Genomic DNA, 57671 nt, shown 5'->3' on the forward strand with positions numbered 1-57671 from the left:
AGGCCACCACATTCTGCATAAATAGGCATACCTTTTTCATTAGCTTCACGGATAGATTCCTTCATTGACTCGTTACTAGAAAGCTGGAACAAGAACATTTCAGGAAAACCACCACCAAATACTAGGCCATCTACATCTGGAACTTCAAAGTCATTAAGAGGGCTAAAGTATACGATTTCTGCACCCTTTTCCTCCAAGGCGGCTAAACTTGCTGGATAATAGAAGGAGAACGCCTCATCATAGGCTACACCAATTTTAACTCGTTTTTCTACGGATTTAGGATCTACTGCATCTGGTAATTCAATACTTGGCGCACTAGATGCAATGTCCAACAATTGATCGAGATTCACCATTTTCTCAACAGCTTCACGAATCGTGTTGATAGCCTCTGTTGGATCGACTTCAGTAACAGGTGTGAGTCCTAAATGACGCTCTGGAGAGTGCATACGGTCATCGCGATAAATAGCACCAATAACAGGTACACCAATTTTATCCATACCTTCACGAACCATGCGCTCGTGGTTGGCAGAACCTAAACGGTTTAAGATAACGCCGCCAAAGTTTACCTCTGGATCATAATCACGGAAACCTTTAGCAATAGCTGCCGCACTTTCACCCATGGCCTTGCAATCGATAACAAGCACCACCGGTGCATTCAATTGCTTAGCAATTTGAGCTGTAGAACTAACGCCTTCTCGACCCCCATCATAAAGGCCCATAACACCTTCAATAATAGCAAGGTCTACGCCATGCGCCATAGTAGCAAAGAAAGGATTTAATTTGTGAGGTGGCACGAGCCACGTATCTAAATTATAGCTGTCACGGCCGGATGCAATTTTATGAAAGCCCGGATCAATATAATCCGGGCCCACTTTAAAGGATTGCACCGTACGTCCACCATTTGCATAAGCAGCCAATAAGCCCGCTACGATTGTTGTTTTACCTACACCAGAGTTTGTGCCTGCAATGACAACACGTGGAATCTGTACTGTGTTCATAGATATTACCTCGTAATACGACGTGTTTGTTAACGGTCCTTACGTTTTGCAAGGATTGTAGATAAGTAGTTGAGTTTAGTATCTTTTGGCATATTGTCTAAACCAACATATACTTGCTCATCAGGCAAACCTACACGGCTAATCATAACCGCATCATCTGCCATGTTATGTTTAAGCAATGTTTCTTGTACTTCATCAAAGTTTTTATATACTTTCATGATTACCGCATCATCAGCTACAGCCAATACAGCATCAATTTTTTCTTTAGGTGCTGTAGCAGGAACGATAGCTAATACTTCTTCCTTCTCTACGATTGGATAGCCAAGGTGGGAACCAATAGCACAGAAAGCAGTAACGCCAGGAATTGTTTCAATTTCATGGCCTGTATTTTCAATCAAGCGATATACATACATGTATGTGCTGTAGAACATAGGATCACCCAATGTTAAGAAGACAACGCTTTTACCTTGATCTAAGTAGGACAAGATAATGCGTTTTGCTTCTTGCCAACCTTCCTCTTGTGTAGCATCATCCAATACCATTGGGAATACTACAGGAACGATTTCTGTATGTTCTTGAATGTATGGAGAAGCAATATTAAGTGCTACAGAACCATCTTTCTTTTCTGTTTTAGGTGTGATGATAATATCTGCTTCACCTACAATACGAGCAGCTTTTACAGTCATTAATTCAGAATCGCCAGGGCCTACGCCAATGCCATATAATTTACCTTTCATGGGGTTCTCCTATTCTTATAGTTACATTCTATTTATAATTACAATATCTTTTATTATAACTAATTTATGCAAGATATACAAAACTACTATTTAATATTTGGAATTGTTGGACGATGTGTACTACGTTTGCCATACAAATCATCAATACAATCTTGCACATGTTGACGGAAGATATCTTGTATTGCTTCATATTCACCAAGTGCGCTATGGATTGGTTTAACTGCATAACCATAATCGGCAAGTTCATTAATAACGCTATCTTCATCATCACCAAAGAGATCGTTTTGTGCATGATCTCCAAGAACTAATAATAATGGGTGCACATAAATTGTGTTTGGCCGTTTACCATCGAGCCATTCCCATGGCATAGCTACATCAGCCACATATGGAGCATTCTCTAAAACAGCGATACGTACATTTGTAAGGCCATCACGAATTAGTTTAAATTGTAGGTTGCCATATGATGAATTACCAGAACCGAGGCCACCATGACCAACCAATAGTAACCCGTCTTCTTTAGAAATGTTAAGCGATTTAATGAATCGGTCAATCAAAATTTGGTAATCATCTGGATGTTCCTCTTGGCTCATGTAGTATACGAGAGGTCTACCTACACGCAATACTTCTAGTTGCCCCTCTCCTTCATGAGCGAGGATATTATTTTTCAATTTATCAAACTCTTCCCCCCCAGTAAAATGTAGAGGTTGCACATATATATGTGTATATCCTTCTTGGATAAGTGTTTCTAATGCACCTTGCTCAGTAGGAATCTCAATCCCCCGTTCCCGTAATCGTTTAACGATAATACGAGAGGAAAATGCTAATTCCACAGTATAATCTGGATAAGATTTACGGATATGCTCCACAACGGAGTCAATATTATGTTCACGAGCACTGTCAACAGTGGACCCAAAAGCAACAACTAAAATAGCTTGTTTCATGGAAGTCTCCTTATTTAATTAATAATGTATCTTAATCATACCATAGACGACACCTTAGGGGCATACCATAGGACGTATAAAATGGATATTATAAATATTTTTCATAGTAAAAGTAAAAATCCTCCTCATTGGATTTCCAACAAGGAGGACTTTTACGTATATAAAGGAGTGTGGAGAGATGTATGTCTAATTATGTGAGAGATCAAACTACGAAATCATACCTTGTGCTTCCATACGAGAGTTTGTCATTACAGGTTTTACAGATTCACGAGGCATGGGACGCTTCCGATCAGACATGCGAATAGCTTGGCCTAAATGTTTCAAGAATAAATCTTGTACATAAGGATTTTCACCAAGACCTTCATTCCAAATATCTACATTGTACCCTTCTTCAGCGAGCAATGCATAAATGGAGTCAGAACGCTCACCGCCAAGGTAGTCCATTAAATGTGTAGAACCAATAAGAGCTAATGGTACTACTAATAAGTCTTTAAAACCCATACGATCTAATAATGTAAGAGCTTGTTTAAATGTAGGGAACCCATTTGTAGTAAATACTACTACATTTGGTGCTGCTCCATACATGGCTTTCAATTGTAATGTACTAAACTCTAATTGGTTTTGACCATTTGCCATGAGTACTACAGATTTATTAAGCGCCTTTGTATTAACATGACGCACGATGCTCTCTAATGTAGCTTCATAATCGTCAGCATAGTTTTTTACACCTAATGATGTAAGTAATGGTTTACCAATATTTACTTGATTAAAACCATATTCATTGCTATGTAAAAACTTCAATGCTTGTTTACGCATTTGTTGGTAACACTGATCTGCTACTAATGTTACGGGTTGAATGTATACCTCATCTATGCCAAGACGAGCAAAATCTTGCATAGCTTCTGTGAAAGAAGAAATCTTTTCATCATATTTCTCATTCCACTTTTCCACTAATGCATCAGATAAGAATACACGGCGTACCTCCATATCACTATACATGGAACGTACTTTTTTCTCTATACTGCCGATGGATTTCTCCACAGCATCTTGATAAATTGATCCAAAGGATGCAATAATTATGCCTTTCATATGTGACCTCCATATTGCTCATACATGATACAATCTCCATAACTGAAAATTGTTATCAACTACTATGTAATAATAGTACAAGATTAATGTATAGAAGTCAATGAGAAAAAATATCAAAATCAACCAAAATAATGTATAACCGATGCAACACCACATAAAAGAAGAAAAAATATAACAATAAACTTAATTCGACCTGTAAAGGTATCATACCTTCTCTTGTCGCCAGCTGTAATTTTGCCAGAGCGATTATGACGCCATAGACTAAAGACACAAGCAACACAAAGAATAATAATTAAAATATACTTCAAATCAATCATATAACTTGGTAAAGCAATATAATCACTAAACAATGAAAGTCCAAAGAAACAATTCCCTAAGATACCAATTACAATTTTAACTATTCGTTGCCTAGCTATAATGACGAGATAATTCACCATTAATAAGCCAAAGAGACCAATTAGAATATTCTCAAACATATCTACCCTACTAATTTAAAATCATAGTACTCTAATCTATTTAATATATACATTACACTATTACTTCAAGATACACAAAATGATGCTCTGTACTTGTGTAGCGACATCAGGAACGAGGAGCAAACAAGTATAGGGCATCATTTTTAATATATTTGTAGTAATGTTATGGGGTCCCATCAAAATATGCCTAAATAAAGATCAAATAAAATTACTCATGTATTCACATATTCATATCCATATAACCAAAAAGAATATAATTATAAAATCTACTACCATACTATATTCATCACATTAATTTCTTAAAACTCCTTATTTTTTCTTATACTTCTAGGGGTATAGGGTTTATTGACACCTCTTTTACCCTTTGTTACGATTGGCTTAAGGTTATATATATGCAATAAATCTACATTTTTCAATATATTAAAATTATGTAAATAATTGCATATCCCTGTAGTTTTAGTTTTGGATAGGAGTATAGAAATGAAAAAACAATTAGCTTTAGCATCCGCTATTCTAGGTCTTGCAGTATCCTTTGGTGCACCTGTTGTATCTAATGCTGCATATCAATTAAATGAAGAAGTAAAAGATCCTACACCTGCATTAAAAGAAGCATCTACTATTGGTGTTCGCACACATGAAACTAAAGAACTTCAAAATCTTCAAAACAAAGATGCTATCGTAGTTATGAGCTTTGGTACAACTTATAAAGAAACTCGTGCTAAAACAATTGATGCTACTGTAGATGCTATTCAAGCAGCTCACCCTAATACTAAAGTAGTAACAGCTTTCACAAGCCACATTATCCGTGACCGTATCCAACAAAAAGAAGGTATTACATACCCAACTCCTGAAGAAGCATTAGCCCAATTGAAATCTGAAGGTTACTCTCGCGTAGCTTTGACATCCTTGGATGTTATCCCTGGCATGGAATACAACTATGATGTAGCTGTTTATAACCTTTACAAAAATAACTTCAAAAAAATGACACTTGGCACTCCTCTTATGTACTGGATGGGTCAAGAAGGCCAAACTGATGAAGTTATTCAAACAATTAAGGCTGTACAATCTCAATTCCCTAAAGTAGGCAAAGAAGATGCTGTTCTTATCATGGCTCATGGTACTCCAGATCCTGCAAATGCTTACTATTCTGTAATTCAAGACCGCATCCATACTCTTGGCTTGAAAAATGTATTTGTCTACACTGTAGAAGGTACTCCAAATCTTGAACAAGTTATCCCTCAATTAAAATTACATGGTATTAAGCACGTTACATTGATGCCATTCATGATGGTTGCAGGCGACCATGCTAACAATGACATGGCTGGTGCTGAACCAGATTCCCATAAATCCATCCTTGAAAAAGAAGGCTTCAAAGTAGATACTTACCTTCATGGTTTAGGTGAAAACCAAAATATCCGTAACTTATTTGTTGAACGTGCAAACGAATCTTGGGGCGCTTTACAAAAATAATCAATCCATAATTTAACTAGTATCGTTATATAACGTACATAGGAGTACATCATGAAAAAACTACTACTTTGTAGTCTCGCTTTGGTCATGGTTGTACTAGCAATAGCTGGGTGTGGTAAAACCACATCCAGCTCTTCTGCTACTACGAAGGAATTGACCTTTAATGGTCAAACCTATACTGTACCAAAGGATCCACAAAAAATTGCTGTATTATCTAATTCTGTTTTATCTATGCTTTATGCTGTCGATGGTAAAGCCATTAGCCGTGCCAATACAACGGATAAATTACCCCCAGAATTAGAAGCTCTACCCGCTCTTGGTCAAACTGCAAATATCAACATGGAACAACTATTAGGCTTGAAGCCAGATGTGGTATTGGGTTTAGTAAATCAACATAAAAAATATGAATCCCAATTACAAGCTAATAATATTCCAACCGTACTTTTTGATTACGATGGTATTAAAGATAATGTACCAATGTTAACATTCCTTGGCGAGTTAACCAATCATCAAGACAAGGCTAAATCTGTTATTACTACCTATGAAAGCAATATCACCAAGGTAAAAGATGCAGTTAAAAATCAACAGCCTGCACGTGTTGCCGTATTACGTGCCACAGGGAAAGGTGTAACTGCCGAAACTGATGAAGCAGTGACTGCATCTATGGTAAAAGAACTAGGTATGACAAATGTTGTTGCCTCCCACCTAGAAGGTACAACCAAGGATAAAACTGTCCCTTACTCTCTTGAAACATTGACGGCAGATAATCCTGATATTATCTTTGTTGTTACAATGGGCAAAGAAGAAGAAATTACAAAAGCCATGAAACAAGCTATGACAGATAATCCTGCATGGGCTAATTTAAAAGCTGTACAAAATAACCGCGTAATATATTTACCATCTAAACTATTCCTATTAAACCCAGGTCTACAAACACCTGAAGCTATGGCACGTTTAGTTAAAGAAGCATACGGTATTAATGTTACATTCTAACATATTGCATCATGCTAAAGAGGGCATCCCCCAAATAGGGAATGCCCTCTTTTTCTATTAGTATCAAGCTACTCAACTAATCCTTTTACACGCACATATTTTTTATTATCAAATGTATCAAGTTGTACATCTACAGAGAAAACATCTCTAAACAACTCATCTGATATTATTTTATTTGTTTCTCCTGAGGTTACTAAATGGCCTTCTTTTATAACAGCCATATAATGTGAATATTGAACCGCCTGTGTTAGTTCGTGAAGTACCATGAGAACGGTTAAATTTTGTTCCTTATTTAAGCGTTTCAATAACTCCATAATTTCTAATTGGTGATTAATATCTAAATATGTTGTTGGTTCGTCTAATACTAATAATTTTGGTTGCTGTGCTAGCGCCATAGCAATCCAAACGCGTTGCCGTTCGCCACCAGATAGGGATGGGATTAATTGTTCTCTCAAATGATTCGTTTTTGTAATGTCTAATGCATAATCAACAATTTCACGATCTTCTTTAGCCGTGTTTTTCCACCACGTTTGGTATGGATACCGTCCACAATATACCAATTCTTCTACAGTCATATCCTTTGGCATATTCGGTACTTGTGGCAAAAATGCCATTTGACGAGCCAGTTTATTTTGTGAATAAGAGGATAATGGCTTATCAAAGATGGTTACACACTCACTAGGACTAGAAATATACCCGATCATAGATCGTAAAAGCGTACTTTTACCACAACCATTAGGCCCTATTAATGTCGTAATTTTACCGATAGGAACCGATACATTAATGTCATGTAGAATATGACGATTACCAAGAGTTACGGATAACTGTTTTACATCAATAGCGGTATTCATTAGTTATCCCTCCTCAACAGATACAAGAAGAACGGCGCTCCAAAAAATGCCATAATAATGCCCACTGGTACCTCTATAGGGCTCCACATAACACGTCCTATTGTATCACTGACAACAAGAACTAGTGCACCTAGTAATGCGGATCCAGGCAGTAAATATGCATAGTCGTTACCGATTATAAGACGTAACATATGGGGAATAACCAAACCTACAAATCCGATAAGCCCAGCTATACTTACAGCACCAGCCGCTAAAAGAGCAGCCACTGCAGTCATAATAAACCGTGTTTGTTCTACCTTAAGGCCTAATCCTTTTGCAGTTTCATCACCTAAACTTAAAATGGTAAGTCGTTTAGCTCCTAAACAGGCAAAAATAAGACCAATTACAGCATATGGAAACAGCACTTCTACCTGAGGCCAACTGCGTGCAGCGAGTCCCCCTACCATCCAAAGCAATGCCCCTTGTACACGATCACCGAAGAATACAAGTAGTGCTGAAATACCTGAGCCTAAAAAGGCTGCGACCGCAACACCAGCTAAGATAATACGACTAGGTCGCACTCCATTTTTCCATGCTAATGCATACACCATAAGTGCTGCAGCCATAGCACCTAAAAAGGCCACTAAAGGAACTATATGATCATACCCAGGAAATAAAATAAATATGATAACACCAGCTAGTCCTGCACCAGAGGATACCCCTACAATTTGTGGATCCGCTAGGGGATTTTTCATAACCGCTTGTAATATAGCCCCCGATACTGCAAGACAGGCCCCTACCAAAGCAGCCACAATATTACGGGGCAAACGAATATTCCAAATAATCTGTGAAGCCGTATCTGTTAATTCATCAGACCATAACGTTCTCCATATCTCTGCTAGCGATACAGGTGTAGAACCCCAGATAAGAGATATAATCATACAAGCTATCACTGCAATAAGTAAAACAATGATAACAGATAAACGAAAGGCCTTTCGTTCATTAATAGACTCCATACGAACCCCCTCTCCATATCTTCATATACAAAATAAGTCATTTTGAAAATTCTATATTTTAAACCTAGTAACAGCAATTTTACAGATACTACCAATTAAAAATATTTATTTTTAACTGGTAGTATCTAAGAAAAGAGCACACTATTGCTAGAAGAAATATTACTTTTAACTGGTAGTATCTAAAATATACAGTAAAACCCGAATCGCAGAACTACAAAAAATACGATTCGGGTTTTGTATTATTTAGATTCTTTACCTTCTACAAAAAGCATGTCATTGCGTTTTACATCTGTGTAAAGCAATGCATTACATACGGAAGCAGCAATTGGGCTACCACCTTTGTTACCTTTTACAGTGATATAAGGAACTGGGGATACTTCCATCAAATAATCTTTGGATTCTGCAGCGCCTACGAAGCCTACAGGGATACCGATGATAAGAGCTGGTTTAATACCTTCTTCAAGAGCTAAGCGCAATACTTCGTACAATGCAGTAGGAGCATTGCCAATAGCTACGATTTGGCCTTCTAATTGTTTGCCAAATGTACGCATAGCCGCGATAGAACGTGTTACACCCAATTCTTTAGCCATTTTAGCTACGTTTTCATCTTTAATCAAGCAGTGTACTTCGTTACCACGAATTTTAAGAGCTGGTTTGGAGATACCTGTGCGAACCATTTCTACGTCAGTGTAAATATTAGCACCATTCTCCAATGCTTCGATACCTTTTTGAACAGCATCAGGGCTCATTTTTACGAGTTGAGCGTATTCAACGTCACCAGAAGCATGTACAGTACGGGATACTACGCGTACTTCATCATCTGTTAAACCTAAATCTTTTACATAATCGTAAATGATTTGCATACTTTTATCTTCAATCGCTTTAGGATTTTTAACGTAATCCATTAGTGTCCTCCCATAATTCGAAAAATTCATCATTCGATGATACCACGTGGCTTTCAATCTTAACTCGTGGACGATCGATAACAATAACATGGATGCCAAGATCCATGGCTGCTTGTAATTTTGTATCAGCACCACCTACAAGGCCAGAGTTTTTCATAACTACAACGCTAGCCTTTGTATCGTGGAACATAATGCGGTTCATATCGTAAGAAAATGGACCTTGCACTGCAACGATGCGCTTTGGACTTACATTGAGGTCTTCCATCATTTGTAACACCTCTGCGGTAGGTAAAATACGTGTCCATACTTCACAGTCTTGTAAGGCTTCAGATTTAGCAAAGATGTGCATTGTCTTACTACCAGTAGTCAAATACACATGGTTATTATTTTCTTTTGCTAATTTGCCTGCTAGATTGGCTGCCTCTACTTCGTCCACTACGATATGTAATTTATCATAGTCTGGTAATGGCACTTCTTTACGTTCGAAACGAACAAAAGGAATACCTTCAGCTTTTGCTGCATCTTGAGCCGTAGCTGTAACAATAGCAGCATACGGATGGCTTGCATCGATTAAAAGGCGCACATTGTGCTCTTTAATCAAGTTTTGCATCGCCTCTTGGTCAAGACGGCCCGTATGTACGGTAATACCTTTATGAGCAGCAAGCTCTGCACCATATTGACTAACAACCGTAACAAGCACATCTTCACCAGTTCGTTTTTGGATTTCTACCGCTAAGGTGCGACCATCCAAAGTGCCGGCAATGACCCAAATCATAATTTGTAGCCTCGAGGTGTAATCATGCGACCATTTTCAACATAGGTTTGGCTGTTACCGATGATAACAAGTGTTTGCATATCTACTTCTTCGTTAGTGAAGTTTTCAAGGTCAGAAATTACCATATGTTGACCTGGGCGACCTGCTTTTTGCACGATTCCAACAGGTGTTTTAGGGTCGCGGTATTTAAGAACGATTTCGCGAACTTCATCTAAATGTGTAACACGTTTTTTACTGCGTGGGTTGTACAAAGAGATAACCATATCACCTTGTGCACAAAGGTCTGCACGTTTTTTGATAAGATCCCATGGCGTCATCAAGTCGCTCAAGGAAATAACTGCAAAGTCATGCATCAATGGTGCACCTAATACGGATGCTGCAACGTTTACAGCACTAAGGCCAGGTACGATATCTACGGAAGGACGTTTTTCTGCTGGCACTTTATTAGCAAGTTCTAACACAAGACCTGCCATGCCATATACGCCGGAGTCACCAGAGGATACTACAACTACTTGATGACCTTCTACCGCTAAATCAACGGCTTGTTGGCAACGATCAACTTCTTGCATCATCGCAGTACCTACAGTTTCTTTACCTACGATAAGGTCTTTGATCAAGTCGAGGTATGTCAAATAACCTACAACGCGGTCAGCAGCTAAGATAGCTTCGCGCGCTTGAGGCGTCATAAACTCTTCATCGCCAGGGCCGATACCGATTACTTTGATGTTACCTGTGCAATGGCTACCGTTGTTTTGGGATAAATTGTTTTGTGCTGTATTAATGTTCGGCTCTTGGCCGCTAGTAATGCCGTTGTCTCGCATACGTTTCCTACTCCTATAGTTCCTTTTACAAAATTAGATTCTTTTAATTCTTCTTCTTCAATGAGTGGTGCCATCTCGTCCTGTGTATAGAACACGATAGGCCACCCCATAATTTGCATCGCCTCTAAGAGGCCTACCTCATCTTGTTTAACGATGACCGATGCTGCCGTTACAAGGCTCTTTGGTGAAAGCTTATGCGCTGCTAGCGACTGTTGTATGGCGTCAAGGATTAACTCCTTCGGCGTATCTCGACGACAGCCAATGCCCATCGTATAGGTACGAGGGCGCAAAATCAATTGGTGACCATACTCAGTAATGACTTTATCCGTAATGACTACGCGAGAAGCACCGTCCTCAGTGCTTTCATTCTTACATGGAATAGAATCTAGTTGATCCAAAGAAACAACGTGAACAATACCATGTTCACCAATATGAGCTTTTGTAGTTTTCTCTAAATGCTCTGCATTCGCTAAGCTAGCATCGATATAATAATCAACACGCTCTCCCCCAACGATGGCAGAGTTCACATTGATTAAGGTTTGAAAATCATCCACCAACAGATGCTCATGGCGCGCCAACACGTCAGGCGCTGGCAATCCGTTTACATCCGTAGCGGTTGTAATAACGGGGTCCGCATCGATGGCCAGCGAAATGGACTGCGTCCATTCGTTGGCGCCCCCAAGATGACCAGATAATAAGCTAATCACATGGTGTCCTACTTCGTCCATAACGACTACCGCAGGATCCTTAGATTTATGCTCAATATATGGTGCAATCATGCGCACTACGATACCGAGTGCCATAATACATAGTACTTGGTCGTAATCCTTGAAAATCTGCCCCATATGGTTTTTAAGGGAATCAAAATAGACAGCCTCGCCACCAGAAGGACGGTTTTCTTTTTCAAAGCAATCCGCATGAGGGGCCACCAAAGACCTGATGCGTTGACCTAGCTTTGCGCCTCGTTCTGAAACGGATAGAATAGCGGTTCTATTCTTTTTGGGTTTAGTAACAGTCAAAGGCACACTAGTTTCTAGTGCTTTCATCATACTAGTCCTTAGCACTGCGGTACATGTGAGCAAAGCCTTTGTCATACAATTTAGATAATTCGTATTCACTATCTAATACATGGCTTACTACGATCATAGCTTGGCGCAATACGCCTTCTTTCGCTACGATGTCCGCAATGGTTTCCAATGTGCCACGGATAATGCGTTGATCAGGCCAAGACGCTTTTACGACGATAGCCACTGGAGTCGTTTTGTCATAACCGCCCTCAATGAGTTCAGCCACTACTTTATCTAACATTTGAACGCTAAGGAAAATACACATTGTCGCTTCATGAGCTGCTAACATGCGCAATTTTTCCTTTGGAGGCATCGGTGTACGGCCTTCCATACGCGTAATGATAACTGTTTGGGACACATTAGGTAATGTGTATTCTTGTTTCAAAGCCGCTGCTGTAGCAAGGAAAGAACTTACACCTGGCACGACTTCATAAGAAATACCCATGCCAGCCAGTGCATCCATTTGCTCTTGAATAGCCCCGTAAATAGCAGGGTCACCTGTGTGAAGGCGGACTACGCTTTTACCAGCCTCAACAGAAGCTTTCATAACAGCCAACACCTCATCAAGGTTCATAGTAGCACTGTTATGAATTTCACAGCTTGGTTTACAAGCCTCTAAAATGGCAGGATTTACCAAGGAGCCAGCGTAGATAACAACGTCTGCCTCTTGCACTAATCGATACCCTTTGCGAGTAATTAACTCGGGATTCCCAGGGCCTGCGCCTACAATATGTACGTCAACCATATTACTCTCCTTCTGCGATACGCGTTGCAGATACAATGAAAATTGGACTCAATGGGTCTAATAAATGATATGGACCAGCCTTGCGATAACGACTGATGGACATTTGGTAACCTTCATAGGTGAAAGGGCGACCTTTCAACTCTTTTAAGATTGTATAACCAGTTTCCATCGTTACTGCCGTTACAACTAAACGACCGCCAATTTTTAATAGACGTTGCGCCTCATCCATGATGCCCGTCATACCGCCAGCACTACCGCCGATGATAACCGCATCAAGGTCAGGCAATTCTTCCATGCCTTCAGGAGCTTTGGACTTGATAACCGTCATATTATTTACATTGAATTTCTTCATGTTTTCATTGATAAGGTCGATGCCTTTATCAAAGCGCTCAATCGCATATACATGTCCTTTAGGCGCGGCCAAGGCTGCTTCAATAGAAATAGAGCCTGTACCAGCACCAACGTCAAGGACGATGCTATCCTCTTCGATACGCGCCTCGTTCATAACGGCTTTGCGAATCTCGCATTTCGTCATCGGCACGTCGCCGCGGATAAATTCCTCATCAGGAATTCCGAAAAAATGTCTCATCCTAGTACCACCATTACAGAATGACCAAAGCCTTCAAGCTCAGTTAACACCTCTAACGTGGAATCTACGATTTTTTCATCATCATAGCTCAAACGCTCAAGGGCTGCCGCTCTCGTTTCTTTTGGCCAACCTGCATCTATTAAAATACGCGCAATATGCGCTGGATTATATTCAGGATCCGTCAAGAACCCCATTTTTTTACCTGCTTCATATACGAGTTTCTCTGGTGCCGGTTGGCGACCGTGAAAGCTCATTAAATCCGCATCATGCCACACCTCATTGAGTCGAGCGAAGGCAAAGGTCATAGAACTAATGCCTGGCACCACCTCAATAGGGTTAGCAGTAAATTTCTTTTTCAAATACGGTAACAAGCTATAATAGCCTGTGTCACCGCTTACCATAACTACCACATCATGGTCGTTGAGCTCACGCTCAATTTGCTCAGCCAGTAAGCTAAGCTTACCTGTTACAGGATATGTAATTTGGCCAGGCTCTTGAAAGTCCTCTAGGGCCCGTTCGCTACCTACCAATACTGTAGCATGTTTAATTAAATTAAGGCCTCTAGGCACCACATAATCAGGATTACCCGGACCAATGCCTACGATATACAAGGTATGTGCCATTGTTCAAGCTCTCCTATCTCTTTTGCATGCTTATCCATTGCCAAAATCTCACCTTTTAAGGTGGTAATAATGATGCCAATCTCTGCTTCGTTAGCAATATATCGCTCACTACGTAACGATGCACGATCTACAACACGTTGGTATACGCCAGTCAGTCCTTCTCGTTCTAAAATAGGGAACGTAGACTCTGTGGTTTGGCAATTAAATAACTCTTCACACACCGCTTGAGATGCCCCTTCTAAAGCAGCGTAGGCCACGATACTTTCCATGCGTCCATCACTCATGCGATTGTGGGTATGGAAACTACCACTAGCTAATTTTATGAGCTTACCAATATGACCGATGATCAAGATACGCTTGAAGCCAATTTCAACGGCTTTTTCCAGCATAAAGCCAATAAAGTTACTCGTTTCGGCCATTTGGTTCTTATGAATACCTAATACTTGTTCAGCTAAATCTTGACCAATACGTCCCGGCACAAGAACAGCCGTTTCACAACCATTGGCTTTCATAACTCTTAGCTGAGGCACTAACGAGTTTTTGAACCCTTCTTCACTCATAGGCTTAACGATACCTGTAGTACCGATAATGGAAATACCACCTTCAATACCCAGGGTATGATTTAACGTTTTCTTAGCTAAGACCATACCGTTTGGCACGCTCACCGTTACCGTTACACCTTGACCATGTACGCAATGCTCTTCAAAAACGATGTTCATCATCGTACGAGGCCCTGGATTGATAGCTGGTTCTCCAGGCGGCATCGCAAGGCCCGGTTTAGTTACCGTCCCAACGCCAAAGCCCGCTCGGAATCGTAGTTCACCAGTATCATCAAGGGTCACCGTCGTTTCCACATCATTACCATGGGTTACATCTGGATCGTCGCCGCCGTCTTTCATAACGGTTACCTTAGCCTCTGTATCGGATATAACCTCTACGGCTTTAATAGGCACCTCAATATACTGACCTTGAGGATTTTCAATGACCACTTGGTCCACAATGTTCTTATCTAAGAGGGCTAATAAACCAGCTTTCATACCTGCCGTAGCACATGAACCTGTGGTATAGCCACCCTTCATGTCCTCTACTCTCATAAGGCCTCCTACACCGATAGGGTTAGCGACTCCAAGGAATCAAACTAACCCTATCTTATGGACATATGTTATTAGGAACGGAAGTTAACGAATTGCAATTCTACAGGAATATCCAATTGTTTTAACATTTGGATTACTGCTTGCAAATCGTCTTTATCCTTACCAGATACGCGCACTTGATCCTCTTGGATAGATGCTTGTACCTTAATTTTCATGTTTTTAATTGCTTTTACTACTTCTTTAGCATTTTCTTTTGTAATGCCTTTTTTAATAGTAATGATTTGGCGAACTGTAGCGCCAGCAGCTGGTTCAATTTTGCCGTAGTCAAGATTTTTAATCGCTACGTTACGTTTAACCATTTTGCCTTTTAATACATCGATAATGGCATTCAATTTATATTCATCATCACCGATGATTTTAATAGTGTCACCTTCAAGACTAATTTCCGCTTTAGAACCACGGAAATCATAACGCGTACCAATCTCTTTTTTCGCTTGGTTTACCGCATTATCTACTTCCTGCATATCCACTTCGGACACAACGTCAAAGGAACAATCTTTAGCCATTTTATACCTCCTACACCTGAACCCATTGGGCATGGGGTTCATAGCATTACTTTCATCATCCTCATATTCCAAGTGAAAGTGTAAATGTACACCAAATCGGAATATATCTCTATAATTATACCTTATAATAGGCTTATTTTCTAGGTAAATCGATTTTTTTAATTATAACTATTATTAATCATAAGAGGATTATCCAGTGAATATCTATTGAATAAATATATAGATTAATACAAAAAATTTATACATATAATCAGGATATACTTAAGAATAGAAAAAGACTGCACTCTTACAAGTGCAGTCTTAACATTATCATTATAAAATTGTAATTTCATCATAAGTAGGTTGAACTACTAGCTCACCTTTAGCATTGATGATACCCCATTTACCTTTGATTTTTACTGGGCTGTAACCATGAGAGAAGCTACCAGTACCAGAAATATCTTTCATAACTGGAGTTTCTGTCACCGTACCATCAAGGGATAGAATCTTATAATTGCCTTCTTTGTTATATACCCATGTATACGTATCACCAAGGAACGTTTTTACGTTCATAGATTTATCGCCTTTATAGATAACGCGACCAGTTGCCATATCTACTACATAACGATTTGTATCGTTAGTAACAGACATTTCATGCTCACCTACAAAGTCTATAGCATCGTATTTAAATGGCACCTCTTGTTTGCCTGTTTCCATATCAAAAATACCATATTTATTAGTATCTTTGTTTTTCAATGTTAACAATACATTGTTTACGTCGATTGTACCAGCTTCATAGTTGCCAGGTTGAATTACATATTGGCCTTGGCGATTCATAAAGCCTAATTTACCTTCATTACGAACCAAGGTACCATGTTCTTCCATAGGATATACATAATCGTTTTTACTATCGATTACAACAGTGCCATTACGATCAATATAGCCGCGTTTCATGCCATCATCAACAAGACCACCAAGACCATCAAGATATACGCCACCGTGATTATATAAGTAGCCCATACCTACAAGACCTAAAATACCACCTAGACCAAAGTGACTTACCTTACGACGGAATTCAGCCAAACCATTTTTATATGGATATACTTCATTAGATGGAGCATTAAACAGTACAGTGCCTTTACCATCGATAGCTACTACTTTACCGTTAGCTTTTACAAAGGCACGATCCTCACTAAATTTAGTTTCTACATCGGATAACGCTTTAAATTGAGGCTGAATTACTACATTGCCACTAGCATCTTTAAATCCTAATTTACCTTTTTCTGTGAAAGCTACATAAGAATCACTTGGATAGCTTTGGCTAACAGTTTTAGGATCAAAGTCATTTAACTCTTTAACAGCCGTATTTTTTTCATTGAGGCTACTATATAAAGCTTCTTGTGCCTCTTTACCAGATTCTAATACAGTACCATTTGCTTTAATGTGAGAGATTTTATTTTTACCTTCTTCAACAAAGAACGTACCGTCTTTTTTACTAGATGCATCTATGGATTTATAGGCTGGAGCTAGTACAACTTGACCATTAGTACCTACGATACCCCATTTACCCTTTTCTTTTACAAGCCCTAAATAGCCTTGTTGTAGTAAGGAATCGTCTTTTAATACCTTCATAGCTTTTTTTACAGCAGCTGGCGGCTCTTTAACAGCACCAGAAATAGGTACAAAAGTATCAAGTCTACCAATACCCACACCTACGCCTACAGAAGTACTGCTAGAACGACTTGTAGATTTTTCTGTAGTCGTTGTTGTAGATGTAGATACAGTAGAACTATGTTGCTCACGAGTCACACGTGTACTAGTAGATGTTGGTGTATCTTGATTCGTCACTGTTGTACTAGTAGTAGATGTTGTTGTAGATGCTGCGAAAGCACTTGTAGACATAGCCGCCAACACACAAGCGACTAATAAGGATTTCTTGTTAAGATTCATAAACCTCTCCTTTTACAAATTAAACTTAGGTACAAAACAATAATATCGATACCAAATCTATATATTAAAAATATATAAATTTTATTAATATAAATTATACTATATAGACCTTTAGAAAAACAACAAAGGATGAAAAATTCTTCATTTACTATTTATTTGATATAATAAAAGCTATGAAAACAGCAAAGATAATCGACTTGATTGTAGATTCTGACGTACATACGCAGTCTATGAATCATATTATAAAACAACAACATATTTCACAACGTATGAGGCGACGTTTGCGAAATGACGGTATCATAACGGTCAATGGTACCCCTTCCACTTGGAATACATTGGTGCATGGTGGGGATCATCTCGTTATGAAATTGACACCAGATCAAGAATTTAGTGTAAGCCCTATGAATCTGGATATTGTCTACGAAGATGAGTATATTCTAGTCATCAATAAAGAGGCAGGTATTCTGATGCATCCAACCTCGACCGTGCGAGATCATACATTAGCTAATGGAGTACTATATTACTACCAAGAAACTCATCAGCATTATGATTTCCATCCGGTACACCGATTAGATAAGGATACATCTGGTATTGTCATCATTGCTAAAACTTCAGTAGTACAACATGCATTTGATAAAAAGCATACACACTTCCATAAATGTTACGATGCTATCGTTGAGGGAAAACTTCCCTCTGTAGCTTTAACCATTAATTGGCCTATAGGACGTAAATCAGGCAGTATCATTGAGCGCTGTTGTACGCAAGAGGGCAAACCTGCTCGCACAGATATAACGGTGGTTGCTTCCCATATTATCCACAGAGCTCACATGAGTGCTATAAATACGAATAATCAAGGTAATCAAAGTTTTACTCATATTCGCTGTTTATTACACACAGGGCGCACTCATCAAATTCGTGTCCATCTATCTCAACTGGGATATCCACTTGCAGGAGATGATTTATATGGTGGTCATTTAAACTATATTGGACGCCAAGCGCTCCATGCATCACGCGTTAGCTTTTACCATCCCATGACAGATGAATGGTTAGAACTACAGGCACCAATACCATCGGATATGAAGGCATTACTAACCTACTAAGGTAATCAATATTTACTAATTAAACACTAATACATAAAAATTAACCCACATGGGCTATAAAATCAGACGAAATTTATGCATAAGTTATACAAAAAATATTGGCCCTTTATAGTGTTTCTTGATATACTTAACTTGAATTGATATATGATTGCAATAACACTAGTTTTTTATCTAGCTCATATGCGCTAGAAATACTAGCAGTCATAGTATTAATAACATGATATGACAGGCCCTATGGCCAAGGAGGACAACATGCCATTAGTTACTACTACAGAAATGTTCAAAAAAGCCTATGAAGGCGGCTATGCTGTTGGCGCTTTCAATGTAAACAACATGGAAATCGTACAAGGTATCGTAGATGCTGCAAAAGAGGAACAATCCCCTCTTATCTTGCAAGTATCTGCAGGTGCTCGTAAATATGCAAAACATATTTACCTTGTAAAACTCGTAGAAGCAGCTCTTGAAGACAGCAACTTACCTATCGCTCTTCACCTTGATCACGGCGATTCCTTTGAGATCTGTAAAGATTGTGTAGATGGTGGTTTTACATCCGTTATGATTGACGCATCTCACCATGATTTCGATGAAAACGTAAAAATCACTAAACAAGTTGTTGAATACGCTCATGCTCATGGCGTTGTAGTAGAAGCAGAACTAGGCCGTTTGGCTGGCGTTGAAGATGATGTAAATGTATCCGATGCAGATGCTCGCTTCACTGACCCAGAACAAGCCGCTGAATTCGTACACCTTACAGGCGTAGACTCCTTAGCAATCGCTATTGGTACTAGCCACGGTGCTTACAAATTTAAAGGCGACCCTTACCTTGACTTTGACCGTTTGAAAAAAGTTGGTGAATTGTTGCCTAACTTCCCTATCGTATTGCATGGTGCATCCTCTGTATTGCCTGAATTCGTAGCTAAATGTAACGAATTTGGTGGCAACATTCCTGGTGCACAAGGCGTACCAGAAGAAATGCTTCGCAAAGCAGCTCAAATGGCAGTTTGCAAAATCAATATCGATACAGACCTTCGCCTTGCTATGACTGCATCTGTACGTGAATACTTGGCTCAAAATCCATCTGAATTTGACCCTCGTAAATACTTAGGACCTGCTCGTGATGCTATTAAAGGCATGGTAGCTCACAAAATTAAAAATGTTTTAGGTTCTTCCAACAAACTATAATCAATGGCTAGTGGATTTTTAAAAGGAACCTTAATTTTAACCATTGCCGGTTTCGTAGTGAAAGCCATCGGTAGTATTAACTGGATTCTTCTATCTCGCATCTTGGGTGGTGAAGGCATCGGTATCTACCAGATGGCCTTTCCTATCTATTTGTTACTATTACAAATTTCGAGCGCAGGTGTGCCGATTGCCATCTCTATTTTGACGGCAGAACGATTAGCCTTACACGACTTTGGTGGTGCTAAGAGAGTATTTAATATATCTTTTACAATGTTAACCATTACAGGCTTTATCGCCAGTCTTGCCATGTACTTTGGTGCAGATTGGTTGATCTCTAGTGGTCTCATTGCTGAAAGCCGTGCCTACTACTCTATCATCGCGCTCGCTCCGGCAGTATTCTTTGTAACGTGGATTTCCTGCTTCCGCGGGTATATCCAAGGCTATGAAATGATGACGCCAACGGCGGTCAGCCAAATCGTAGAACAACTGTTACGTGTTATCGTCATGCTCGGTGCCGCAGCTATCTTGTTACCTTATGGTCTACCAGCTGCTGCAGGTGGTGCTAGCTTAGGTGCTGGTGTCGGTGCCTTTGGTGCCTTCCTGGTGCTCTTGTACTATTACTATAAATTGCCTAAAGCTAGTAGTACTGGTGAAAGCTACGATGGTCCCCGTGAATCAGCTAAAGAAATTTTGTCACGACTCTTAACATTGTCTATTCCAATTTCTTTAGCAAGTATCATGTTGCCACTGACAGCTAACCTCGATTTGCTCATCGTACCACGTCGTCTCTTAGATGCTGGCTTCCCAATGAACGAGGTAACAGAGCTCTTCGGTTATCTTACAGGTATGGCGGTACCGCTCATCAACTTGGCTACCATCATTACAGCAGCCCTTGCAACAAGCATTGTACCAGCTATCTCTCATGCCTTTGCAAAACGCGATCATCAAGGTATTTATGAACGTACCTCGGGCTCCATGAGATTGACATTTATGGCTACTGTACCATTTACGGTACTATTATATGTACTTGCTGCCCCAACAGTTACCTTGATTTATAATGCACCTAAGGCAGAGTTAGCTACACAAATCACTGCGTTCTCTATCTTCTTCCTCGGGGTACACCAAGTAACAACAGGTATCTTACAAGGTCTCAACAAACCGCGTATTCCTGTAATTAATATGGGTATTGCGTTAGTTATCAAGGTCATCCTGAACTGGACATTGACGGCTATCCCATGGCTTGGTATCGGCGGTGCTGCGTGGGCAACCGTTGCTGATATTGGCTTTGCAGCGTTACTCAACTTGATTTACATCAAAAAATACACTGGCTACTTCCTCGATATTTCCCTACTTTGGAAAAACGTGGTCAGTGCCGGTGTCATGGGTATACTCATCTTTATGAGTTACCACTACTTAACAAATATCTTACCTATGTGGGCTAACTTCATACTCACTGGTATTGAAGGCTTATTGCTCTATGTTATTATCATGGTTCTTTTAAAAGGACTTAATAAAAACGATGGTGCCAGCATGCCACTTATTGGTAGATTCTTTAGATAATTATATAAAAACCAAGAGGACTGACTTATTGATCTGCACCTCCAAAAATTGTTTCCAATTTTTGGGTTGCAGTTCATATTTAAGCCAGTCCTCTTTTTATACTACCTATATAGATACTATTTATGGAAAATTTTTGTATCACCAAAAACATCAGGTGGTACACCTAAACCTAGTTTTATCTTATTATAGTTTGTTTTATTTCTCTTATTATCCACATATTGTATCATATCTCTAATTTTATAATTACTTACATGAATATCATGTGGTTTCTTTACCATGTATGTATAACGATAATTTTCGTCATATACCGTCATAGTAAACAATGTGTATTTATCTCCTTCAACCTCTAAATACACACCTGGTGTAGCATCATTCCAAACCGTAGCCGATTGAATTGGTTTCCTTTTACTCAACGATTCAGTATAAACAAAATCATTTAAATAGTTAAATAAAATATTTTGCTTTTTCACATTATCTATAGATGACAAAGGAGTAACAATGATCTCTTCCTTTATATTTCCAGAAGAATAATTTACCTTATAGCCACCATTCTTAAGAGTCTCACGACCAATATGCTTACTATTTTTAAATACTTGGAAAGTAAAGTTTTCTACACGAACTGGAGTCGTATTTTCTAAAATAGCTGATGCAGGTTTGACAGAAGGTAAAATAGTATTAACTAATGGTGCCATAGTTGCATTCATGATTTTTTGTTCATTATCTTTTAAAACATCATGATTTAAACGACCACTCATCTGATAGCCTATGTGATAACTTCTAGTAGGTGATGTGGGGAGTGTAAAATTTAATGTACCTGTTATATTATCTGAATCATATTTGATTACATCCCAAGTTGCCTTCTCGATACCTTTATATGCAAAAGTGCCACTACCTAACATCTTAGAACCATCAGGACGTATATCCTCTTTGCTTCCTTCAAATTCTTTACGCAATATATCACTATTCAGCTTACTGTATTCAATATTGGTATTCTCCCAAAGATTACCCTTTGGTTGAGTGCGAACTTCATAGCCTAATTGAGCAATTCGAGAAAAAATACGTCCCATTCTAACGACATCTTTTGTATTATCTAATCTTGCAATTCCTATACCACTTTCATAAGGGGCTGTAAATTTTAAATCTGCCCCATTATCACGCAAAATTAAAACTGTCCGTGAATACATAATCGCATTATTTAACTCCTTAGTAGCATAAATATCAGACTCTAACTTTGACATATCATAATTAGGATCTTTTGCTCGAATAGCAGGTATTTCTTTTTCTATACTCTGTTCCATCAAGCGCGTTACTTTAGGATCAATCCGATAATGCTGATACGAATCTTCTGATGCAGGAGGAAAAGCACCGGGAATATTAATATCAATCCCATACGACTGCCCCACACCTAATGTAATGCCTAAAAAACCTAAAGTGATTACTCGTTTCCAATTCATAAATACTCTCCTCTATATACAAGCTCTCAATTTTATAAATATTATATCTAATTATTAAATTTTTATCAATTTTATTTAAATTTTAATTATAAATATATTATTTGATACAGCTAATCATAGAGTGTAGAAGATTTATGAAACTTCTTATAGAATATAAACTCTTTATACTTGTATCAATATTATAGAGACAAAGTTTTTATATAGATGAGGTAATACAGTAACAATACACCGTACCATAAAAATAAGGAGAAGGAAATTAACCTTCTCCTTATTTTATGCTGTTATGCCTATCATAGTAAGGATTTCCATGATAATCGGTATAGCTACCACAAATAGTATTGTACTAATCATGACAAGCCCTGTAGCAAATGGCAAGTCAGATTTCGATTCATTGGCTACGATTGGTAATACTGCAATAACGGGACCTGCCGATTGTACAACAAATGTAATAATCGCTATTGGTTCTAGGACAATACCTGCTCCATATTGCAATCCCATAATGACACAGAACATAATAATTGGTGAAATTACAAAACGACCTATGATGCCGCCAATAGAATCTTTATTGAGCTTCATACTTTTTAGGCCCGCATCATGAAGTACGATGCCTATATAAATCAAGGATAATGGCGTTACCATATCACCTAAGTAATTCAATGTAGTATGTAAAATTGGTGCTAAAGGAATTTCAAAGAATAAGAATATCAATGCTACAAAGAACCCTAACAATGGTGGAGGTAATAATTTCTTTAAATCAAATTTAAACTTCTTACGCTTTGTCTCTGTAGTTACGGCGCTATGACTTATACTATCAGCTTTACTAGTATTAAAACCTAATTCGGCATTTGGTAATGGATCTAATTCTATAAGGAATACCCCAACCATCCATACTGAAATGGTATTACCGATGTAATATAACAGGAAATACGGTAGTGCATCTTGCCCAAAGAGTGCAATTTGCACTGGCAATCCAATAAATAAGCAGTTATCATTAACTACCATATTTATAAAAATACCACGCCTACCTCGAGGTACTTGCAGTACTTTCATCATGATAAAAGCAACAATATACGCAATTACATAGGTTAGTGTAACGGCTAGCATCCCATATCGAAGGTCCCATAAATCCGATGTATGTAGATGATGCAATACCGATACAAATACACCGGCTGGTAACGCAACAGACATGATAAATCTAGATAGATTACCACTAAATATGGGATGAAACATCCCTCGCCCTTTTAATATATATCCTAGCGAAATCAACAATACAATAGGTATGATGCTCTGTAAGGATGTAAGAAAAACCATAGTAAACCTCCCGTACAGTTTATTTGTAATCTATCATATCATGTTTTTAATAAAACATATATGAATATAATTTCCCGACAAAGCTTACTTATATGAATGTTAGAAAATGTATCAATCTTAACATATTTTAGTATGTATAAGTTTTATAATTAATTACAATAGTAGTATTATTTATTCACGAATATTTGATATACTAAGACTATACTAGTTGTACAAATTTTTACACATATGAGGTGATATTATGACAAAACCATTCATTGGTGTATCTGGCAATATTTTACGAGATAACGGCGGTGCCTACGTAGATTTATTACGTTCTTATGTAAATCATGATTATCCACGCTCTATCGAAGAAGCTGGTGGCATTCCAGTTATCATTCCATTTACTAAAAATCTCGACGTAGCCCGTGAAACAGTGGCAAAACTTGACGCCTTATTATTATCTGGCGGCCATGATGTATCGCCACTTAATTACGGTGAGGAACCATTGCAAGGTCTAGGCGATGTATTCCCTGAACGAGATCAATTCGATTTTGCTTTACTGAAAGCAGCAGAAGAAAAACAAATTCCTATCTTCTGTATTTGCCGAGGCATTCAAATTTTAAATGTATATCGTGGCGGATCTCTATACCAAGATTTGAAGTATGACGAAAACTGTACGATTAAACATTCACAAAACCAAACCCCTTCTCTTGGCACTCATACAGTAGACATTGAATTTGAATCTAAATTAGCTAGTGCAATTGGCCGCTCCACATGGATTACAAATTCCCACCATCATCAAACAATAAAACATGTTGGTAAAGGATTACAAGTGGTAGCAAGAGCTAAGGATGGTACTGTAGAAGGTTTAGAAGACTCTTCCTATCCTTGGTTAGTAGCCTGCCAATTCCATCCAGAAATGATGTCTGAAAACGACGAGAATGCAAAACATTTATTTGCTGCCTTTGTAACAGCAGCTCGAGAAAACATAACTAAATAGTAAATAGTAAGAAGGTTTTAATATGAAAGAAACAGGAAAATTTGGCTTTTGGAGTATTGTACTCCTAGGCATCAATGGTATTGTAGGGACTGGTATTTTCCTACTACCAAACAAAGCGTATTCTATCATTGGTTCCGCTAGTTTAGGCGTCCTATTATTTGACGCCGTTATTGCAGGTTGTATCGCCCTTTGCTTTGCAGAAGCAGCTAGTCTATTCACACGTAATGGCGGTCCTTATCTATATGCAAAACACGCATTAGGCGACTTTTGGGCCTTTGAAGTAGGTGTTTTAAAATGGATTGTAACCGTTATTGCCTGGGCCGCGATGGCCGTTGGCTTTGCTACTGCACTCGGTGCTGCAGTACCAGCCTTAAGTGGCGATTTTGCAAAAGATGTCATTTCATTTATCTTGATCGTAGGTCTTACGATTGTAAATATCTTTGGTGTTAACGTATCTAAATTCGTTAATAACTTAATTACGCTTTCTAAGCTTGTCCCTCTTGCTCTATTTATTGCGATTGGCATCTTCTTTATAAACGGGGCTAACTTTACACCCGTCTTTCCTCAAGACACCTATGTAGATGGATCATTTGCACAAGCAGCAGTCCTTCTATTCTTTGCTTATACAGGATTTGAAGTTATTGCCATTGCTGCAGAGGATATGAAAAACCCTAAAAAGAATTTACCTCGTGCTATTATCATGTGTATGCTCCTTGTATCTGTCCTATATATGGCGATCCTTTCCGTATCGATTGGTGTACTTGGCACTGACTTAGCAAATACAAAAGCTCCAGTACAAGATGCGTTTAATGCAATCGTTGGTCCTGTTGGTATGTATATCGTATTAATAGGTACCTTAATCTCTATGGGTGGTATCAACTTTGCAGAAGCTTACTATGCACCTCGTGTGGCTACCTCTATGGCTGAAGATGGTATGTTGCCAAGTGCTCTAGCTAAACGTAATCGTTACAATGCACCATATGTAGCAGCTATTGTTACCGCTATTGCCAGTGTATTACTCGCATGGTCTGGTTCCTTTACAACACTAGCAGCTATTAGTGCGGTATCTCGTTTTACACAATACCTACCAACATGTTTGGCTGTTATTATCTTCCGTCGTAAATGGGCAGATAAAGCTCGGTCCTACACTATCCCTGGGGGCTACTTAATCCCAGTCATCGCCATTGGCACATCCCTATGGATGCTTGCTCAAGCACAAACTAACCAATTATTATGGGGTCTAGGCGGCTGTATCGTAATCTTGCCATTCTACTACTCCTACTGGAAAAAGAAAAAAGCGGGTCTCATTAAAGACCATGATGAAATGTAGAAAAGCTTTTGGTTCTCTTACATATATCTATTTTAGAGATACTACCAGTTAAAAATAATTATTTCTAATTAAATTTAAAACTACCAGTTAATCATGTTGTTTGGTAAACCGATCTTCAATAACAGGAGGTCGATTTACTACAACGTGAAATTAACTGGTAGTTTTTTACATTTCTAGACTAAATATAATACTTTTAACTGGTAGTATCTCATTAATCATATGTAGTTAGACTAAACATAATTCTTTTAACTGGTAGTATCTCTCTAACCATATATATTTAGACTAAGTATAGTACATTTTACTGAAAGAGTTAATTAAAATAGATCTTCTTCAGTAGTTGTTGTCTTGGTTAGTTCTTCTTCGATATAGCCAACTTCATCAGTAGCTTCGTCTTCGTCGCGTGTATCGATATAGATACTAATAAGCGCTAGAGCGCCCTGTTCATTAAGAGTTGCAATAGCACTCATAGGACCATATGTCAAAATGAGACCATCTTCTTCATCACGAATGATATGAGGAACCGCATCAAAATGTTGATTCATTAATTGATCAAAATAATCCTCTACATCGAGGCCACTTTCAAGAGTGATAGATTCTGCATCGCCTTTTTGGAACACAACGCGAGTGTCTTCATCGATATATTGATAGAAATCATCTACATCAACATTGGCTGTTTCAAGCCACATGCTAAGTGCTGTGAGCCAGTCTTTTACAGTTGTAGGAGCCGAAATAAAGGCATACTCTCTTTCATCATCACCAAAGCGAAGATCATCATACTCAATACTATAGTTTTCCTGACTAGATACAATGCGGTCTACGAGGCCCTCATCATTTACGTCTACAAAAATCATATACACGTAATTATCGCCGCTTTCATAAGAAACAGTCAAACCATGACGGCCCTCGTGAAATAAAGAATCCTCCTCATACACATCGGTAATGTGCATCACCTTACAGGTAACAGGCACATTGTCTGCCTTGATAGACTCAGCCATAGATGACAAGAACTCAATCGTTTCATTACGATTGCGCCCAATAATACCACGACCAGTAGACATGTATTCGCAGTCCTCTGCCAAGAAAGATTCGATACCGTGAATATCTGCGGATTCAAGAATAGATTTTATCAATAAAAGAGCTTGTATTTCAGTCATACTACGCCTCCAATACGCTGTAATAATTACTGCTACTATTGTAACATAATTATTGTAACTAATACGGCTATTCTCTTGATTTTCTCCCTATTTATCATATACTTATAAAGTACATATTGATTTAACACCGGAGGTTCCCATGAAATATACAACCATCGTTTTTGATTGCGACGGCACATTGCTCGATACGGCTACAGATTTAGCGAATGCTGTAAATCATGTATTACGTACACATAACTTCCCTGAAAAGTCTCTAGCAGAGGTAAAGGCAGCACTTGGTAATGCAGTAACGTACTTGATGCGTCAATGTTTACCAAGTTCTGTATCAGATAATGAATTAGAGCCATACATTGAAGAGTTCAAAGCTTACTATGGTGAGCATTTAAAAGATACAACAGCTCCTTACCCAGGCATCCTAGATATGCTTGATGTATTACGTGACCAAGGTTATAAATTAGCCATCGTATCTAACAAAATCCAAGAAGGTGTTACACCTCTAAATAAAGAATACTTTGGTGATCGCTTACCTGTTGCCATCGGTGAAAGACCTGGGTTACAACGTAAACCAGCACCAGACATGGTACTCCAAGCCTTAAAAGAACTAGGCTCTACACCAGAAGAATCTATTTATGTAGGTGACTCTGAAGTTGACGTAGCTACTGCGAAAAACTCTGGCCTACTCTGTATTGGTGTTACATGGGGCTTTAGAGAAGAATCTCTCCACCAAGAATTAGGCGTAACACATATTGCCCGTAAAGCAGAAGATATTTTAAGCATTATTGAAAAGTTAAATAAATAATGTATACAAGGATTCATAGTATATACGAAGATTCATACGCTTTACGCTAAAGTTAATAACATCAATATACTATCTATCCATATTAAAATTATGGTCACCAGCCTATAACAAATTCATATAAATCAATCGATTTATGAGCTTAAACCGCAGAAAAATAGGAATTAAAACATTATAATTCCTATTTTCTGTGTTTTTTCTTTTATTTTCTTTCTTTTAATAAAATTTTCACGCTATGCATTTTTAGCATTCTTACTATCTTATTTCTATTGCTCCAAAAATGTGATATATGTTACATTTATATGGCAGTGCTTTCACATAGCTACCATATCAATTCAATAGCTAGTGTATTGAATTAAAAATGACAGCATAAAATCATGTGAATCTGTTACTGTATAGTTGTAGTTAGTTGTCCCCCACGGAGAAATGAGGAACACATGGAAAATGAAGTAAGAAAAGTTCAAATGAGTGAAAATGTAGCAGACCCTACGAGCTTGGGCCTACTTGGTCTAGCTATTGTATGTTTTGTAGTATCTACATCCCGCGTTGGTTGGTCTGGTCCAACCACATCCGTTATTATCCCTTGGGCTGTTTTATTAGGTTCTTTGGCCCAATTAATGGCAAGCTATTTTGATTTCAAGAAAAATAATCCATTCGGATCCGTTGTATTCGGTGCGTACGGTTTATTCTGGTCCGCAATGGCTGGCGTTTGGTTAACTCAAATGGGCTCCTTCGGTCCTGAAATTCAAAAAGGTTTCGATGTAACACAATTGGCATTCGCTTTTGTGGGCTTCTTAATCTTCTCTATCTTTGGTACTATTGCAGCTTTAAAAACAAACAAAGTTGTATTCGCTATTATGATACTTATCTGCTTCCTATTCTTCGGTCTATCAACAGACCTCTTCCTAGGCGGCAAAACAGGCTTCTTCGCTCTTGCAGCATGGTCTGAATTATTCATCTCTCTATTGGGTTTCTACGGTTCCGGTGCGGTACTTGTAAACAAAGTATTCGGCAAAACTGTATTCCCTATGGGTAAAAGCATTCTGTAATATTTTACTAACTATATAAATTACTTGCACGATAAAAGAGGTTCCTATAAGTCACTACTGTGACTATTAGGGACCTCTAATTTATTTACTTTTACGTTCCACATAGCTATATTGAACTTAAGGCCTATAAATGGGTCCATTCTTAGCTAATCTTATAGAGATTGGCGGTGAGGTTTCCATAAACTGAATCATTAGTATGATATAATATTATTTTGTATACTAAGTTATGTATTTGAAAGGAGGAAAATATAATGCAACAATCATGGAAAATTGCATTTGCCTACATAGGTGTTATTGTAGGTGCAGGACTCTCGAGTGGACAAGATCTTCTACAATATTTTATAAGTTTTGGCCAAATAGGTCTTATTGGTGTTCTATTACTAGGTCTATTAAATGCCGCATTTGGTAAAATCATGCTTTCTTTGGGGAGCTACTATCGTGCAGACAATCATGAAGAAGTTTTTACACAGATTTCCCATCCTATTATTACAAGAATACTTGATTTTGTACTAATCGCTGGTAGTTTTATTATGGGCTTCGTTATGATAGCCGGTGCAGGATCAAACTTAGAACAACAATTTGGACTTCCTTTTTGGGTTGGCGGATTAATTTGCTCACTTTTAATCATAACCGTATCATTTATGGACTTTGACAAAATAACTAGTGTTCTAGGTGTTTTTACTCCTATCATGATTGTTATGATATTCATCATTACAGGCTACTCATTTATTGGTAAAAGTCATGATTGGACTACATTAGAGGCTTTAGCCCACACAATCAAACCAGCCACAAGCAATGTATGGTTTTCTGTCATTAATTATTATTCTCTATGTGCTATGACAGCTGTTTCTATGGCCTTTATTTTAGGTGGTTCTGTTGTTCGTATTGGTATTGCTGAAAAAGGTGGCACTCGTGGCGGCCTATTAGTCGGATTAGTTGTTTTTATAGCTGCTATCTCTATTTTTGCAAATCTAGATACCGTAAAAGATGCAGATTTGCCGATTCTTGCTATTGCCAATCAAATTCATCCTTGGCTAGCATATATATATGCAATCACAGTATTTTCACTTATTTTTAATACAGCATTCTCTCTTTTTTATTCTATTGCTAGACGTTTTGCCAACGGCAGCACAAAAAGAATGAGAATTATTATTATTTCTGTAGTAATCATAGGGTATATATGTAGTTTCTTTGGTTTTAAAGATTTGATTAGTATCCTCTACCCAATTCTCGGTTATATGGGACTATTACTCCTGATTATTCTTATTTATGGCTGGCTCCGTGATCGTAAAGATATCATTATGGAAAAATTCTTCCGAAGAAAGATGCTCCATTTATCATTAAAAAAACATAGTCCTCACAAAAATCTTTCAGAAAAAGAACGTGAACTATTCCATACATTAGGTGATATTAGTCAAGCAGATACAAAATCTCTTAAAGAAGATATTCATAATGAAGCAAAAGAAATACTTTCAAATACGGAAACAGTTCAAGAGCTAAAAGACTATGTGGAAGAGCATCTCTCAATAGACGAAGAAGTTATACATCAAAATATCAATATTCTACAAGAACAACAGGAAGAATCAAAATCAACTGAATCTTCTAAAGATAGACCTATCAAAAAGTCCAATATAAATAACCATGAAGTAAAATGAATAACGAGGAAATAATGACAGGTGTGGAATTAGAAATTATACTAAAAGCTGGAAAAATACTACTTAGTAGTGGCGCCGAAATCAGTCGTACAGAGGATACTATGAACTACATAGCACGAGCTATGAATTTTAAAGATTTAGAAGCCTACGTATCCAATAGAGGTATTTTTGCAACGGCTAAGAAAGCTGATGGAACTGAAATTACTCGTATTTATAACGTTCCTGAAGTCGATATTAACCTCAGTAAAATTGAATCTGTTAATGCTCTCTCCCGACGTATCACACAAAAAAATATTACTATTGAGGAGATTGAAAGTGAACTTAATCAAATTGATACCATGTCAGACTATTCTTTTTTTTGGAGATTAGTAGCTTATACAATAGGAGCTTCTGGCTTTAGCTATGCAATTGGTAGTTCAATAACAGACTCTATAATTGCAGGTATTATAGGCTTAATATTAGGCGTCTATATGTGTACGATTAAAAGAATACTTAACTCAGATGTATTAATCACTATTTTAGGTAGTATTCTTATCGCCTTATTGGGTAATCTCTTTATCCACTTTGAATTAGGCTCCAACCTATCAGTTATATTACTAGGAGCCATGATTGACATTGTTCCCGGAGTTCCTTTCGTCAATGCTATCAGGGAGTATAGTCAAAATAATTATAATACAGGAATAACCCTTATGATGGGCGCGTTACTTACCTGCATTTCCATGGCTGTAGGGGTCGCAGTAGTACAATCACTACTCTTCAACACACAAATGATTCCCCTTTATACATCTAATTTAGATACTAATTCCTTAACCTCTATGTTTATGCGTAGTATAATGGCTGGTATTGGTACTACAGCATTTGCAATCTTATTCCGTGTAGCTAAACAACATTTTATCGATTGTACAATATTAGGATTCATCTCATGGTTCTTGTTCTTAACATTATCTTCACTACAGTCTAATGTTATGCTCTCCATATTCATCAGTGGTTTTATCATCGCCATAGCATCAAGAATATTGGCTGTTAAACGAAAATGCCCTGCTATAGTGTTCCTAATGACTAGCTTATTCCCTTTACTACCAGGGCTCAGCTTTTATCGATCCATTTATTATATGCTAATGGGACAAGAAACTATTGCCATTAGCTTCGCAAAAGAATCCTTTTTGATAGCTTTTACAATTGCTATATCTATCGCAATTGTAAAACATATAAAACCACCACTAATCCCAAAAAAACACTTATAAATAATATAACCCTATAACAAATTCATATAAATTACTTGCCCGATAAAAGAGGTTCCTATAAGCCAATACTATGACCATTAGGAACCTCTTTTATTTATAACTATATTGTGCTAATTAGATATCACTTATTTATAACTAAACTGTGCATCCATAATCATTTGGCGTAACTGCTCAATGCGAACACCATTGGGAAGCTTATCTCTATAAAACTGCAAATTATAATAATAACGAGTTTCTTCATAATCAGTAACTAATACCATATCCGTCCTATTATGTAATGGCCAGCCATACATAAATTCGGCTAGCAAACTACGCACACCATCATTATTGACCTCTATTACATCATGCTTAACAGGCAATACCATCTTAACTGTAGGTTCAGGAACCGTCCTATCTTTAACAATCTCATTAACCTCAGCATCTAACGAGGAACTCGTACTATCGATAGTTCTAGCCTTTACATGCATAAATACCCCATCAGAGGTTCTAAACGCCCTACCATCAATGTCCTTTGTTTCACCCTGCGTTTCAATAGCATCCTTTAACACTCGGAATTGATACGGTCCATAAAACTTTGTATCTGTAATAGCATCTAATGCCGCATCATATTGACCATTATGTACATTCGTAACACGTATAACAGGCTTTATATCGCTAGCTTGTGAAAGCATTGGTACGGCTAAACACAAGCCTAGACTAAGTAATGTAATATAACGTTTCATATGATTCTCCCTCTCCCTAAAAACTATTATCTTATTTGTATTGTAACATAATTAATCTATTCCATTATAATAGTTACAAAACGAAAGAGGTTCCTATTGGTCACCTAGGTGACTATTAGGAACCTCTAATCTATTTACTTTTATTATTGACAACACTATATTGAACTTGAGGCCTCTAAATGGGTCCAGCCTTTGCTAATCTTCTAGAGATTGGCGGTGATCAATATGAGTACATTCAAAGTATTATCATTAATGATTTCCTTTGGTATACTTGTAGCAACCATTATCATGGCAGCTAAATGAATTGACCTCTAGCTAAAGCTAGCTTTTCACGGCATTAGGCTATGAAAAAAGGCCCGACTGTGAAGTCAGACCGTTTCTTCAATATTAAAACTTAGAAGCGAAGTCTGGCGACCAAACCATTTATGCCTCACTTTGATATAAATTATATCATATCTAAATAGGGAAAGGAATCGAAGAATTCCTTTCCTTATTTTCAATTATAAATGTTTATGGTGCATACGATAGTGACTTATATCATCGACAAGATATAGTATCAATTGATATACTGATAATATATTACTACTGGGCTGACGGATTCGTAGAATTGACTACATGCACAGTAGCACACATCGTGTGATAGCCGACCGTCTGGGCAAGCTTTTGTTCAGGCGGTCTTTTTTTATTTTCTTATGGCAAATAATACTGTACAAAGTTTTAATCATCTCACCTATATGAAAGGAGTTTTCTTATGAGAAATCGCTGGCTTATTGCTCTAGCTGCCATTGGTCTGCATATATCCATCGGTAGTGTGTATGCATGGAGCGTGCTCACACGACCTATTATGGCAGATATGGGCTTTACTATGTCACAAACAACATGGACCTTCTCCCTAGCTATCCTGATGCTTGGATTATCTGCAGGCTTTTTAGGATCTTTTGCAGAAAAAATAGGTCCCAAGAAAAGCGGACTTCTTTCCATGTTATTCTGGGTGGCAGGCCTATTAGGTACTGCTTATGCACTTAGTGTCCATAATCTTACCTTACTCTATCTATTCTATGGTATCATCGGTGGTATCGGACTAGGTATTGGTTATATAACACCAGTATCTACGCTCGTAAAATACTTTCCTAATCGCCCAGGATTTGCTACGGGATTAGCCATTATGGGTTTTGGATTTGCTTCACTCATTGCAGGACCACTTATGCAATTCCTCGTAGCTCAAGTTGGATTAGTAAATAACTTCATTATCCTCGGTGTAATCTATCTAGTGGTTATGGGCGCCTCTTCTCTCTATTTGAAAGCACCTCAACCAAAACAACCACCTCGAACTACGAAAGATAAATCCACTATGTACGTTCATAACCATGGCTTGCTAGCTAATGATGCTATGAAAACTTGGCAATTTGGTGCCCTTTGGTGGATTTTCTTTATTAATATTACCTGTGGTATAGGTCTTCTATCCTTAGCATCCCCTATGGCACAAGAAACCATTGGTATGACACCTGCAGCGGCTGCATCACTAGTTGGTATCATCGGTATCTTCAATGGTGGAGGTCGCATTGCGTGGTCTACTATTTCCGACTACTTTGGCCGTGCACAAACTTACATACTATTCTTTATTATACAAATCATCGCATTCTACGTACTTGCCGAAACCAATAATGCTCTAACATTCCAAATTTTAATTCTTCTCATTATCACCTGCTATGGCGGCGGATTCGCCTGTATGCCAGCATATCTTGCAGACCTCTATGGCATACGCCAACTCTCCACTATTCATGGCCGCATTCTAACCGCTTGGGGATTAGCTGGTATAGTTGGTCCTATGCTCGTGTCATACTTTCACGAAGCAGGATATGGCTATACTACAGCCTTAGTATGCTTTGCTCTTCTATTCGTATTAAATGCAATTATTGCTATAATCTTAAAAATATACGGCAAACGAGGTCTGCATAACTGATACTTAATTCTAGTACTATAAAATTGTAAATGAATTATCACCACCAAAATCCCCCAAATTAATTACAAATCTAAAGAGGTTCCTATTGGTCACCCAGGTGACTATTAGGAACCTCTAATCTATTTACTTTTATTATTGACAACACTATATTGAACTTGAGGCCTCTAAATGGGTCCAGCCTTTGCTAATCAACTCGAGGATTGGCGGTGAGAGAACGCATGAAAAAAGGCCCGACATAGAAGTCAGACCGTTTCTTCAATTTTAAATTACTAGAAGCGAAGTCTGGCGACCAAACCATCTATGCCTCATTTTAATATAAATTATATCATATCTAAACAGGGAAAGAAATCGAAAGATTTCTTTCCCTGTTTTAGGATGTAAGTAATAAATACAGATTTAATCTAATTCTACTTCTTCATATCTACAATTAATGAACTCCCCAAGCTCATTAAAATCCTCAATATAAATTTCATTCTTATTGTGGGTTCTAAACATTAAACTATAACCTTCACCGACAAGTTCTCTCCATATATAAATTTCTTGACAAAATACATTTTTTGCTACATGAAAACCTTGAGGTAAACTTAAAAGATCTTCTAGTTCCAATGCATTATCAATTCTATTCTGTAATTCTTCTTGCTTCATATCTGTCCCCTTATTAAAAGACAAAATACTATCATAGTTCATAAAATAATAATTATTATAAATGTAACAATTAATAACTAACATTATTGCGTTCTATTATACTAACATAACAGCTTTTGCACTTTATAGCGTATTTTATTGAAGGTTGTAAATTATAGTATGAACATAAATAAAATTTAATTAACCTCTTTTGTTTACTGCCATACCTCTCATCATATTTATTCCCAGAAAACTTGGGAGTAAGCTTATAATAATAAAATCCTCTATTATTACTTACAATAGATATGTATAAGTCCTCTTCGAACTCAAATAAATATGAATCTAATGGATATATTTCTGCTAATTTAATAGCATAAATTAACCTCAGCTCTTCAGATATCTCTTTTAGATCTATTATTCTATATATTTCTAATAAATGATTGCCTTCTGGCATCTCTGACTCATAGACAACTTTATAATTTACTAATCCTGCCTTAGATAGATAATTTTCTAGCGACAAGTTCTTTTCAAAAAGATTGAAATCAAGATAGTCTATAATATAATCATCTATATGAGCTAATAATAGGTGATGATCTAACTTGATAAAGTTATTTGGAATAACTCTTGGATTAATGTCAATATCCACTAATTTATAGTTAAAGATATTTATCCATTCAAAATAGTTAGGGTATTCTTTTTTAGACCATTTCCTAATTTCCCTTACTTCACATTGACCAAAAACACCAGGATTCTTAAACATTTCTACTACAGAAACCATTTTATTTTTAAATCAATAGTAAAATAATGCTGTTGTTCAATGCTTGTCGAAAGAGTACGAATTATACAGTTGAATTCTTCAACCTGCCATGGTTCACAAAAGAACATGAACATTGGAGCCCTTTCATATTCTCTGGCGCCCCCATATGATTCATCTGTAGCTTTATAATTACCATATGTTATAAAACAAGGAATATTACAACTAGTTAATACCTCATTAACCCTATTTTCCCAGTCATTAAAGTTTCTATCTTCTTCATGATCTTGATATGCAATAGGTAAAATATAAATATATTTTTTCCTACATATTGGCTAATCATTTTCAAAATATTATTTTGAACAGTGCTAATACTTTTCATGTAAATATTCCCCCTTTTCTATTATCATTATATCTTTTCATATGAGTATTAAATTTCTCATATAAAAATCTCCCTAGTTGCTATCATATTACAACTAAGGAGATTTTTACTTATGTATATATCTTTTACAATTATTATTAAGATATGATCGAATTATAATAGTCGATTACATCCTTAAGGTTTATATATTCTTCACGAATATATAGACCATCAATATGCTGTCTATCAACATGCACAACGGTTTTCCTTACATCAGATGTAGGTATCACTAAAGCGCTTTTAATAATGGCATTTTTATATTTACCTCGTAAATAATAATAATAAAATGCTTGCTTATAATTAAAAGAATTCACATCATTAGTAAAATATTTAGAATCAAATAATAATATTAATGGTTGCTCTGTATTTATGCTGGTTTCATAGTAATGATCAAATTGAATAGAGAATCGGCTTTTCTCACCTGATTCTCGTTGCTCTATATCCATGCTATTGGGTTTTATAATATTTAGCTTACAAGATTGCTCTTCCTTTGTAATTTCATAATCATCGCCCAAAATTCGTGTGTGTTTAGATAAATACAAATGTATCATACGTTCCCAAACCAATTCGAAATACAAGGTTAAGAATTTAGATGACTTACTTCGATTACTTTTCCATTGAAAGTATCTGATCAACGATTTCAATAATAATCGTTCATAATCCTTAAAAAGCCGACCACAGAATGTTTGCAATTTAGCAATACAAAAATCATACTCATCAAATATAGGATTATAAAATTGACGCTTATACGGATGAATATCATCTAATAAAGTTTGAAAGGTGTTATAGAAATCAAATAATACGTAATCCATACATTCCGTAATAAAAATTGACTCATCATATTCACAATTAACTACAAACGGAGAGTATATAAAATTTCCATCACTTAATAAGGGACGAATCGAATTTATTGTTTGATGCCAATTAATATGACCTTTATAACCTTTAACTGTATCTCTTAATTGACGATGATATAAACCAAACTCTAAATAATATGTAAGAATATACTGATAAGCATCTATTGGTATCGTATCAGTTAATTGTCCTGGTTCAACACCATATAGCTCTCTATCTCGCTTTATAATATGCAATATATCTTTCATATCTTGCAATACTTTTGATTTCTCATCTCTCAAAGTTACTTTATCAACATGATAGTGCTTAGGAAAAGAAAGCAGAATATTATCTTTTTTTACTACCATACCAACGAAAGAACATTTTAATTTCTCATTATATCGATCACAGTATGAGTATATATCCCACTTTCGGCAAAATGATTCTGTCAATTCGTTGCCATCATTAATAATTTCAAAATGATAATCTAATACATCATTATTCATTTTATAAGTTTCCATATGCTTGTTTTACAGCTTCACTTAAAATATTCTTTTTATGCTTAAATGTTGAGTATAACTGACTAAAGGATTTAATACTATCATCAAAAAGACTAGCACCAGTATAAGAAACACGTTCAACATCTTGCCATAAATAATGTAACAGCTTATCAGCAACTTGTTCGCGATTTGCATCATCAGCAACTTGTTCGCGATTTGCATCATCAGCAACTTGTTCGCGATTTGTATCATCAGCAACTTGTTCGCGATTTGCATCATCATCGCCTTTATCCTTTAAGAAGAAAGGCCCTAATTGCTTATCTTCAGCTAATCCTAAATCATTTATAATGATATGATTAATAGCTTGATATAGTTTTACCCACTCATATGTATCAGAATTTGTAAATTGAATATCAAAATTGTTAACATATTCATCATCTTTGTTATCGACAAGAATAGGATCTACACCAATATATTTGAAATCAAATCTTCGTTTAAAAGCAGTATCAATAACATTAACATTTTGGTCACTCGTATTAACGGTCCCTATGATATGTAAATTTGATGGAATAATAATTTTGTGGCCTGCTTTTATTACGCCATTCAATATAAGGTATTCATAAATGGATTTATTGTTAATACCATACATGCTTTTACCAGTATCATCTCTATCCAATAGCTGGAATATATCACCAAAAATACTAGCAATATCACCGCGAGACATTTCCTCTAAAATAAGATAAACATCAATGTTTCTATCTTGAGTTCTCAATGCTGTACATAATGCAGTTGTAAATATTCCTGGAACAAATTCATAGCTAACTTTTCCTTCTTTTGTTACAGGCATAATATTACCTACAAAATCAAAGTAGGAGTAATCACGATAAATAGTAGTACGAAAAACATAAGGATTATCATCATACTCTGTATATCCTGGATAACTTTCCTTTATTAATGAAGCTATCCTATAACTTTTACCAGTACCTGGTGCACCATAATACATAACTTGTAATGGATATACTCTTTTCTTTATTGGTAAAAATATTGTACTGTTTTTTATATAAGAAACTAATTTAGGAATATTCTTAATAATAATATCCGCTTGAGTATCAGCGATTGAAGCAAGCCCACCTTGAAGATTTAACTGACTTCCATCATTAAACCAACCATTAATTTCAGAAAGACTTATTGGGTGATCAAATTTATGTACACACCGTAACACAGCTTTATTAATTTGTGAGTCAGGTAGATTCAAATAATCAACAATTTGAAAAATACAAGATACTGAACCAGCAGGTTGATTAGGCCCTTCTCCTGAATTTTTATTATAGCCTAAACCAAATCTTCCAATTTCTATGTTCTTTTCAGTTACATAATTATATGTAACATTATCACCAACCTCAAGTTGATACCAAGAAAAGCCAGATTCCTCGAAATTCGCGGTTGCTCTCCATAGCAAACGCTTTTCATTTTTTTTATTATTAGCTGCATTTGTTTGTTTTGAGTTTTTTTCTATTACTTTTTTTCTTTTTTCCTTCCAATAAGGTTGAGCTTTTTCCCTAATATCTTTCTCAACATTTAAGGTTGATATATCTAACTCTTGACCTTTTTGTGTTAATAAAATACGACTCTTTTTGCCTTTGCCCTCACGACTTAAAAGCTCTAAAAACTCTAACTCTTTAATTGCAAGACTAAATCTTTTACTAAAATCCTTATACGGTTTTCCTGTTTTTCCTGAGGCATATATAGCTTCAGCGTATTCAGCAATATATGGATCTATCTTAATCATTTGAGAGCATATTTCTGCTGTCGTTAATGGACTACTCGATTGACTAAGTACCTTTAAAATAGGTTTTATTAAATAAGAAACTCGTTCCTCTGTTGCTAAAGTGTCAATATACCCCATGTTGTCCCCCGCAGTATTTCAATAAAATAAATATACGAAAAATTAAAACTTAACTATGTTACTAATATTTTAGCATAGATTATTTTGATTATGAAGTTATCATGAATATCTTAGGAAATATAGAAATATAGTACTGAAAATAGAAAAGTTCCTAATAGACAAATTAATGACTATTAGGAACCTCTAATCTATTTACTTTTATTATTGACAGCACTATATTGAACTTGAGGCCTCTAAATGGGTCCAGCCTTTGCTAATCTTCTAGAAATTGGCGGTGAGTGAACGCATGAAAAAAGGCCCGACATAGAAGTCAGACCGTTTCTTCAAATGTTTTACTTTAGAAGCGAAGTCTGGCGTCCAAACCATTTATGCCTCACTTTGATATAAATTATATCATATCTAAACGGGGAAAGAAATCTAAGGATTTCTTTTCTTATTTTATTTATAGACTGTTTTGACTAAATAATCCAAACATCACCATCATACAGATTACCAGTAGACGATAATTTTACATCAGTAATTAATCTACGTAATTGTGCTTTACTATATACACCATTATCTAGCCGGTATTGGATTGTATTTACATACTTATGACTTTCATCATAAGTAATAAACATCAATATCCCCTTTTGATTATCTAATTCAAAATCTAGTAATAAACCAGGCACACCATCATTCCAAACATAAGTATGGAGTCCCTTTGTTATCATTTTTGCTCCCGGGATACCAAAAGGCTCTGCTGACTTATTATCAAGCTTATTTAATATACGAATCTCATCAACTGTACTAAATAACCCTTTTTTAGTTTCATTATTAGGTTCAATACGAATCTGTTGATTTGTATCTTTATCAATTGTAAAGGTTACACCGTCTATTTTTTCATTTAGTTTTTTATCTTTTACAGCTGTTTTAGGTACTCTAAAAGAATATGTTTTATATGTCTCAACCTTGCTATAGGCATCTAAATCTTGAAGAGAATGAATTGAGGGTAATACATAGTTAGCCATTATTTTATTAATATCATTGGATGTGACTAGCTTCGTTGCACGCGGATACAGGATTACATTATACTCTTGATTTGGATGTTTACTCAGCTCAAATTTTAAACCAATAATCTCCATCTCAACAGCCCCTCTAAGTGTTGTCTTTCTCAAAGAACTTTTACTTAGGCCATCATAATTAAAAACAATATCAGTTTTATCAGTAGTGTTTGGTGTTTTATTTTCAATAATACCTGCAGCAATCATAGGTGATTCTACTAAATAATGAGCATTTGAATTAGGAAAATCAGTTATAGCCTCTTTCTGTATCGCACTAAATGGAAGTGTAACTGATAGTCCACCATCATTATTATGTAAATTCACAATTGTATTACCGTCAAATTGACGACGCTTAATAGAATATAACTCATTTTTAAAGGATTCAACTTCAGAGTTATTAATATCAGTACCAAACTCTTTAGGTATTCCCTCTTTTAGAATAATCGAATCTATTATCTTTCGAGTTTCTACATCATAAGCACTCTTAATTTTCTCAGTCCTATAAAGTCCCTGTTCATAAACATCCTTAGCAATAGTTGGATCTGCACCGGGAATATTCACATCAATAGCATAACTAGATACACTAACAGCGCTCAATACAATAACACTTAATAATAATTGTTTTAACATATACATCTCTCCACAAAATAGTAATTTTAACTGTATTGTAACATAATAAGAACACAATTATGAATACGATTACAAAATGAAAAAGGTTCCTATTGGTCACCTAGGTAACTATTAGGAACCTCTAATCTATTTACTTTTATAACCTGAAACACTATATTGAAATTGAGGCCGCTAAATGGGTCCAGCCTTTGCTAATCAACTCGAGGATTGGCGGTGATCAATGTGAGTACATTCAAAGTGTTATCGTTAATGATTTCCTTTGGCATACTTGTGGCGACCATTATCATGGCAGCAAAGTGATTGACCTCTAGCTACAAGCTAGCTTTCTAATCGTGGCATGAAAAAAGGCCCGACATAGAAGTCAGACCGTTTCTTCAATTTTTCTTATTAGAAGCGAAGTCTGGCGACCAAACCATTTAAGCCTCACTTTGATATAAATTATATCATATCTAAACAGGGAAAGAAATCGAAAGATTTCTTTCCCTGTTTACGTTCCCACAATCACATTTCGTAAATAAATAGACTCGCTTATTCAACAAGACTTATGCCTTCAATACTTAACAGGAAAACTAGTTTAACAGCTATAAATGTAATAATACTATTCTAGCATCTGTTCTACTGCCGTTACAATAGATTCTACTACATGTAATCGCTCTTTAATAAATATATCATCTATAGAATTAATATTACTAGGTATTGATTCTGCTATTGCAACTTTAATTTCATTTTTTAAACTATCAGTTAAATCGGTTCCCACTGAGCTTGCTAAAGACTTTAATTTTTCTGACCATTTCTTATTTCCTCTAAAAGCACTACTTTCGATATTAAGATAAAACTTTGATAGTAATAAATCTTTATAAAAATTAGGTTTAATTATATCCTCAAGTTCTGCTTCTCTGCTTCCAGGTCCACCGATATATTTTATACATTGCTCTTTTATTAATTTACGTTCAATAGCTTTACGTCCTTCAGAATGTCCGGCACTATCATTATCCAAAACAACAAACACCTTACACATTGATTGGTTTAACTCCCCTATTGTATGACATAAATTTGATGCAGACCCCATATATTTGATTACAAAATGATTATTATTTAATGAATTTCTGATTTTAGAGCTTAATGTGGACAATAACTTGCTCAACACTATCTGGTCTGTTTTACCCTCTACCAATAATACATTTGATGTATTTTGTAAATTATCTTCTGGCATTACACCCAATATAGATCTTATTTCTTCTATACTATGCGCAATACGAGCCTTACCTGAATCAACAATAATATTACCTTTAATATTATTCCGCTGTACAAATAAAGGATTATGTGTTGTAATTATCACTTGACTTGAATTTGAAATTTCATGTATAACCTCTACTAATTCATGTATCGCCTCAGAGTGTAAGTGTGATTCTGGTTCTTCAATAGCAACAATAGAAACTCCATTAAAAATTTGTAAATCTTTTAAAATGGCTAATGTTACAAGACTTTTAATTCCCTCACCTTTATGAATTATATTGGTCTCTACACCATCATCTAACATCAAGTGAATATCAGGTGACCAATAATATGGATTATATCGATCTATTTCACTCTTAATATTAACAGAGTTTAATTTTGGAATGAACTTTAATAATGATGGTTTTAATTGACTAGCAATATCATTCAATACTTTTTCTTGTATCTCCTCTATCTTCTTTACTGCATTCTCATACTCTTCATTATAAGGAGACTGTGTTAAACGCTGTATAACAATATTTCTAAGTACATTTATAGCCATATTTTCTGTTCGAATTGCACTAATATAATTGAACTTTATTTTACTAGAAATAAATCTTGCAATTTCTGATGATTTCTTCTTATATTGTGTACCATGCTGTTTTTTTACTTCTATATTTGCTTTATTATTTTCATCATAGGTAATTCTTATCCGAATAATACCATTTACCTGTAATCCCAACTCATCCCGAAACTCCAGAATTTCTTCATCATTTAATCCAAATTCCAATGTAAATATAGATTCTCTCCCAATCTTCCTATCCCTATACTGAAACGGGAAATCCCTAGCCCAATCATAGTTAAGATCTCTCCTAGAATTTGCTCTTGATAAAATAGTATTACGCCTATGTCCATGTTTTAGCAGTGTCTCCATTGCTATATTTAAAGCTTTCAGCAAGTTAGATTTACCTTCATTATTTTTTCCTAAAAGAACATTAAAACTTTGTAAATTAATATCACTTTGGCTTGCAATACTTCTATAATTTCTAACTGAAAATTTATTAAGTTTCATATTATAACTCCTTCAATACTTGGGAACAGTGTAAGTTAGGTGAAGTTGTTACGATAAACCCAAAAACTGAATTACCTGACGAATTTAAGTATGTTGACTTAGAATCTGTTGTGGGAACAAATTTGTTAGGATTTCAAGTTATTAAAAAGGAAAATGCACCTTCTCGTGCTCAACGCTTAGCCTCCTATGGCGATGTTTTTTATCAAACAGTAAGACCTTATCAACGTAATAATTACCTATTCGAAAATGTTGATAAAGACATGGTGTTCTCTACTGGATATGCGCAGTTACGATCTAAATTAGACAGCTATTTTTTACTTACATTAGTTCAGAATGATAATTTTGTTAAAGTAGTTTTAGATAATTGTACGGGTACAAGCTATCCTGCTATTAACGGAAGTGAACTAGGGAAAATTATAGTTCAAATACCTTCAAATGAAGCAGAAGCTAATCAGATTGGTAAAGTTTTTAGAGGAATAGATAAATCTATTACCCTTCATCAGTAAAAGCCATTTCTACAAAATAAATCTCAAACTAATCCAGCCATCGACCGCATCACCAGATCAATATCTCTATTTTCCATTTCTTGAATTATATGTATATATGTTTTCTGTGTCGTCGTCATACTCGCATGACCTAAACGTCTTGCAACACTTGCAATCGAGACTCCTGCAAAAAGCAATAGTGATGCATGTGTATGTCGTAATCCATGAATTGATATGACTGGTATTTCTAATTTTTTACAATATCGTTCTAATACACCATTTATTGTTGAGTTGAATACACGACCATTTACAAATATAGGCTTATCATCTGGTAAGCCTTTAATCAGTTCTGAAAACTTTATAATAGTTTGCCAATCAAGCTGTATTTTTCTCACTGAAGATTTATTCTTTGTTGGTAAGAATCCGCCATCACCTTTATAATCCCACGTCTTATCTACAATCAATGATTGATGTGAGAAGTCAAAATCTTTTGGAGTTAATGCTAAAGCTTCTGAAAATCTCATTCCAGTTTTTGCTATTATCAATATCAACCAATCCCAATTAATTTCTGACGTCAATTTTAAATTTACTAATAATGTATGTAATTCAAACTGATTCAGATATTTAATCTTCTTAATTCTTGGTGGCCTACCTTTTATAATAGCCTTTCGAGTTGGATCCCTATCAATTAAACCTTCATCCACTGCATCTAATACAGCTGCTTTTATTTGATGATGAAAGTCCATCGTTGTTTGTCGTTCATGAAACTCCGCATAATCATTTAATAGTTGTTGATATGATATCCTATTTAATTGTGAAAGCCTAAGTTCAGGGACTAATCGCTTTAGCCATAGTAGCGTTATCTCATATTTTCGCATTGTTACATCACGAATCGCACCTTCTTTATAGATATGTATCCATTTTTCATAATAAATATAAAATAGTTCGGACTTTTCCTCTATTGTTAACATAGTTTTACCCCACCATTTACGCTGTTCCCACATAGAAATGGCTCTTGCTGATGAAGGGTAATAATATGATCAACGTTATTCAAGAAGCTACTAATTATATTTTGCTCTTGAATACTTGGAACTAAAAGTTCATATTTTAACATATCGGAAACTTTTAATACTTTATTTCGACCTGCGCCACCTGGCGATGATAATTCGAGATGATGTTTAAATCTTTTATCCATTAAAGTATGTTTAAAGAAATTAATTGCCAACTCACTATTAGGTTTGAACTGAGGAAATCTATGAGAAACTAATTTACCTTGATCTTCATCATTTGTTACCGCTAGTGCACGTTCCCAAGCAAATGTAATATTTAGTATAAAATTACCTGCTTTTACCCTATACATCTCTGTAGTTTCTAGCTCATGACCAGCATCTACATAAGTGTGAAAGGTTCCTTTACAATGACTTCTTAATCCTAATCGCCAATATCCAGAATCTGGTGTATTTACTTTGTCCTCATATTTTGTAAATAAAGACTCTAACTTACGCTGTTCCCAAGAACACAAAAAGAGGTAGAAAAGCCCTATTTGGTCTTTTCTACCTCTTTTCCTTACATTTTGACGCCTAATAGGGCTAATTGTTCGGCTATTTCTTTTTCAAGTTGTGCAATTTCTTGGTTATCTTGTTCAATCATACGATTGATTTCATCAAGATCAAGTTCTTCTTCTTCCTCAAATGTATCTACATATCGAGGAATATTTAGATTATAGTCATTATCTTTGATTTCTTCGATAGATGCAACGTGTGCATATTTATCAACATCTTGTCTATTTCGGTATGTTTCAATAATTTTAGTAATATTTTCTTCGCTTAAATTATTTTGATTTTTACCTTTTTCAAACTCATTGCTAGCATCGATAAATAGTACATTACGTGTCGTGCGATTTTTCTTAAATACAAGAATCGTTGTAGGGATACTTGTACCATAGAACAAGTTCGCAGGTAAACCAATTACCGCATCAAGGTAATTCTTTTCTATAATAGTTTGGCGAATTTTACCTTCTGCCGCACCACGGAATAGAACACCATGAGGTAAAACGATTGCCATTGTACCTTCATTGTTTAGGTGATATAAGCTATGTAATATGAAAGCATAATCTGCTTTAGAGGCTGGTGCTAATTTACCATATTCACTAAAGCGTGGATCTTTAAGTTTACTTTCATTATTATCCCATTTGGCAGAGTATGGAGGATTCGCTACAACTGCATCAAAGGAACGTGGTCTATCGATACCATCACGATCAGGCCCATCTGGCCAATCACTTTCAAGGGTATCAGCATTATTTAGTGTCATATTATTATAGGTAACACCATGCATCATCAAGTTCATACGAGCCAAGTTATATGTTACCGTATTTAGTTCTTGCCCATAAAAGCTAACCGCACCTTGACGAGATCCATCAGGCAATTCATTACGAACCGTCAATAGTAGTGATCCAGAACCCATTGTTGGGTCATAGACTGTGAAAGTATCAGTTTGAGATTCTATATTTCCAGTAACAATTTTAGCCAAGATTTGACTAACTTCATGTGGTGTGTAGAATTCCCCACCTTTTTTACCAGCATTAGCTGCAAATTTACCAATCAAATACTCATAGATTTCACCAAGAATATCTTTACCGTTTTCATCTTTATACTCAATTTCATCAATTTTAGTTACGACTGCATTTAAAGTCTTAGTTCTACCTGCTGTTGTGGATCCAAGCCCAGAGTCACCAAGATTGATATAGTTAAAAATACCTCTAAAATCTGCTGTAGCTTCTTTATTAATTTCAGCATTCTTATTAAAGTTTTCGAATAATCGTTGATAATCACTCGGAATAACAGAACCATTATGAATACTTTCAGTTAAAGAAGCCCATGTATCCTCAGGATTAATAGCATATCCTAATGTACCTGCAATATCAATTAAACAAGCTTCTAAACCTGCATCTTCAATAAGCTCCTTATATGCGTCATTAACAGATTTTCCATCTGAAATATCAACCAAGTCATTATTAACTAAGTACTCTTCTTGATGGATGGAAAGATATTTATAGAATAAAAATGGAAGAATATAATCTTTGAAAGAGCTTGCATCCATTGTGCCACGCAAATCGTTGGCAATAGCCCACAATTGGCTTGAAATATTCTGTGCTTTTGATTCTGCCATACAAAATCTCCTTTATTTATACAAACATCTGTTGAAGTAATGCTTTTTTCTGTAATTGTAAGTGATCCAACTTACGCTGATGAAGGGTGATAAGACTCTGTAGGCTCGAGAAAAAAACTCCTATTCTTTCTTGTTCTTCAATATTTGTGCTAATCATATACTCGACATTTACAAGCTGTGAAACCTTAATACTCGGTTGTACCGCAACCATTGCAATTCGTTTTGCCTTATATTGATTATCTTCATTTGAAAACAATGCATACAGGTATTCAGGAAGGAAGTTTTCTTTTGCTCTAAAAGCTACTATGTTTTGTGCAATTGCTGCTTCTTCTCTAGAGTCCATTAGACTTACAAGACCTATACTTCCGACAGTAGTAAATAAAATATCATCTTTTTTAATATAAGCCCTTAGGTTAGTATTAAAAACATCATCACTAAGATATTTCTCAACTTTTGAATAATCTGGATATACTCCACCAAGAGCTGCTACTTCAATAAGTGGATGTGCCCCATTTTCGTCTAATGGAGGAGTTTTCCCTCTATTGTCTACAGCCTTATCAACAAACTCTGACAACTTACGCTGTTCCCAAGCATCAGTAAATCCAGGGAAACGAAGTTCAGGATATCGTTCTCCATTTTTTGGAAAAAGTTTCTGAAGTAACGCTTTTTTCTTTAATTTAAGATTATCTAACTTACGCTGATGAAGGGTAATATTTTTATCAAGACTTACAATAAATTCTCCTATAAGCTTCTGCTCCTCTAAAGTTGGACATAATATCTGCTCCTCAAGGAATTCCTTAGTAGTTAAATTAGACATCATTCTAGATGCTTTAGTACAACGACGTAAAATAGGCCCCATTATAGGCTCATATTTTATTAGATCTTTCCAGAAATTTATATCTAGATTAATTTTCGGCGTAAAAACATCAAAAATATGTGAAACGATACCATCTCCAATAGTATTTTCAACAAATCTACCATATCTATATTCTTTATTAGTATGTCCTTCAAAAGCAATGTCACCTAATTTAAAAACATTATACGTTTTTAAATATTCTTCAGATCCCACTGTAACATCCTTTTTAAAATACATATTAGCAACAGATATAATTTTATCTATACCATAAGTTAAATCATTTTTTTGACCAGCACGTTCATATATTTCACCAAACTTACGCTGTTCCCAATCTTCCGTAAATCCTGGAAAGCGTAATTTAGGTACTCTCCGTTTTTCTTTACTCATCATAACCTCTCTTTCCCTTTATCATAACAACACTACCTTTCATTAACATAAGAATCTGCAAATTTATATAAAGCCGCTACAAGTTCATTACCATATTTAATTTTATTAAGGCTTACAATATCCGCATCTTGTGCTTTTGCTTGATATTCCGCACGTGCATCTTTTTTTAGCTTACTAATTCTACCAGTACTATCTAAATCCTGTTTACCAGCCGTATGTCGAGAAAATAGTTCTAATATTTCGTCATTACTAATAACATCAATAATCCCCCATTTTAAGCGAAAATCGAAAAGATCATCTTTCACAATCATTGTATTTACATCTTCAATAACTTCCAAACTAGTTAACTTTACAGGATATTGGATATCTTTTCCTTCTGGTGGATACGTACCTTTATAAATTGCATCAACCGCATTATTAATTTGTTTTGCATATTGACGATCATCTAAAGCCATTGCAAAATCATTAATTTTTTCACGATAATCCGCAGCTGCATCCATACGTTCTTCATGAACAGCATTCATTAATGCTTCGATTAATTCAGTAAGATAGTCATAGTTAACACTAATTTGTTTTACATGTATCATACGTAGTTCAATTTGAGCTACTGGTACATCATGATTTTTAGCAATACGTTCTTTCAAGTCGTTATACAGAGATGTAGTTAACACTTCTTCTTGTTCAGGTGTCATCCCAAGTAATGTAACAAGTTCATCTGGATTATCATAGTCAAATCCGATGTCTTCTCCATTAACAACATCTGGATCATATTGTTTTAGCTTTGACATTCCAGCACTATATGTACGCATAAGGTTAAACATTTCTTCCTGCTTAGCTTCACTAGCAGGAACCTCTGTAAAGTTATCCGTCATATCTGCAAGACGATCTACCACTTGTTTTACTTCTTCAAATTGTTCTTTAAAAGGTTTTGCTAAAACACCAGTATCAACTAATACCTTTGTATCTACTAATGTGTCTTGTACATCAGCGGAGTGCTTGTTCGCATAAATACTCAAAGCTCGATTCATGAGTTCTTCGTTTTTAGCTGGCCATCTGTAATTGACTATACGACCCCATGGCTTCCCTTGATTATCGGCAATACGATTTGTTCTTGAATAAGCCTGAATTAACATTGCATCTTTTAATGTACGATCCACGTAAAGTGTATTTAGCTGCGGTGCATCAAAACCAGTCAATAATTGATCCACAACAATAACAATATCTAAATATTCCCCATCTTGTGCTGTACGATTTAAACGTGTTGTTAAGTCTTGAGTGTAACCTGATACATCATCTAGTCCAAAGCTCGTACCAAACATTTTATTGTAATGTTTCATAGCGCGTAATAAACCATCATTTGTAGTTAATTGGTTATCACTATTATTAGTACTCATGCTGAAAGTAATACCTACTTTTAACGTAGGTAGCCTTTGTTCTTGGCGTTCTTGATTCACTCGTTCAAATTCTTCAAAGTACATCAATGCCATTGGTGTGCTTGGTTTATTTCCACCAACATGTGTCGTAAGCATAGCGTTATAAGCACCATCATTAGAGCGATTTCTCCAATTTTTAAAGATATCTTCTACAACCAACTTTACGTGATCTTGATTATTATCATAGAAACTTGGTTCTATCATATCATCCATATCATCATCAGTAAGATTAGCAATCTTTCGTTCAATATCGAGTTCATTCCAATTAGGATATTTCTTTGCATAGAACTTCGGTAAGTATTCAAGTTTCATTTTGTCTTCTGCAATCGTAGTTTCGAAATCTACCTTGAAACCTAATACATTTTTATCTGCAATTGCTTCGCGAATAGTATACGCATGTAACAACTTACCAAAGACCTCATGTGTTTTAGTACCTTTTTTACCGACCACCTTATCAAACATAGGTGTTCCTGTATAGCCAACCCAAGCAGCACCTTTGAATACTTTTTGTAAATCCTCGAAGCTTTCACCACCGGTAGATCTATGAGCCTCATCGACAATAAATACAAAGTTTTTCTTCGGTACCACAAAGTCTTTACGATTAATGAGGGTATTTAATTTTTGTACAGATGTAACAATGATGCCATACCCTTTTTCATTTAATTTTTTCTTTAATGCCGAAGTATTTTCCGTCCCACCAACAGTATCGAATTGTTTACCATCAATATCAATAGAACCTTCAGGGTCATACGCCTTATAATTTGCTTCAGTTTGTTTCGTTAACGCGATACGGTCAACGACGAATATCACCTTATCTACATTTGGCATGCGACTTGCCAGCCACGCAGTTTTGAAACTAGTAATCGTTTTACCAGAACCTGTAGTATGCCAAACATAGCCCAGTTTATTAATTGGTAAATCAAAATCAGCACGTTTTAATTCATTTAAAACTGCTTTTGTGGCATACACTTGGTAAGGGCGCATAACCTTAAGCATTTGTTTATTCTTGGTACCATCAAGAATGGTAAATAATGTAGACATTTGATGCGCCATGGGTATGCTAAGGAACATATCTGCAAAGGTAGTCCAATTACGAACAACCTTATTATCATTAGGATTTTGCCATTCAAACGCAAAATCTTTATTAAATAAATCAGCGGTAGTATTCGCCATATATTTAATTCGATTTGGAGTCATTGCGACTAGAATTTGAACTGTTGAGAAAATATCACCGTACTGTTTTTCCTGAATATATTGATGCATTTGATTTAATGCTTCATCTACAGAATGTTTTACAGATTTTTCCTCAATTTGGATAATTGGCAAGCCATTAATGAGTAGTGTTGTATCAAAACGACGTTCTGGGCGACCTGCTATTTGTGGTTCTCTCTTAACTTGGCTAACCACTTGGTAAACAGTATTACCTGCCCCAATTTGTTTTTGATCAAATACTGTTAAAAATACATGGCGGCCATCATCTAGGTCGACCTCTACTTGGGATACACCATTGATACCATATAGGAACTGTCCTGCTTGATATGGAGTGTATAGTTCATTAATTACCTTTTGAACTTGTTTAAATTCCATATCACTTAATGGTTGTGTCAATTGATTTTGATTCAATTGATATAAAATCTTGCGGAAATTCTCCCAAAGAGCCTCTGTTGTTTTTATAGTTGGCTCATATTTCCAAAGTTTACTTTTATAAACCTTCATATTACCATAAGCATCTATTGTATCGCCTGTTTGTTTTGTATTAGCTGTATTAATAACAATCCCAGTTGATAATTGCTCAATTAATTTATTTTCAAATTCTAGCTCTGTCATATTAATTTACTCCCTGTAACATAATAATTGCTTTCCGATATGTGTTATCTGCCACACGCTGTTTTAATGATCTTAGTCGTAATTGTTTAAAATAAATATCCCCCATAATCCGTTGCACTTCTATTGACGGTAGTTTTGGTAACTGTATATCTTTTAACAAGCTTAGACTATATCGTACAACCTGACTTCCCTGTAAGTTTTGTTTGAACTGCTTTCTAATTTTAGGATTCTCATTAATCAAATAAGCCATAAATTTTTTTTCTATTGGTGTATTTAACGGTTCCATCCGAACATAGTTTTGAGTAAAAAGATACTCTTCATGATCTGCAGTAACAATTGTAGCCATGCCAGATATTGTACTAAATATTAAATCACCTGTTTTAAGAGTAGCACCTTTGTATTCTGTACGAATTTGTTTTCTATCACTCATAGGTCCAGGTACACCAGTCAAATCTTCATACAATTCATTCTGGCCATACAATGTATATAACACTGCTTTTTCACTAGTACTTTCCTCTAGTCGATACTGTGATACCCCTGTATTACTATGAAATATATCTTTAATATACACTAGATCACCTCTTCCTTAAAGATAATTTTCATTTTATTTTTATTTTTGCATGTAAAAAAATTACACTGTATAACTTTTAATTAAAGTATACAGTGTAATTTATATTAAAGCAACTATATTTTGTAATTTTTAAAAATGCAAACTCTATTTTGTCATTTGTTGATACTTATCAAATTCAGCCTTAGCCACGTTAATTATTTTTCTATATAAATCCTGGTTAACTTGCATATCTGTATAGCGAATAAACTCTCCAGTTTTATCAAATGATTTAGATTTCGCAGCAAATGGATTAACATGAGAAGCCACACCAGCTTCCCTCCCAATAATTAATGAATCATGATATGGATTTACATAAAACAGATAGTAAGTACCTAAATGGCTTCCTCCAGATGAACAATAAGCCACAGGAACTAGTCCATAATCCTTAAATGTACGCATAGAATATGCTGCTACTTCAGATACAACACCATCATTCATAGACATATCCGCAACAACCCAACCATTGTAAGGACCGTAGCCCTCACCTTTACCAACTATTTCAGATGTTCTTGCCTGACAACTAAAAGCAATTGTGCTAATAGCTAGTAATGCTAATAATAACTTTTTCATTTAATTACTTCCCTCCTTAATTCTCTCAAATAGTATATATGTATAGAATATCATATTTCATTTGACTCATAGTAGTACAATATATTTATAGGAGCAAGGAGATGATTACTATGAAATTTACAAAACGTATACTCATCATGACTGCTTTAGCCGTGACTGCTGCAGTATCTACAGGATTTGCTTATGATTATGTATGCAATAACTCTCAGTACAATTTCAATACTAACACACAATACAACTGCAATAACAATGCTAACAATATTAACTATGCACCATGTAACAATAACAACCAAAACTATTGCGGTTCAAACTCTAATACTAGAGGATGTGGCGGATATAGAAGATAATAATATAAACACGATAAAGGCCTATAGTACTAAACATGTACTATAGGCTTTTGTCATATTACTTTCACGGGTTATAGAATTATAATGCACTAAATAAGTAATAATAATCATCATATACAACATCATATGTATTATATAAATAAAATACCACATCATATGAGACAAAAACACCTCGATATGATGTGGTATTGATTTTTTCACAATCCACTCTATCACTACATATTAAATGTAATACTACTTTTGGATTCTCCAATTTCGAAAAACCATATGTCTCTATGGCATATAAAACCTTTTAAGTAGATATTTTCAAATTATCTTTAGATACCCTACAATTGCATTTTCATTTCATTCGTTCAATTCGTTCATCTATCATGTTTCACCACATCACTAATTAGTCGTCCCAAGTCTATAGCATTTTTAGATGTAATAACAGGTTTACCTGTTCTAGCTTCAATAGATTTACGCGCATCACCAGCGATAGAACCGCCATCTTGAGCAACCTGTTTATTTTCCTCTAATCCTTGTGGATTAGTTGCCTCCGCAATATCCTTTGTAGCCGTTTCGGCTAACATATTTAAGATAAGTTCTGTAGTAGACATATTATCTCGTAGATTTTCTTTTTTTAGCCCCTTAAAGTCCTTATATTCTCTAGTCGTCATTCCAGACCAAGCTTTAGAGATTTCATTCGTTAGGATAGCATATTCATTACCAGCTTTAACACCATGATCTTGCCAAGTATCGGTTAATTCTTTACGAACCTGAATGGCCTGTAATCGTTGATTAATCCATTCTCGGCTATAGCCCTTACGCGCATATCCTTCTAAGGCTCTATCTATAGTTAGCTCTGGGTCAATTATTTCATCAATACGCTCTTTACCAACTTCTGCTAACCACATTTTAAAAGGTTCTGCCTTAGGCGATGGAACAGATTGTATGATACGGAAAATACCTTGCATATCGGCAACATCTGTTAATCGCATTTTACCATCTGGAGCTTTCAATTTTAACTGTCGACAAATTGTCGACAGTTCACTTTTCTCTTCTTCTGACATACGTTTTTTCACTCGATACCAATAATCACGCGGATTATTGCTTTCAGTCAGAGAACCTACAACATCCACTATACTAAAATACCACTCTTCCCTTTCATTATCCCACACAGAACGAATTTGACTACCTTCAAACATCTTTATATCATCACTCATACATCTTCCTCCTCTCTTTAAATACAAATATATGTTCTATATTATTATCTATAGTATACGCCTTTTAACATAAGAAATAAAGATATTTTTAGCTTCCCTTACATTATCATATTTCATTTGACTCATAGTAGTATAATATAAATATAGGAACAAGGAGGTGACATCTATGAAATTTACAAAACGTATAATTGTCATGACATTCTTAGCCGTAACCGCTGTTGTATCTACTGGATTTGCTTACGATTATGTATGCAATAACTCTCAGTACAATTGCAACACTAACACACAATACAACTCCGATAACAATACGAACAATACTAACTATGCACCAGACAACAATAATAACCAAAATTATTGCGGTCCAAACTCTAATACTAGAGGATGCGGCGGATATAGAAGATAATTTGGTAAGTATACTAAAAGCCTATAGTACTAAAAATGTACTATAGGCTTTTGTCATATACTTTCATAAGATAAGAAAAATATTAAAATAGTACCTATTAACAAATTTGGCTACTTATGCCCCACCAACCGATAGCTCATATCCATTAGTATTTTAAGTTTCTCTATATCTTCATACCCTTCAATATCCACCGAGATCCAGTGTGTTTTGTTCATATGATACGCAGGATAGATTCCGTTTTCATAGATCAGATTAGGAATCAGGTCAGATTCGCATTTTAGATTGACTATATTCATAGGTTCATTTGTATCATGACCTACTTGATAGCCTTTAATAGCAAAAATTCCAGCAAACCATTTTTGGTTATCCCTACGGCGGACAACCATATAGTCAGGGTATCTCTCCCAGGGATATTCAACATTACAGACATATTCTTGTTGTATGTATTGAAGTAATTCATTACGATTCATAATTTTCTACCGCGTTTTAGAAAAGTCCATATCAAACATATCTTTTGGTATAGCTGCCATACCTGGTAGACTTCTTGAGTATTTATCTGCATCATTTGCATTATCTACATATTGAACTATGTCACGCAGATCTTTTGCTGGCGTCTTATAATCAAAGTCCGCCATTATAAAGTGTGTATACAAATATTTATCGTCATACAGCGATTGAATGTACATTCTAGATGTAGAACGTTCTACCTCCATATAGATGGCCGGAGTAGCATCATTCCAAACTGTAGCGTATTGGATTGGTTTATAATCAGAATAAGGCTTATACATAATGAAATGTTGTATTAATTTAGAGTTAATTTTATGGCGATTTGCTAACTCCTCTGGCCGTAACTCTCTGACCATAATGCCTTCACGATAACTTTTACCATCATAAATATAAATTGCATCATTATCTGGACCATGATATGTCAAATTACTTGATTTTAATGTTTGGAAGGTAAATCCATTTATAGTTATCGGTTTAGTTTTGGAAAGTAACTGTTTAGCTGGTTCAATAGATGGTAAAACATAATTAACTAATGGAGACATTAATTCTTTATACACATATTCCTGATTATGTTTCTTTAACAGTTCTACTTCTCTTTTTTTAGACAAATCATAACTTATACGATAATACATAGAAGGCTCTGATTTAACGCTAAAGTTAATTGCCCCTTCTAAAGCACCAGTTTGCGTTTGACTAATCTCCCATGTAGCATGTTTAATAGTAGGATATGAAAAGGAGTTTCCTTTTATGGAGTTTTCATTATCCCTACGAATGGTATAATGTAAATTTCCATCAATCAAAAGAATATTTCCTTTTTTAACATCTGTAGTTAATGGGTCCCCTTCCACAGTTTTACCAAACTGACTACTCACAGGCATCGTAAATTTAATATTTGCGCCATTATCTTTAAGAATAAAAACAGAGGACGAGAAATTTACAGAATGATTCAGTTCCTCAGTAATGTATACTAACTCATCCATTGACCATTTTCCAGGCATATTGTTAGCATATTTTGCCTTAATTTGACTACCTACATCTACTTCCATATCCTTAGCAGTTTTATCAACTTTACGATAGTTTTGATACGCATCCTTTGAAATTGATGGATCTGCACCGGGAATATCCACGTCAACAGCATAACTAGATACACCAATAGCACTTAATATTACAGCACTTAGTAATAATCGTTTTAACATATACATCTCTCCATAAAATAGTAATATTAACTGTATTGTAACTTGATCTATAAAACAATTTTCTTTAATTTAGTTCTTAACTGGTATCATATTTTCAAAACTTGTGCCATATGCTTCTTTAAAAATATAATTTCCCACTACATATTTAGGATCACGTAAAGATACATCAACATATTGTTCTGCCCTATTATTAGAATTAGCAAAAGCTATACCTTCATAATTAAAGTCTTCTATACTATTCATAGTCAATCTCATACCAGAACGAGCTTGTTTGGCATAAATAAGCAAAGAATAATCTTGTGAATACTGTGGTACACGCAATATGCTAGCTACTGTATATCTTATATCATATCGATATGTAACTAAAACCTTATGAATATATGGGTTAAGTCTACGACTATTTTTATTTTCAACCTCATATACAACTGCTTGAACTTTATAAATAGATTGATCTTCTTCAATACTTTTAATAGAACTCTTATCTACAAAATAAGTGATAGAATTCTCACCTGTAA

Annotated in this window: 54 protein-coding genes and 1 riboswitch (2 of these 55 running past the window's edge); of the genes, 17 read left to right on the forward strand and 37 right to left on the reverse strand. The window is 35.8% G+C overall.

Annotated elements, in window-relative coordinates; all coding sequences use genetic code 11:
- The 4 genes from KH109_RS01760 to KH109_RS01775 all read right to left on the reverse strand — a co-directional run.
- Nucleotides 1-998, reverse strand: the 5' portion of a protein-coding gene (locus tag KH109_RS01760; RefSeq protein WP_295215117.1) for a cobyrinate a,c-diamide synthase. Its footprint begins 382 nt before the window's first position; only the first 998 of its 1380 coding nucleotides appear in the window; the start codon lies at nt 996-998; its stop codon lies off the left edge, out of view.
- Nucleotides 999-1027: 29 nt separating this feature from the next.
- Complete coding sequence (gene cobI / locus KH109_RS01765) at nt 1028-1735, reverse strand: precorrin-2 C(20)-methyltransferase (RefSeq protein WP_105085826.1); 708 nt, start codon at nt 1733-1735, stop codon at nt 1028-1030.
- 86 nt (nt 1736-1821) lie between these two features.
- Entirely contained in the window at nt 1822-2676 is an 855-nt protein-coding gene (locus KH109_RS01770) for a sirohydrochlorin cobaltochelatase (protein WP_295215122.1), read from the reverse strand.
- Between the two features lie 207 nt (nt 2677-2883).
- Nucleotides 2884-3765, reverse strand: coding sequence for a sirohydrochlorin cobaltochelatase (locus KH109_RS01775; RefSeq protein ID WP_295215125.1), 882 nt, complete (start codon nt 3763-3765; stop codon nt 2884-2886).
- A 956-nt stretch (nt 3766-4721) separates the two neighbouring features.
- Here KH109_RS01775 and KH109_RS01780 point away from each other — a divergent pair.
- Entirely contained in the window at nt 4722-5711 is a 990-nt protein-coding gene (locus tag KH109_RS01780; RefSeq protein ID WP_295215128.1) for a sirohydrochlorin cobaltochelatase, read from the forward strand.
- Nucleotides 5712-5762: 51 nt separating this feature from the next.
- Nucleotides 5763-6704, forward strand: coding sequence for an ABC transporter substrate-binding protein (locus KH109_RS01785; protein WP_295215131.1), 942 nt, complete (start codon nt 5763-5765; stop codon nt 6702-6704).
- 68 nt (nt 6705-6772) lie between these two features.
- Here the strand turns inward: KH109_RS01785 and KH109_RS01790 are convergent, their stop codons facing one another.
- The 12 genes from KH109_RS01790 to KH109_RS01845 all read right to left on the reverse strand — a co-directional run bounded on the left by KH109_RS01790 (nt 6773) and on the right by KH109_RS01845 (nt 17664).
- The gene (locus tag KH109_RS01790) at nt 6773-7555 is read right to left on the reverse strand and encodes an ABC transporter ATP-binding protein (protein ID WP_273299257.1); all 783 of its coding nucleotides are present in this window, start codon (nt 7553-7555) and stop codon (nt 6773-6775) included.
- The gene (locus tag KH109_RS01795; protein WP_295215136.1) at nt 7555-8550 is read right to left on the reverse strand and encodes an iron ABC transporter permease; all 996 of its coding nucleotides are present in this window, start codon (nt 8548-8550) and stop codon (nt 7555-7557) included. Before KH109_RS01795 ends, KH109_RS01790 begins: the two co-directional genes overlap by 1 nt.
- 239 nt (nt 8551-8789) lie before the next feature.
- A complete protein-coding gene (locus KH109_RS01800; RefSeq protein ID WP_213467935.1) occupies nt 8790-9455 on the reverse strand; it encodes a precorrin-8X methylmutase in 666 nt (221 codons plus the stop codon).
- Nucleotides 9442-10230, reverse strand: coding sequence for a precorrin-6A reductase (gene cobK / locus KH109_RS01805; protein ID WP_295215140.1), 789 nt, complete (start codon nt 10228-10230; stop codon nt 9442-9444). Before cobK ends, KH109_RS01800 begins: the two co-directional genes overlap by 14 nt.
- Nucleotides 10227-10916, reverse strand: a complete 690-nt coding sequence (gene cobJ / locus KH109_RS01810) for a precorrin-3B C(17)-methyltransferase (protein WP_005386203.1) — start codon at nt 10914-10916, stop codon at nt 10227-10229. Before cobJ ends, cobK begins: the two co-directional genes overlap by 4 nt.
- Nucleotides 10917-10945: 29 nt before the next feature.
- Nucleotides 10946-12100 (reverse strand): cobalt-precorrin 5A hydrolase, encoded by a 1155-nt coding sequence (locus tag KH109_RS01815; protein ID WP_295215143.1) that lies wholly within the window; start codon nt 12098-12100, stop codon nt 10946-10948.
- A 1-nt stretch (nt 12101) separates the two neighbouring features.
- Nucleotides 12102-12863 carry a precorrin-4 C(11)-methyltransferase gene (gene cobM, locus KH109_RS01820; RefSeq protein ID WP_295215148.1) on the reverse strand — a complete coding sequence of 254 codons (762 nt, stop codon included), beginning with the start codon at nt 12861-12863 and terminating at the stop codon, nt 12102-12104.
- Nucleotide 12864: 1 nt separating this feature from the next.
- Nucleotides 12865-13452, reverse strand: a complete 588-nt coding sequence (gene cbiT / locus KH109_RS01825; protein WP_005386191.1) for a precorrin-6Y C5,15-methyltransferase (decarboxylating) subunit CbiT — start codon at nt 13450-13452, stop codon at nt 12865-12867.
- A complete protein-coding gene (gene cbiE, locus KH109_RS01830) occupies nt 13449-14075 on the reverse strand; it encodes a precorrin-6y C5,15-methyltransferase (decarboxylating) subunit CbiE (protein ID WP_265138847.1) in 627 nt (208 codons plus the stop codon). Before cbiE ends, cbiT begins: the two co-directional genes overlap by 4 nt.
- Nucleotides 14051-15169, reverse strand: coding sequence for a cobalt-precorrin-5B (C(1))-methyltransferase CbiD (cbiD, locus tag KH109_RS01835; protein WP_295215156.1), 1119 nt, complete (start codon nt 15167-15169; stop codon nt 14051-14053). Before cbiD ends, cbiE begins: the two co-directional genes overlap by 25 nt.
- A gap of 71 nt (nt 15170-15240) precedes the next feature.
- A complete protein-coding gene (locus KH109_RS01840; RefSeq protein WP_265138844.1) occupies nt 15241-15735 on the reverse strand; it encodes a YajQ family cyclic di-GMP-binding protein in 495 nt (164 codons plus the stop codon).
- A gap of 312 nt (nt 15736-16047) precedes the next feature.
- The gene (locus KH109_RS01845) at nt 16048-17664 is read right to left on the reverse strand and encodes a WG repeat-containing protein (protein WP_295215161.1); all 1617 of its coding nucleotides are present in this window, start codon (nt 17662-17664) and stop codon (nt 16048-16050) included.
- A gap of 173 nt (nt 17665-17837) precedes the next feature.
- Between KH109_RS01845 and KH109_RS01850 the strand changes: the two genes are divergently transcribed.
- The 3 genes from KH109_RS01850 (at nt 17838) to KH109_RS01860 (ending at nt 21506) form a co-directional block, all read left to right on the forward strand.
- Nucleotides 17838-18764 carry an RluA family pseudouridine synthase gene (locus KH109_RS01850; protein WP_295215164.1) on the forward strand — a complete coding sequence of 309 codons (927 nt, stop codon included), beginning with the start codon at nt 17838-17840 and terminating at the stop codon, nt 18762-18764.
- Nucleotides 18765-19016: 252 nt separating this feature from the next.
- Nucleotides 19017-19946 carry a class II fructose-1,6-bisphosphate aldolase gene (fba, locus tag KH109_RS01855; RefSeq protein ID WP_077708526.1) on the forward strand — a complete coding sequence of 310 codons (930 nt, stop codon included), beginning with the start codon at nt 19017-19019 and terminating at the stop codon, nt 19944-19946.
- 3 nt (nt 19947-19949) lie between these two features.
- Nucleotides 19950-21506, forward strand: a complete 1557-nt coding sequence (locus KH109_RS01860; protein WP_295215167.1) for a polysaccharide biosynthesis protein — start codon at nt 19950-19952, stop codon at nt 21504-21506.
- A gap of 116 nt (nt 21507-21622) precedes the next feature.
- Here KH109_RS01860 and KH109_RS01865 read toward each other — a convergent pair whose 3' ends face one another.
- The gene (locus tag KH109_RS01865) at nt 21623-22960 is read right to left on the reverse strand and encodes a hypothetical protein (protein WP_295215170.1); all 1338 of its coding nucleotides are present in this window, start codon (nt 22958-22960) and stop codon (nt 21623-21625) included.
- Between the two features lie 273 nt (nt 22961-23233).
- Nucleotides 23234-24271: an AEC family transporter gene (locus KH109_RS01870; protein WP_295215173.1), complete on the reverse strand. Its 1038-nt coding sequence runs from the start codon at nt 24269-24271 to the stop codon at nt 23234-23236.
- A 241-nt stretch (nt 24272-24512) separates the two neighbouring features.
- Between KH109_RS01870 and KH109_RS01875 the strand changes: the two genes are divergently transcribed.
- Together KH109_RS01875 and KH109_RS01880 are read left to right on the forward strand one after the other, a co-directional pair.
- Complete coding sequence (locus tag KH109_RS01875; RefSeq protein ID WP_295215176.1) at nt 24513-25253, forward strand: gamma-glutamyl-gamma-aminobutyrate hydrolase family protein; 741 nt, start codon at nt 24513-24515, stop codon at nt 25251-25253.
- Between the two features lie 22 nt (nt 25254-25275).
- Nucleotides 25276-26583 carry an APC family permease gene (locus KH109_RS01880; protein ID WP_295215179.1) on the forward strand — a complete coding sequence of 436 codons (1308 nt, stop codon included), beginning with the start codon at nt 25276-25278 and terminating at the stop codon, nt 26581-26583.
- Nucleotides 26584-26897: 314 nt separating this feature from the next.
- Here the strand turns inward: KH109_RS01880 and KH109_RS01885 are convergent, their stop codons facing one another.
- Nucleotides 26898-27737, reverse strand: coding sequence for a hypothetical protein (locus tag KH109_RS01885; RefSeq protein WP_295215181.1), 840 nt, complete (start codon nt 27735-27737; stop codon nt 26898-26900).
- A 139-nt stretch (nt 27738-27876) separates the two neighbouring features.
- Here KH109_RS01885 and KH109_RS01890 point away from each other — a divergent pair, with 139 nt between their 5' ends.
- The 4 genes from KH109_RS01890 (at nt 27877) to KH109_RS01905 (ending at nt 32481) form a co-directional block, all read left to right on the forward strand.
- On the forward strand, nt 27877-28536 hold the full coding sequence (locus KH109_RS01890) for an HAD family hydrolase (RefSeq protein ID WP_295215184.1): 660 nt from the start codon (nt 27877-27879) through the stop codon (nt 28534-28536).
- Nucleotides 28537-28970: 434 nt separating this feature from the next.
- On the forward strand, nt 28971-29582 hold the full coding sequence (locus KH109_RS01895) for an acetate uptake transporter (RefSeq protein WP_295215186.1): 612 nt from the start codon (nt 28971-28973) through the stop codon (nt 29580-29582).
- A 251-nt stretch (nt 29583-29833) separates the two neighbouring features.
- On the forward strand, nt 29834-31237 hold the full coding sequence (locus KH109_RS01900) for a hypothetical protein (protein ID WP_295215189.1): 1404 nt from the start codon (nt 29834-29836) through the stop codon (nt 31235-31237).
- A 14-nt stretch (nt 31238-31251) separates the two neighbouring features.
- The gene (locus KH109_RS01905; protein ID WP_295215191.1) at nt 31252-32481 is read left to right on the forward strand and encodes a threonine/serine exporter family protein; all 1230 of its coding nucleotides are present in this window, start codon (nt 31252-31254) and stop codon (nt 32479-32481) included.
- 125 nt (nt 32482-32606) lie between these two features.
- On the opposite strand, the gene KH109_RS01910 is transcribed toward KH109_RS01905, so the two are convergent.
- Nucleotides 32607-33203 (reverse strand): hypothetical protein, encoded by a 597-nt coding sequence (locus KH109_RS01910; protein WP_295215194.1) that lies wholly within the window; start codon nt 33201-33203, stop codon nt 32607-32609.
- A gap of 252 nt (nt 33204-33455) precedes the next feature.
- Here KH109_RS01910 and KH109_RS09755 point away from each other — a divergent pair, with 252 nt between their 5' ends.
- Together KH109_RS09755 and KH109_RS01915 are read left to right on the forward strand one after the other, a co-directional pair.
- Nucleotides 33456-33506, forward strand: a complete 51-nt coding sequence (locus KH109_RS09755) for a hypothetical protein (protein WP_353511575.1) — start codon at nt 33456-33458, stop codon at nt 33504-33506.
- A gap of 273 nt (nt 33507-33779) precedes the next feature.
- A riboswitch (ZMP/ZTP riboswitch) is annotated at nt 33780-33867 on the forward strand.
- A gap of 87 nt (nt 33868-33954) precedes the next feature.
- A complete protein-coding gene (locus KH109_RS01915) occupies nt 33955-35166 on the forward strand; it encodes an OFA family MFS transporter (RefSeq protein WP_295215197.1) in 1212 nt (403 codons plus the stop codon).
- A 396-nt stretch (nt 35167-35562) separates the two neighbouring features.
- On the opposite strand, the gene KH109_RS01920 is transcribed toward KH109_RS01915, so the two are convergent.
- The 5 genes from KH109_RS01920 to KH109_RS01940 all read right to left on the reverse strand — a co-directional run bounded on the left by KH109_RS01920 (nt 35563) and on the right by KH109_RS01940 (nt 41875).
- Nucleotides 35563-35811, reverse strand: a complete 249-nt coding sequence (locus KH109_RS01920; protein ID WP_295215199.1) for a hypothetical protein — start codon at nt 35809-35811, stop codon at nt 35563-35565.
- 70 nt (nt 35812-35881) lie between these two features.
- Nucleotides 35882-36568: a hypothetical protein gene (locus KH109_RS01925; RefSeq protein ID WP_295215202.1), complete on the reverse strand. Its 687-nt coding sequence runs from the start codon at nt 36566-36568 to the stop codon at nt 35882-35884.
- 495 nt (nt 36569-37063) lie between these two features.
- Nucleotides 37064-38305, reverse strand: coding sequence for an LlaJI family restriction endonuclease (locus KH109_RS01930; protein ID WP_295215204.1), 1242 nt, complete (start codon nt 38303-38305; stop codon nt 37064-37066).
- Between the two features lies 1 nt (nt 38306).
- On the reverse strand, nt 38307-40205 hold the full coding sequence (locus tag KH109_RS01935) for an AAA family ATPase (RefSeq protein WP_295215207.1): 1899 nt from the start codon (nt 40203-40205) through the stop codon (nt 38307-38309).
- 458 nt (nt 40206-40663) lie between these two features.
- Nucleotides 40664-41875 carry a hypothetical protein gene (locus KH109_RS01940; protein WP_295215210.1) on the reverse strand — a complete coding sequence of 404 codons (1212 nt, stop codon included), beginning with the start codon at nt 41873-41875 and terminating at the stop codon, nt 40664-40666.
- Between the two features lie 249 nt (nt 41876-42124).
- On the opposite strand from KH109_RS01940, the gene KH109_RS09760 reads away from it, so the two are divergent.
- Nucleotides 42125-42175 (forward strand): hypothetical protein, encoded by a 51-nt coding sequence (locus tag KH109_RS09760; RefSeq protein ID WP_353511575.1) that lies wholly within the window; start codon nt 42125-42127, stop codon nt 42173-42175.
- 298 nt (nt 42176-42473) lie between these two features.
- Here the strand turns inward: KH109_RS09760 and KH109_RS01945 are convergent, their stop codons facing one another.
- Nucleotides 42474-44162, reverse strand: coding sequence for an ATP-binding protein (locus tag KH109_RS01945; protein ID WP_295215212.1), 1689 nt, complete (start codon nt 44160-44162; stop codon nt 42474-42476).
- Between the two features lie 122 nt (nt 44163-44284).
- Here KH109_RS01945 and KH109_RS01950 point away from each other — a divergent pair, with 122 nt between their 5' ends.
- On the forward strand, nt 44285-44668 hold the full coding sequence (locus KH109_RS01950; protein ID WP_363158394.1) for a hypothetical protein: 384 nt from the start codon (nt 44285-44287) through the stop codon (nt 44666-44668).
- Nucleotides 44669-44691: 23 nt separating this feature from the next.
- Here KH109_RS01950 and KH109_RS01955 read toward each other — a convergent pair whose 3' ends face one another.
- The 7 genes from KH109_RS01955 to KH109_RS01985 all read right to left on the reverse strand — a co-directional run bounded on the left by KH109_RS01955 (nt 44692) and on the right by KH109_RS01985 (nt 53498).
- Nucleotides 44692-45618 (reverse strand): tyrosine-type recombinase/integrase, encoded by a 927-nt coding sequence (locus tag KH109_RS01955; protein WP_363158421.1) that lies wholly within the window; start codon nt 45616-45618, stop codon nt 44692-44694.
- Nucleotides 45612-46169 (reverse strand): restriction endonuclease subunit S, encoded by a 558-nt coding sequence (locus KH109_RS01960; RefSeq protein ID WP_295215219.1) that lies wholly within the window; start codon nt 46167-46169, stop codon nt 45612-45614. Before KH109_RS01960 ends, KH109_RS01955 begins: the two co-directional genes overlap by 7 nt.
- A 44-nt stretch (nt 46170-46213) precedes the next feature.
- Nucleotides 46214-47815, reverse strand: coding sequence for a type I restriction-modification system subunit M (locus KH109_RS01965; RefSeq protein ID WP_295215222.1), 1602 nt, complete (start codon nt 47813-47815; stop codon nt 46214-46216).
- Between the two features lie 16 nt (nt 47816-47831).
- Complete coding sequence (locus KH109_RS01970; protein ID WP_295215225.1) at nt 47832-49061, reverse strand: restriction endonuclease subunit S; 1230 nt, start codon at nt 49059-49061, stop codon at nt 47832-47834.
- A 29-nt stretch (nt 49062-49090) separates the two neighbouring features.
- A complete protein-coding gene (locus tag KH109_RS01975; protein ID WP_295215228.1) occupies nt 49091-52318 on the reverse strand; it encodes an HsdR family type I site-specific deoxyribonuclease in 3228 nt (1075 codons plus the stop codon).
- Nucleotide 52319: 1 nt separating this feature from the next.
- Entirely contained in the window at nt 52320-52889 is a 570-nt protein-coding gene (locus tag KH109_RS01980) for a restriction endonuclease subunit S (RefSeq protein WP_295215230.1), read from the reverse strand.
- Between the two features lie 144 nt (nt 52890-53033).
- Entirely contained in the window at nt 53034-53498 is a 465-nt protein-coding gene (locus KH109_RS01985; RefSeq protein ID WP_295215233.1) for a hypothetical protein, read from the reverse strand.
- A gap of 110 nt (nt 53499-53608) precedes the next feature.
- Between KH109_RS01985 and KH109_RS01990 the strand changes: the two genes are divergently transcribed.
- On the forward strand, nt 53609-53845 hold the full coding sequence (locus tag KH109_RS01990; protein ID WP_295215236.1) for a hypothetical protein: 237 nt from the start codon (nt 53609-53611) through the stop codon (nt 53843-53845).
- Nucleotides 53846-54207: 362 nt separating this feature from the next.
- Here the strand turns inward: KH109_RS01990 and KH109_RS01995 are convergent, their stop codons facing one another.
- Nucleotides 54208-55050, reverse strand: coding sequence for a BRO family protein (locus KH109_RS01995; RefSeq protein ID WP_295215238.1), 843 nt, complete (start codon nt 55048-55050; stop codon nt 54208-54210).
- Nucleotides 55051-55216: 166 nt separating this feature from the next.
- On the opposite strand from KH109_RS01995, the gene KH109_RS02000 reads away from it, so the two are divergent.
- Nucleotides 55217-55453, forward strand: a complete 237-nt coding sequence (locus KH109_RS02000; protein WP_295215241.1) for a hypothetical protein — start codon at nt 55217-55219, stop codon at nt 55451-55453.
- A 110-nt stretch (nt 55454-55563) separates the two neighbouring features.
- On the opposite strand, the gene KH109_RS02005 is transcribed toward KH109_RS02000, so the two are convergent.
- The 3 genes from KH109_RS02005 to KH109_RS02015 form a co-directional block, all read right to left on the reverse strand.
- Entirely contained in the window at nt 55564-55923 is a 360-nt protein-coding gene (locus KH109_RS02005) for an MmcQ/YjbR family DNA-binding protein (RefSeq protein ID WP_295215244.1), read from the reverse strand.
- Between the two features lie 6 nt (nt 55924-55929).
- Nucleotides 55930-57156: a hypothetical protein gene (locus KH109_RS02010; protein WP_295215247.1), complete on the reverse strand. Its 1227-nt coding sequence runs from the start codon at nt 57154-57156 to the stop codon at nt 55930-55932.
- A 69-nt stretch (nt 57157-57225) separates the two neighbouring features.
- Nucleotides 57226-57671 carry the 3' portion of a hypothetical protein gene (locus KH109_RS02015; RefSeq protein ID WP_295215250.1) on the reverse strand. It continues 109 nt past the right edge of the window, so only the last 446 of its 555 coding nucleotides appear in the window; its start codon lies off the right edge, out of view; it ends in the stop codon at nt 57226-57228.

The organism is Veillonella sp. (genome assembly GCF_018381775.1).
Lineage (GTDB): Bacteria > Bacillota > Negativicutes > Veillonellales > Veillonellaceae > Veillonella.

Bases quoted from the DNA above. Each gene is read 5' to 3' on its own strand.
- cobI (WP_105085826.1), bottom strand. From the start codon at position 1,735: ATGAAAGGTAAATTATATGGCATTGGCGTAGGCCCTGGCGATTCTGAA.
- KH109_RS01770 (WP_295215122.1), bottom strand. From the start codon at position 2,676: ATGAAACAAGCTATTTTAGTTGTTGCTTTTGGGTCCACTGTTGACAGT.
- KH109_RS01775 (WP_295215125.1), bottom strand. From the start codon at position 3,765: ATGAAAGGCATAATTATTGCATCCTTTGGATCAATTTATCAAGATGCT.
- KH109_RS01780 (WP_295215128.1), top strand. From the start codon at position 4,722: ATGAAAAAACAATTAGCTTTAGCATCCGCTATTCTAGGTCTTGCAGTA.
- KH109_RS01785 (WP_295215131.1), top strand. From the start codon at position 5,763: ATGAAAAAACTACTACTTTGTAGTCTCGCTTTGGTCATGGTTGTACTA.
- KH109_RS01790 (WP_273299257.1), bottom strand. From the start codon at position 7,555: ATGAATACCGCTATTGATGTAAAACAGTTATCCGTAACTCTTGGTAAT.
- KH109_RS01795 (WP_295215136.1), bottom strand. From the start codon at position 8,550: ATGGAGTCTATTAATGAACGAAAGGCCTTTCGTTTATCTGTTATCATT.
- KH109_RS01800 (WP_213467935.1), bottom strand. From the start codon at position 9,455: ATGGATTACGTTAAAAATCCTAAAGCGATTGAAGATAAAAGTATGCAA.
- cobK (WP_295215140.1), bottom strand. From the start codon at position 10,230: ATGATTTGGGTCATTGCCGGCACTTTGGATGGTCGCACCTTAGCGGTA.
- cobJ (WP_005386203.1), bottom strand. From the start codon at position 10,916: ATGACGCCTCAAGCGCGCGAAGCTATCTTAGCTGCTGACCGCGTTGTA.
- KH109_RS01815 (WP_295215143.1), bottom strand. From the start codon at position 12,100: ATGATGAAAGCACTAGAAACTAGTGTGCCTTTGACTGTTACTAAACCC.
- cobM (WP_295215148.1), bottom strand. From the start codon at position 12,863: ATGGTTGACGTACATATTGTAGGCGCAGGCCCTGGGAATCCCGAGTTA.
- cbiT (WP_005386191.1), bottom strand. From the start codon at position 13,452: ATGAGACATTTTTTCGGAATTCCTGATGAGGAATTTATCCGCGGCGAC.
- cbiE (WP_265138847.1), bottom strand. From the start codon at position 14,075: ATGGCACATACCTTGTATATCGTAGGCATTGGTCCGGGTAATCCTGAT.
- cbiD (WP_295215156.1), bottom strand. From the start codon at position 15,169: ATGAGAGTAGAGGACATGAAGGGTGGCTATACCACAGGTTCATGTGCT.
- KH109_RS01840 (WP_265138844.1), bottom strand. From the start codon at position 15,735: ATGGCTAAAGATTGTTCCTTTGACGTTGTGTCCGAAGTGGATATGCAG.
- KH109_RS01845 (WP_295215161.1), bottom strand. From the start codon at position 17,664: ATGAATCTTAACAAGAAATCCTTATTAGTCGCTTGTGTGTTGGCGGCT.
- KH109_RS01850 (WP_295215164.1), top strand. From the start codon at position 17,838: ATGAAAACAGCAAAGATAATCGACTTGATTGTAGATTCTGACGTACAT.
- fba (WP_077708526.1), top strand. From the start codon at position 19,017: ATGCCATTAGTTACTACTACAGAAATGTTCAAAAAAGCCTATGAAGGC.
- KH109_RS01860 (WP_295215167.1), top strand. From the start codon at position 19,950: ATGGCTAGTGGATTTTTAAAAGGAACCTTAATTTTAACCATTGCCGGT.
- KH109_RS01865 (WP_295215170.1), bottom strand. From the start codon at position 22,960: ATGAATTGGAAACGAGTAATCACTTTAGGTTTTTTAGGCATTACATTA.
- KH109_RS01870 (WP_295215173.1), bottom strand. From the start codon at position 24,271: ATGGTTTTTCTTACATCCTTACAGAGCATCATACCTATTGTATTGTTG.
- KH109_RS01875 (WP_295215176.1), top strand. From the start codon at position 24,513: ATGACAAAACCATTCATTGGTGTATCTGGCAATATTTTACGAGATAAC.
- KH109_RS01880 (WP_295215179.1), top strand. From the start codon at position 25,276: ATGAAAGAAACAGGAAAATTTGGCTTTTGGAGTATTGTACTCCTAGGC.
- KH109_RS01885 (WP_295215181.1), bottom strand. From the start codon at position 27,737: ATGACTGAAATACAAGCTCTTTTATTGATAAAATCTATTCTTGAATCC.
- KH109_RS01890 (WP_295215184.1), top strand. From the start codon at position 27,877: ATGAAATATACAACCATCGTTTTTGATTGCGACGGCACATTGCTCGAT.
- KH109_RS01895 (WP_295215186.1), top strand. From the start codon at position 28,971: ATGGAAAATGAAGTAAGAAAAGTTCAAATGAGTGAAAATGTAGCAGAC.
- KH109_RS01900 (WP_295215189.1), top strand. From the start codon at position 29,834: ATGCAACAATCATGGAAAATTGCATTTGCCTACATAGGTGTTATTGTA.
- KH109_RS01905 (WP_295215191.1), top strand. From the start codon at position 31,252: ATGACAGGTGTGGAATTAGAAATTATACTAAAAGCTGGAAAAATACTA.
- KH109_RS01910 (WP_295215194.1), bottom strand. From the start codon at position 33,203: ATGAAACGTTATATTACATTACTTAGTCTAGGCTTGTGTTTAGCCGTA.
- KH109_RS01915 (WP_295215197.1), top strand. From the start codon at position 33,955: ATGAGAAATCGCTGGCTTATTGCTCTAGCTGCCATTGGTCTGCATATA.
- KH109_RS01920 (WP_295215199.1), bottom strand. From the start codon at position 35,811: ATGAAGCAAGAAGAATTACAGAATAGAATTGATAATGCATTGGAACTA.
- KH109_RS01925 (WP_295215202.1), bottom strand. From the start codon at position 36,568: ATGGTTTCTGTAGTAGAAATGTTTAAGAATCCTGGTGTTTTTGGTCAA.
- KH109_RS01930 (WP_295215204.1), bottom strand. From the start codon at position 38,305: ATGAATAATGATGTATTAGATTATCATTTTGAAATTATTAATGATGGC.
- KH109_RS01935 (WP_295215207.1), bottom strand. From the start codon at position 40,205: ATGGGGTATATTGACACTTTAGCAACAGAGGAACGAGTTTCTTATTTA.
- KH109_RS01940 (WP_295215210.1), bottom strand. From the start codon at position 41,875: ATGTTAAAACAATTATTATTAAGTGTTATTGTATTGAGCGCTGTTAGT.
- KH109_RS01945 (WP_295215212.1), bottom strand. From the start codon at position 44,162: ATGAAACTTAATAAATTTTCAGTTAGAAATTATAGAAGTATTGCAAGC.
- KH109_RS01955 (WP_363158421.1), bottom strand. From the start codon at position 45,618: ATGTTAACAATAGAGGAAAAGTCCGAACTATTTTATATTTATTATGAA.
- KH109_RS01965 (WP_295215222.1), bottom strand. From the start codon at position 47,815: ATGGCAGAATCAAAAGCACAGAATATTTCAAGCCAATTGTGGGCTATT.
- KH109_RS01970 (WP_295215225.1), bottom strand. From the start codon at position 49,061: ATGATGAGTAAAGAAAAACGGAGAGTACCTAAATTACGCTTTCCAGGA.
- KH109_RS01975 (WP_295215228.1), bottom strand. From the start codon at position 52,318: ATGACAGAGCTAGAATTTGAAAATAAATTAATTGAGCAATTATCAACT.
- KH109_RS01985 (WP_295215233.1), bottom strand. From the start codon at position 53,498: ATGAAAAAGTTATTATTAGCATTACTAGCTATTAGCACAATTGCTTTT.
- KH109_RS01990 (WP_295215236.1), top strand. From the start codon at position 53,609: ATGAAATTTACAAAACGTATACTCATCATGACTGCTTTAGCCGTGACT.
- KH109_RS01995 (WP_295215238.1), bottom strand. From the start codon at position 55,050: ATGAGTGATGATATAAAGATGTTTGAAGGTAGTCAAATTCGTTCTGTG.
- KH109_RS02000 (WP_295215241.1), top strand. From the start codon at position 55,217: ATGAAATTTACAAAACGTATAATTGTCATGACATTCTTAGCCGTAACC.
- KH109_RS02005 (WP_295215244.1), bottom strand. From the start codon at position 55,923: ATGAATCGTAATGAATTACTTCAATACATACAACAAGAATATGTCTGT.
- KH109_RS02010 (WP_295215247.1), bottom strand. From the start codon at position 57,156: ATGTTAAAACGATTATTACTAAGTGCTGTAATATTAAGTGCTATTGGT.